This is a genomic window from Pseudomonas sp. LBUM1663 (genome assembly GCF_059695905.1).
In genome coordinates, this window is the sequence record NZ_CP166792.1 from 801,467 (window position 1) to 859,137 (window position 57,671).

The following is a 57,671-nucleotide window of genomic DNA, read 5'->3' on the forward strand; positions in this document are numbered from 1 at the left end:
AAAATGCCATGAGCCAGACCATTCTGATTACCGGTGCCGCCAAGGGCATCGGCCGGGCGGTCGCGGAGAATTTTGCCGCCGACGCCAGTCACCGCTTGATCCTGCTGGACCTGGATTTGCCGGAACTGCAACGCTGGGTCGACGAGCAACACGGGCAGATCAAGGCCCGGGTCGAAACCCACGCGGCCAACATTGCCGACCTGCCGGGCATGGAAGCGTTCTTCAAAATGCTCGCCAAGCACGTGGATTACGTTGACGTGCTGGTCAACAGCGCCGGCATCTGCAACGAGAATGAACCGGAAGATTTGCACAACTGGCACAAGGTGATTTCGGTCAACCTCAACGGTACGTTCTACGTCACTTCGTTGTGCCTGCCGTTGATGCCGGATCGCGGGAGGATCATCAACATGTCGTCGATCCTCGGCCGCGCCGGCAAGGTCCGCAACACCGCGTACTGCGCTTCCAAGCACGGCATCGTTGGCATGACCAAAGCCCTGGCGATGGACTTGGCGCCACGGCTGATCACCGTCAACGCGATTCTCCCCGCATGGATCGATACGCCCATGCTTCAAGGTGAACTGGCGGCGCAAGCGGCGATTGCCGGGCTGACCCAGGAACAGATCCTGCGCAACGCCAAGAAGAAATTGCCGATGCGCCGCTTCATTCAAAGCGAAGAAGTCGCGGCGATGGTGCGTTACCTGGCCAGCCCCGAAGCGGGCGGGGTAACCGCCCAGAGTCTGGTGATCGACGGCGGTGTCGGGTTGGGAATGTAGCCATGCAGGGATTACACATCAGCCGCACTGCGTGGGCGGTTTTGGCGTGCATGGCCGCGCAACCGGCGTTGGCTGAATTGACGGTCGAGGACTTCAAGCCGGATTACGCCGACGCCGAAGTCGGCGTGGCCACCGCGTTGCGCTTGCACGGTGACGACCAGGTCACCCAGAAAGCCGTGTATTTCAAGGCCAACCTGGAAGACAACTGGGACGGTGGTTACTACAAGGCCAAGGGCCGGGTGCGTTACGACGCCCGCTACGACGGCAACAATCCGTACAGCGAACGGGCGCGGGACAAATACCGCTTCGACGCTGACTGGCGGCATCTGTACTGGGGCCAGTCGGTGGGCGACGGCGAGGTGACTGTCGGCTGGCAGCAAGTGGTCTGGGGCCGTGCCGATGAGTTGCGGGTGCTCGATCAGATCAACCCGGTGGACTATCGCGATGGCCTGACTCCGCTACTGGAAGACAGCCGGATCGCGGTGCCCATGGTGCGGTTTGCGCAACCGGTGGGCGAGTGGGAACTGGAGGCGCTGTGGATCACCGACTTTGTGAAAAACCAGCCGCCGGTGGCGGGCAGCGAGTTCGATGCGCCGCTGTTTGCCGTACCGGATCCGCAATACTTTCTGCTGGATTCCAAGCCCGGCTACGACGGTGACAAGGGCTTTTCGTATGGCTTGAGCGCCAACGGCCGGATCGGTTCGGTGGACACCAGTTTCGTCGCACTGAACGCCCGTCAACAGGACCCGGTGTACGCCGTCGAAGGCCTGGCCGATGACGGTCGCACTCGGCTGGAGCGCCAGTTCCCCCGTTACACCATGGGCGGCGCGGGGCTGGCGATCGACGCCGGTCACAGCATTGTGGTGCGCAGCGAAATTGCCTGGTTCGACAACTGGCGGGTGACCAATCCGACCCGTGCCTACGGCGCCGACAGTACGCCGATGGTCAAGTCGTTGCTGGGCGTCGATTACCTGCTGCGCGACTGGCTGATTTCCCTGCAATGGCAGCAACAGCAATTGCTCGACTGGCAGGACGGCATGCTGCAAGACAAGCGCGAGCACCTGTTCACCCTGTCGGCCGAAGGCACTCATTGGCAGGACCGCCTCAAGAGCCGGCTGGTGGTCGCCGCCTCGCCACCGTTCAAAGACGACGCACTGTTGCAAGGCATCTTCACTTACAAACCAGTGGACTGGATCAAGCTCGGGCTGGAAGTGGATGTGTTCTTCGGCAAACCCGACAAACCCTTCGGCGAGTACGACAACCGCGACCAAGTGCGGCTGTCCGCCGGTTACCTGTTTTAACCCCATGACGCCTGCGTGCCCCTGGCGCATGGGCTCGACCATATTCATCTGACGAAAAGGGAAGTTCCCATGTTGCCGCTATTCAAAAGTCTCACCGCTGCCGCACTGATCCTGAGCGGCGCTTGCGCCACCGCCGCCGACGGCCAGAATGCCGATGAAATCATCCGCCAGGTGCGGGATCGCAACGACGGCAAAAGCTTCATGTCCCAGGTGTCGCTGATCCTCCACGACAAGAAGGGCAATACCCGGGTTCGCGAGTTCACCTACTTGCAAAAGGATTACCCGGACAGCGACAAATTCAGCATGTATTTCTCCGCCCCCACCGACGTGCGCGACGTGGCCTTTCATATCGAAAACCCCCACGAAACCCTGGGCCAGGAAGACAGCCAGTGGATGTACTTGCCGGTCAGCCGCCAGACGCGGCGGATCTCCACCACCGACAAACGCGGCTCGTTCATGGGCAGCGAGTACTCCTACGCCGACCTCGACAAGATCCGGGTCAAGGATTACACCCAGACGCTGGTCGGCGAAGAGCAGGTCAAGGGCCGCGACTGCTACGTGATCGAGCGTGAGCCGGCGTCGCCCGAGGTGCTGGCCAAGACCGGCTACAACAAACTGAAAGTGTGGATCGACAAGCAGAATTTCCTGGTCATGCGTCAGGACTTCTTCGACGTCAAAGGCGTGCTGGTCAAGCAGATGCGCACGCAAAAGGTCGACACCATCGACGCGATCGACAGCATCGTGCTGAGCGAGACCGAACACTTCATCGACGGCACGCGTTCAGAGATGCGCTTCAACCACCTGCAATACAACGTGCAACTGGAAGACCGTTTGTTCACCCAGACCGCCATCAAGCGCGGGCTGAAAACCGGCGACGTGCCGGACTTTGCCGTGTCTGCCCGCTAAGCGCCGACCCCGACGACCCTGGAACGCATGCTCATGGAAAGATACCTGAACTTCGTCGAGCGCTATGCGCGGGCGATCGTTTTCCTGCTGGTGGTGGTCACGGCGTATTTCACCTATACGCTGGGCTCGCTGATCTCCGACACCAACCCTTATCTGCTCAAGGAAACCCATCCTGCGCGCAAGACCATCATCGACTTGCAAAGCGAGTTCACCGGTACGTTCGACTCGGTGATGGTGGCCATCAACAACCCGCAGTCGGTGTTCAACAAGCAGACCCTCAACGCACTGTTTTCGATGTCGCAATCGGTGCGCAAGATGATTCTGGCCAACGACGCCGACAAGGAACAGTTGACGCAAATCGTTGCGAAGCATCCAGACGACAGTCGTGCGCAACTGTTGACACGCGACATTCTGGAAAACGGTTTTTCCCAGAACGATTACGCCCAGGCCAAGGCTCTGCGTGATTACGCCCAGAGCCAGAACTGGGATGCCCATGATCAGCTCTTCCTGACTTTTCTCGCCGAGCGAATCAACCCGATCCGCGAAATGGCGTCCATGGGCGACCTGGAAAACATCGTACTGACCCACGATGGCGAGTTGCTGATCCACAAGACCCTCAACGCCTACGACATGGACCCGGCGCTCGTCGAGTCGCAGATCATGGGCAACGAGCTGATGGTCGACGGGGTGGTGTCCAAGGACAAGAAAGTCGCGATGCTGGTGGCCGAGCTGGGCACCAAGCAAGACGATGCCCAGGCGCAGTTGCGCGCCTACCAGATTGTTCGCGGCATCGTCGCGGACTATCAGGCGGCGCACCCCGGGTTCAAGGACGATATCTCCATTGCCGGTATGCCGATCTTTATCGCGGCCCAGCAGGAGATCATCGACCATGACCTGGCGGTGCTGTTTCCGATTGTCTTTTTGCTGATCACCCTGCTGTTGATTTTCTTCTTCCGCAAACCGCTGGGCGTGCTGTTGCCGCTGTTCAACATCCTGTTCTGCACCATCTGGACACTGGGCCTGATGGCCTTGTTGCGGGTGCCGTTCGACTTGCTGACCAGCGTCCTGCCGGTGTTTCTGTTCACCATTTGCTGCTCGGACGCGATCCATGTGATGGCCGAATATTACGAGCAGAAGAACGCCGGTAAAAGTAACCGCGAAGCCAATCGCGAGACGCAACGGCTGATGGTGGTGCCGGTGGTGTTGACGACGGTGACCACCATCGCCACCTTCATGATTTCCACCACCAACAACATTGTCAGCATCCGCAATTTCGGCGTGTTCATGTCCATCGGCCTGACGGCGGCGCTGATCATTTCGCTGTTGCTGATTCCAGCCTGGATCTCGATCTGGGGCAAGGATCAGACGCCGAAAACCCTTGCTGCCGTACACAAGGAGTCGATCATTTCGCGTTATCTGGTGGCGTTCTGCGCGCGGTTGATCCAGTGGCGCAAACCGATCTTGATCGTGACACTGCCGCTGCTGATCTTGATGACGGTGTTCACCTTTCGCGTCGATATCGAAGACTCGGGTATCGCCTACTTCAAGCCCGAGAGCCATATTCGCGTTTCGGACGAGTTCATCAACCAGGCCGGGGTCGCGGGCACCGCTCCGGGCTGGATCGCCATCGACAGCAAAGAACCGCGCGGCGTGCTGACCACGGAGGTGGTGCAGTTCATCGACAAGCTCGACCACTTCATCAAGCAGCAACCGCACGTCAGTTACGGCTATTCCCTGGCCACTTACGTCAAGCGCATGAACCTGGTGCTCAACGACATGAACCCCGACTACTTGCGCGTGCCCCTGGCGCTGGAGAAGGTGACGTCGGTCAATGACGAGGGACAGGTCGAGCGGTTCGAGGTGCCGGGTAACTCGCTGATCGAACAGCACGTGATGCTGTTCGAGAACGGCGGTGGCTCGGACCTCAACAACGTGCTCAATGCCGACTATTCCAAGGCGCTGACGCTGTACACCATGACCTCGTCAGTGGCCAGCGACTACCAGAGCATGCTGGATCGGCTCGATGCCTGGTTGCTGGTGAACAAACCGGCCAACCTCGAAGTGACGCACGCCGGCACGCCGCTGATCTGGACTGGCGTGCTACAGGAAATCACCCAGGGCCAGGTCCTGAGTTTTTCCCTGGCGTTGCTGGTGGTCACGCTGATGATGATGTATTGGCTCAAGTCGGTACGGTTGGGTGTTCTTGGCATGCTGACCCTGTTGACCACCTCGGTGACGGTCTATGGATTCATGTTCCTGTTCGGCATCGAACTGAACATCGGCACGACACTGGTGACGTTCCTGGTGGTGGGTGTGGTCGACTACGCGGTGCACCTGCTGTCACGGATCAAACTGTTGGTGCAGCAAGGTATTCATATCGATGCGGCCATTTTGCAGGCGATGCACAGCGTCGGCCGTTCGACCGTGGTCAACGTGGTGATTTTCTCCGTGGGATTCATGGCGCTGCTGTTTTCCGACTTCAAGCCGATTGTCGATCTGGGCGCACTGGTGGCGATGGCGCTGTTTTCCAGTGGTGTCATGACCATTCTGCTGGTGACGCTGGTGTCGCCGTGGTTCTTCGCGGCGATTGTTCCAGTGGCGCCGCTGCCGGAAAAAGATCGAGCCGTAGGGAAGCCCGTCTTGAGCTGACCTGACGACCCGCACTGCGGGCACCCAGGTGGCCTGCGAGCCGGGTCATCCAGCGCAACAGGGTCTTCAGTTCAGCGTATTGCCCGGGTTTTTTTCGCCGTAGCGGGCGATACGCTCGAACTGACATTCTTCTCGGGCATCGTTGAGGTTGTTTTCGAATTCTTCGAGGCCGTTGTGCAATTGCTGTAGAGCGCCGATCTGGGAGACCAGCTCGGCCTTTTTTTCGGAGATCGCTTTTTGCGCCATGTCCCACGGGAATTCGTCACCGTGGTAGTTGTTCAACATCACCTGCAGCTCTTTGAGCTTGAAACCCAGTTGCTGGGCGCACTTGATGAACGTCAACACCTCGACACTCTGCTGGCTGTAGATGCGGTATTTGCCTTCACGCTTGGGCTCGGGTAACAGGCCGATTTCTTCGTAATGGCGAATGCTTTTGACTGTGGTGCCCGACAGCTGGGCGGCTTTGCCGATATACATAAAGATCCGTCTCGATGATCAAACAGGGCGTAGCGCGACCAGGCCTCATGCCTGATCGGAGCGAATAATATAGTGAATAACATTCAAAGGTTGCAGCGGCGTGTAAATGACGCGCACAGCCGACGAACGACCGCTTGAGAGGGGGGCGTGGGGACGGGCTGACGGCGAGGGCGCGCCGTCAGCAAACAGCGAGGGGCGTGTCAGCTGCCGGCGGTGACCCGGGCCTGTTCCAGCCAGGCATCGCGCTGGCTCGACTTGGAGCCCAGGATCGGCCCGAAAGTCAGGGTCTTCAACGGCTTGATGCCGCAGAACTCAAGGGTCGTCTTGCGCATCTGGTGCAGGCCGGGCATGCGATAGACCCATTTGTAGTACCAGGGCGGCGTGTCCATGGTCACCAGCAGATGCGCGGTCCGGCCCTTGAGCAGTTTGTCGGGGAAGGCCTTGCCTTCACGGTATTTGAAGGCAAAGCCGGGCAGGAAAATGCGGTCGAGAAAGCCCTTCATTAGGGCCGGTATCCCACCCCACCAGATCGGATAAACGAACGTAAGGTGTTCGGCCCAGATGATATCGGCCTGGGCTTGCAGCAGGTCCGGCTCCAGCGGCTGGATCCTGTGATAGCCCTCGTGCAGGACCGGGTCGAAGTCCAACGCATCCAGACGCAGCAGGCGCACGTCATGACCGGCATCCTTGGCGGCCTGGACGTAAGTTTCGCTCAGCGCCCCGCAGAAACTGTCGGTGGAGGGGTGACCCAGAATCACGAGCATTCGTTTGCTCATCGCGTGTACTCCTGAAATGAAGCTCGCAGCATAGAGTCTGCCCCTAACGGTAGAGTCAAGGCGTTCCCGGCGTCAGTGCCTCGAGCAAGGCCCGGGCGTAACCGGGCAGGCTGTCGACGTCACGGGCACAGATTTTCAGGGTGCGGTTGGCCCATTCTTCGGGAAGAGAACGGGTTGTGACCGCATGACCCTGCGGCCAGCGCTCGATGGCCACCCGCGGTACGATGGCCAGCCCCGCACCGCGAGCGACCATGCGGATGACCCCGTCGAAGCCGTCGGCGCGAATGCGGATCGGCATGCGCTGGCCAATGTGCAGGGCTTGCTCTTCCAGGTGGATGGCCAAGGCACTGCTGGCGCCAAGGGCCACGTAGTCGTGGCTCAAGGTGTCGGCGAAGGTCAATGACGGGTGATCGGCCAGGGGATGTTCCGGGGGCAGGATCAACACCAGCGGATCATCGCGAAACGGCCGGGTGTGCAGGTCATCGGTATCCACTGCGTCGGACACGATGCCGAGGTCCGCGGCCCCTTGGCGCAACGCATGGGTGATCCGGGCGCTGGGCAATTCTTGAAGATCGATATCGAGATTCGGATGCTCGCGCAGAAAGTCGGCGAGCAACTCGGGCAGGTATTCGGTGATCGCGGTGGTGTTGCACAGCAATCGCACCTGACCTTTGACGCCGTTGGCGTATTCGGCCAGGTCCTGTTGCAGGCGTTCGGCCTGTTGCAGCAGGGCCCGGGCGTGTTTCGCCAAGGATTTGCCCGCCGGGGTCGGAGTGACACCGCGACGACCACGGGCCAGGAAGTCGATGCCGATTGACGATTCCATCGAACGGATACGCGCGCTCGCTGCGGCCAGGGATAAATGACTGCGGGCGGCCCCGGCGGTGATGTTGCCGGTGTCGAGGATGTTCAGGTAGAGGCGCAGGTCGGTCAGGTCGAAGTGCATCGGTGCAGCCTCGGGAGGTGTGTTGTCTGGACGGGCGCCTTCGCGGGCAAGCCCGCTCCCACAGGATTTTTGTCGTTCGCCGATTTATTGGCCGGCCCAATACCTGTGGGAGCGGGCTTGCCCGCGAAGGCGTCAGTTGCATCGTTAGATTCTTCAGCCTCTGCCAAAACAAGAGGCAACCTCAGTATATGGCAGATTTTCAATCGGCCAGTCCGGGCTCACCATTGCCCCATGAATACTCTCGCTGCGTTTTATCAAAACCTCGGCCTGACCCTTTCCCTGCTGGTGATCGCCACATTCCTGCTGGCCGGCATGATCAAAGGCGTGATCGGCCTCGGCTTGCCCACCATCGCCATGGGGCTGCTCGGTCTGGCTATGGCCCCATCACAGGCTGCCGCGCTGCTGATCATCCCGGCAACCCTCACCAACGTCTGGCAATTGGCATTCGGCGGGCATTTGCTCGGGCTGATCAAACGCTTGTGGCCGATGCTGCTGGCGATTTTCATCGGCTCCGGGGCGGGCACGGTGTGGATCGGTATGGCCGGTGGTCATTGGGTGGTGCGGGCGTTGGGCGGGGCGCTGATGCTCTACGCACTGAGCGGTCTATTCCTGCCAACCCTGCGCGTGGGTGGTCAGAGCGAACGCTGGCTTGGTCCGCTGTGCGGAGGGGTGACGGGCGTCATCACCTCGGCCACCGGCGTCTTCGTGATTCCGGCAGTGCCGTATCTGCAAGCACTGGGTTTGAGCAAGGATGAACTGGTGCAGGCCCTGGGCCTGTCGTTCACCGTCTCGACCCTCGCCCTGGCCGCCGGCCTGTTATGGCGCGGCGCCCTCGGCGGTGGCGAGTTGAGCGCGTCATTGCTGGCGCTGATCCCCGCTGTACTCGGCATGCTGCTGGGCCAATGGCTTCGTCAGCGGATCAGCGCCGTGCTGTTCAAGCGCGTGTTCTTCATCGGCCTCGGCCTGCTCGGCGGCCATTTGCTGATCAGCGGATAGCGGAAGACGGGCTGAGCATCTCGATGGCGCGGATATCAAAATCCCGTTCCAGGTATTCCATGCGCATGTCGCGGAACTGCCGCATGTGCGGCAGGTTCGAGTGCACGTCGAGGTGCGCCTGGGACTGCCAGATCTCGTAGAAGATGAACAGGGTCGGGTCCTGTTTGTCGCGCAGCATGTGGTACTCGATGCAGCCAGGCTCGGCGCGACTCGCTTGCACATGGCCGCTGAAAAACGCTTCGAAGGCGTCTGATTTTTCCGGGCGGGTCTTGGCGTGCAGGATGAAGCCTTGCATTTCACTCATCAGAAATCTCCTCAAGTTCAGAATCGGCGCAAGTTTATGGCAACAATCACCCGTCTATTCGTGCTTATTGGTCAAATGTATTTTGTGAATTCCGCGCTTATTCCGCGCGAGGCAGCTCGTTACTCTGCCGCCATCGAATTCCCAACCTTCCGAGATTTCTCATGAAAAAAGTCCTGTTGCTCAATGGCGGCAAAAAGTTCGCCCACTCCGATGGCCGCTACAACACCACCCTGCATGAAGCCGCGCTGAGCGTGCTGGATCGCGGCGGCGTCGATGTGAAAGCCACCTTCATCGACGAGGGTTACGACGTCGCTGAAGAAGTCGCCAAATTCCTCTGGGCCGACGTGATCATTTATCAAATGCCCGGCTGGTGGATGGGCGCGCCGTGGACCGTGAAGAAGTACATCGACGAAGTCTTCACCGAAGGCCACGGCAGCCTCTACGCCAGCGACGGCCGCACCCGTTCCGACGCCTCGCAAAAGTACGGCAGCGGTGGGTTGATACACGGCAAGCAATACATGTTGTCGCTGACCTGGAACGCACCGCAGCAAGCCTTTGACGACCCGACCGATTTCTTCGAAGGCAAGGGTGTGGACGCGGTGTACTTCCCGTTCCACAAGGCCAACGAATTCCTCGGCATGACCGGTTTGCCGACCTTCCTGGCGGTCGATGTGATGAAACGCCCGGATATCGAGGGCGATGTGGCGCGCTATGAACAGCATTTGACCGAGGTGTTTGGCCTCAAGGCTTGAGGCTCGGCTACTATCGATACCTGAAGCCAGAACCTGTAGGAGCCAGGCTTGCCGGCGAAGGCGTTTTAGCGGACGCCTTCGCCGGCAAGCCTGGCTACTACAGAGGCCGGCGCTGAATTGATCGATGAGGGGCATCCGTGAAAGCCAGATCCGATGAATTGCAGATATTCGTCTGCGTGATTGAATGCGGGTCGATTTCCGCTGCAGCTGAGCAAGTCGGGCAAACGCCGTCGGCGGTCAGTCGCACACTGTCGCGGTTGGAAGCCAAGCTCGATACCACGCTAATCAATCGCACCACCCGGCGCATGGACCTGACGGAAGAGGGCAAGTATTTCTTCGAGCATGCCAAGCTGATTCTCGATCAGATGGACGAACTCGAAGAGCGCCTGACCTCACGCCAACAAACCCCGTCCGGGCGTCTGCGGATCAACGCCGCCTCGCCGTTCATGCTGCACGCCATCGTGCCGTATATCGACGAGTTTCGCCGTCTCTACCCCGACATCCAGCTCGAACTCAACAGCAATGACCTGATCATCGACTTGCTGGAGCAAAGCACCGACATCGCCATCCGCATCGGCACACTGGCCGACTCGACGTTGCACGCCCGCTCGCTGGGTTGCAGCCCGCTGCACATCGTCGCCAGCCCGGCCTACCTTGAGCAACACGGCACGCCGACGGCGGTTGCCGACCTGACGGGGCACGCTTTGCTGGGCTTTACCCAGAACGAAGGCCTCAACCAGTGGCCGCTGCGCTACGTTCACGGCGATCGCTGGCCGATTCAGGCGTCGATCAGCGCCTCCAGCGGCGAGACGATCCGGCACCTGGCGCTGGAAGGCCAGGGCATTGCCTGTCTGTCGCACTTCATGACGATCGACGACATCCGGGCCGGGCGTTTGCAGGTGCTGCTGGCGGATTTCAACAGCGGCTATCGCCAGCCGATCAACGCGGTGTACTACCGCAACTCGCAACTGGCCCTGCGCATTCAATGCTTCCTGGACTTCATTCAGGGCAAGTTGGCGGCGTATGCGAATGCGGACTTCACCGGCTGATTCGTGACTCCTGCGCAAGAGTGATTTGGGTCAGCGGGTCTGTTTCACCACGGGACGGTCCTCGATACTCAACGCATCACTTATTCACGCAGGGAGTTTCTCCATGAACGTATTCATTACCGGCGCCGCTGGATTCATCGGCGGCTCCATCGCCACCGGCCTCGTCCGGGCTGGCCACCAGGTCACCGGCCTGGTTCGCAACGCCGAACAAGCCTCTGAACTGAGCGCACTGGGCATCACTCCGGTGGTCGGCACTCTTGACGACAGCGCACTACTGGCCGAACAGGCCCGTGCGGCCGATGCCGTGATCAACGCCGCCAGCAGCGACCATCGCGGCGCTGTGGAAGCCTTGCTCAATGCCTTGCGCGGCTCCCACAAAGTGTTCTTGCACACCAGCGGTTCGAGCATCGTCGGCGATGCGTCGGGCGGCAAATCCAGCGACGTCATCTACTTCGAAGACAACCTGCCGGAACCGACCGTCGACAAGGCTGCCCGCGTGGCCATCGACAACCTGATCCTCGCCGCGGCGAAAGACGGCGTGAACTCGGCCGTGATCTGCAACACCCTGATTTACGGCCACAGCCTGGGCGTCAATCGCGACAGCGTGCAGTTGCCGCGCTTGTTGAAACAGGCGCGTAAAAGCGGTGTGGTGCGCCATGTCGGCACGGGTCAGAACATCTGGTCCAACGTACACATCGAAGACGTGGTGTCCCTGTATCTGCTGGCATTGACCAAGAATGTACCGGGCACGTTCTACTTCGTCGAAAGCGGTGAGGCGTCGTTCATCGACATGACCACGGCCATGGCTGAGGCCTTGAAGCTGGGCAAGGCGCAAGACTGGCCGTTGAAAGACGCCGAAGCCGAGTGGGGTTATGAAATGGCCAACTATGGTTTGGGTTCCAACAGCCGGGTTCGCGGCAAGCATGCGCGTGAACTGCTGGGCTGGGTGCCGAAGCGGACGTCGGTGGTTGAATGGATTCGGGACGAGATGGTGTGAGTTCGCGTTAGACCGCGTCATCGTTCTTCGCGGGCAAGCCCGCTCCCACAGGTTTTTGTGTCGTTCTTGGAATTAGCGAGCGACACAAAACCTGTAGGAGCGAGGCTTGCCCGCGAATGCGTTTATGAAGTCCCTACAACTGGCTGGGCCGTGCTCAATTCCGTAACATCCGCTCCCTCTCTCCCTGTCGTGTTCGATCCTCCATGAAACCAAAACGTCTGCGCGCCGATGTCCTCGCCGGACTCACCACTTCTTTCGCCCTGCTCCCCGAATGCATAGCCTTCGCGCTGGTGGCCCACCTCAATCCGCTGATGGGGCTTTACGGCGCGTTCATCATTTGCACCCTGACCGCGCTCTTCGGCGGGCGGCCGGGGATGGTGTCCGGTGCGGCGGGTTCGATGGCGGTGGTGATCGTCGCGCTGGTGGTGCAACACGGCGTGCAGTATCTGCTGGCGACCGTGTTGCTCGGCGGCCTGATCATGCTGGCGTTCGGGCTGTTGAGGCTGGGCAAGCTGGTGCGGATGGTGCCGCACCCGGTGATGCTCGGCTTCGTCAACGGCCTGGCGATCATCATTGCGCTGGCGCAACTCGAACACTTCAAGGACGGCGAAACCTGGCTCAGCGGCATGCCGTTGTACCTGATGACCGGGTTGGTGGTGTTAACGATGGCGATCGTTTACCTGCTGCCGCGCCTGACGCGTGCGGTGCCGCCGGCGCTGGTGGCGATCCTGAGTGTCGGGTTGGCGGTGTATCTGCTCGGTCTGCCGACGCGCACCTTGGGCGACATGGCGCACATCGCCGGCGGCTTGCCGACGTTTGCGCTGCCAGACATTTCGTGGAGCCTGGACACCCTGCGCATCATCGCCCCCTATGCGATCTTGATGGCGTTGGTCGGTCTGCTGGAAACCCTGTTGACCCTGAACCTCACCGACGAGATCACCGAGAGCCGTGGCTTCCCTGATCGCGAGTGCGTGGCGTTGGGCGCGGCCAACATGGTCTCCGGCGTGTTTGGCGGCATGGGTGGTTGCGCGATGATCGGCCAGACCGTCATCAACCTCAGTTCCGGTGGCCGTGGCCGGTTGTCCGGGGTGGTGGCCGGGGTGCTGATCCTACTGTTCATTCTGTTTCTGTCGCCGCTGATCGAGCGCATCCCGTTGGCCGCGCTGGTCGGCGTGATGTTTGTGGTGTCGCAGCAGACGTTCGCCTGGGCCTCGTTGCGGGAGGTGAACAAAGTGCCGCTGAACGATGTATTGGTGATCGTCGCAGTCACGGTCATCACCGTGTTCACCGACCTGGCCACCGCCGTGCTGTGCGGGATCATCATCGCGGCGCTCAACTTCGCCTGGCAGCAGGCCCGCGAGCTGTATGCCGACGCTCATCTCGAAGCTGATGGCAGCAAGCTCTATCACCTGCATGGCACGCTGTTTTTTGCCTCGACCACACCTTTTCTCAATCAATTCGATCCCGCCAACGATCCGCCCGTCGTGACCATCGATTGCCGCCACCTGAGCTTTGTCGACTACTCGGCCATCGCCGCGCTGAAGACGTTGCGTGAGCGCTATGTCAAGGCCGGCAAGCATGTGCGCGTGCTGCATTTGTCCGAGCGCTGCAAGAAGTTGCTCAAACGCGCTCGCGTGCATCACGACTGAGGTCCTAACCCTGTGGGAGCGAGCCTGCTCGCGAAATGGGAGTGATGTGGCTGATACACCGCTATCGCGAGCAGGCTCGCTCCCACAGGGAAACGGATGTAAATCCGCCTGCCTGATTTTCATATCCACCGACCTTGCATACCTCTGTGCGACATCCCTTACCTCTGCACGAAAATAACTTTCACCTCGTTTGAATATCGCGTCTCGAAATGTTTTAAGAGTTTCACAAAACTTTCGACGTGACCCTTTCGAGGAGTACCGCATGACCCTGTCCTTCGGCTATTGGCTGCTGGTGTATGCCGCCATCGCCATCATTGCCCTGATCGTTCTGATCGCCCGTTACCGACTCAATCCGTTCATTGTGATCACCCTGGTGTCCATCGGCCTGGCGCTGTTGGCGGGCATGCCGCCGTCCGGCGTGGTCGGCGCTTACGAGGCCGGGGTTGGCAAAACCCTGGGGCACATTGCGCTGGTGGTGGCGCTGGGCACGATGCTCGGCAAGATGATGGCCGAGTCCGGCGGTGCCGAGCAGGTGGCGCGGACTTTGATCGACCGTTTCGGCGAGAAGAACGCGCACTGGGCGATGGTCTGCATCGCGTTTCTGGTCGGGCTGCCGCTGTTCTTCGAAGTCGGTTTTGTGTTGCTGGTACCGATCGCCTTTACCGTGGCGCGGCGGGTTGGCGTGTCGATCCTGATGGTCGGTTTGCCGATGGTCGCCGGGCTGTCGGTGGTGCATGCGCTGGTGCCGCCGCACCCGGCGGCGATGTTGGCGGTGCAGGTGTATGGGGCGTCGGTGGGGCAGACCTTGCTCTACGCGATCCTGATCGGCATTCCAACGGCGATCATCGCCGGTCCGCTGTACGCCAAATTCATCGTGCCGCGCATTCAACTGCCGGCGGAAAACCCGCTGGAACGCCAGTTCCTCGACCGCGAACCGCGCGACCGCCTGCCGGGGTTTGGCATCACCATGGCGACCATCCTGTTGCCGGTGGTGTTGATGCTGATCGGCGGCTGGGCCAACCTGATCTCCACGCCGGGCAGCGGTTTCAACCAGTTTCTGTTGTTCATCGGCAACTCGGTGATTGCGCTGCTGCTGGCGACGCTGCTGAGTTTCTGGACCCTCGGCATCGCCCAGGGCTTCAACCGTGAATCGATCCTCAAGTTCACCAACGAATGCCTGGCGCCGACTGCCAGCATCACCTTGCTGGTCGGCGCCGGTGGCGGCTTGAACCGGATCCTGGTGGACGCCGGCGTCACCGACCAGATCGTCAGCCTGGCCCACGAATTTCACCTGTCGCCGCTGATCATGGGTTGGCTGTTCGCGGCGCTGATGAGGATCGCCACTGGCTCCGCCACCGTGGCCATGACCACCGCTTCGGGCATCGTCGCGCCGGTGGCCATCGGTCTGGGTTATCCGCACCCGGAGTTGCTGGTGCTGGCGACGGGCGCCGGGTCGGTTATCTTTTCCCACGTCAACGACGGCGGCTTCTGGTTGATCAAGGAATACTTCAACATGACCGTTGCCCAGACCTTCAAGACCTGGACCGTGCTCGAGACCATTATTTCGGTGGTGGCTTTCGCGCTGACCGTGGGTCTTTCTTATCTGATTTAACCGGAGCCGCCTGCCATGGACATCCTCTACCAGATCCGCGCCCGCCAGGATTCCTTCAGTGCCGGTGAAGGACGCATCGCACGGTTGATGCTCGATGACGTCGGATTTGCCTCCGCCGCCAGTCTCGATGAACTGGCGCAGAGGGCGGAGGTCAGCACCGCCACGTTGTCGCGGTTTGCCCGCACGGTGGGCTGTCGTGACTTGCGCGATCTGCGCCTGCAACTCGCCCAGGCCAGCGGCGTCGGCAGCCGTTTCCTCGACCCGGCGGGCACGCCTGACCAATCGGCGTTCTACGGGCAGATCGTCGGCGACATCGAGTCGACCCTGCGTCAACATCTGTCGGCGTTCGACGAATCGCGGTTCGCCGATGCGGTGAAACTGCTGGGCAAGGCGCGGATGATTCATGCGTTCGGCATGGGCGGTTGCTCGACGTTGTGCAGCGATGAACTGCAGGTGCGGCTGGTGCGCTTCGGCTACCCGATTGCGGCGTGCCACGACCCGGTGATGATGCGCGTCACCGCCGCCAGCCTCGACGCCGAACGCGCGGTCATTGCCTGCTCGCTGACCGGCATCACCCCCGAACTCATCGAAGCCGTCGAACTGGCGCGCAACTACGGCGCACGGATTATCGCCATCACCCGCGCCGATTCGCCGCTGGCGCAATTGGCCGATGTGCTGCTGCCGCTGCAAGGCGTCGAGACCTCGTTCATCTACAAACCCACGGCGGCGCGCTACGGCATGCTGCTGGCCATCGACGTGCTTGCCACCGAGCTCGCGCTGGCCAATCCTGAAAACAATCAAGAACGTCTGCGGCGGATCAAACTCGCCCTCGACGATTACCGCGGCGGCGACGATCACTTGCCGCTGGGAGACTGACATGATGTACGACACGCTGATTCGTAACGCCCTGATCATCGACGGCAGCAACAGCCCCGGTTACCCCGCCGATGTGGCGATTCTGAACGGCCGCATCGCGCGCATCGGCGACTTGCACGAGGCCAGGGCCCGCGAAGAAATCGACGCCGCCGGCCGCGTGCTGGCGCCCGGTTTTATCGACGTGCACACCCACGACGACACGGTGGTGATCCGCCAACCGCAGATGTTGCCCAAGCTCAGCCAGGGCGTGACCACGGTGATTGTCGGCAACTGCGGGATCAGCGCGTCACCGGTGAGTCTGCGTGGCGATCCGCCCGATCCGATGAACCTGCTGGGCACCTCGGCAGCCTTTGTTTATCCGACGTTCAGCGATTACCGCGCAGCGGTCGAAGCCGCGAACACCACGCTGAACGTCGCCGCATTGGTGGGCCACACTGCGCTGCGCAGCAACCATCTCGACGACCTGTTTCGCACCGCCACGGCGGTTGAAATCAGCGCGATGCGCGAGCAGTTGCGTGAAAGTCTTGAGGCCGGCGCCTTGGGGTTATCCACTGGCCTGGCCTATGCCAGCGCGTTCTCGGCGTCCACCGACGAAGTGATGCAACTGACCGAAGAACTGACGGCGTTCGGCGCGGTGTACACCACCCATTTGCGCAGCGAATTCGAACCGGTGCTGGAGGCCATGGACGAGGCGTTCCAGATCGGCCGGCATGCGAAATCCCCGGTGATCATTTCCCATCTCAAGTGCGCGGGGGCCGGTAACTGGGGGCGTAGTCCGCAATTGCTGGCCTCGCTTGAGGAAGCGGCGAAAACTCATCCAGTGGGCTGCGATTGTTATCCCTACGCGGCGAGTTCTTCGACCCTGGACCTCAAGCAAGTCACCGACGCCCATCGCATCACCATCACCTGGTCCACGCCGCACCCGGAGCTGGGCGGTCGCGACCTAATGGACATCGCTGCCGAATGGAACGTGCCTTTGCTTGACGCTGCTCGCCGCCTGCAACCGGCCGGCGCGGTGTACTACGGCATGGACGAGGCCGATGTGCGAAGAATCCTCGCCCACCCCTTGTCGATGGTCGGGTCTGATGGATTGCCGGAAGACCCATTCCCGCATCCGCGCTTGTGGGGCGCTTTCCCACGGGTGCTCGGACATTTCAGTCGTGACGTCGGCCTGTTTCCGCTGCACACCGCCGTACACAAAATGACCGGGCTGTCGGCGGCGCGTTTTGGCTTGAAGGAAAGGGGGGAGATTCGTGAAGGCCATTGGGCGGACCTGGTGTTGTTCGATCCGCTGACCATTCGCGACGTGGCGGACTTCAGTGACCCGCAACGGGCGGCCGAGGGGATTGAGGGTGTATGGGTCAACGGCGTATTGAGTTACAGCGACGGCCAGGCGAACGGGAAACGGGAAGGGCGGTTTCTGGCGCGGGAAGGGAATTTGCGTGACGGGTTTGTGTAAAGATTCCGAGGAGTCCGTCACAGTGGTGGCACATTGCAATTAAAGAAAGCCATCGCCAAGCCGAAGCGCTGACATCCAGCCCAACTTCAATGGGTGTCTTTTCAGTCAGGGAGCAACCCAATGAGCTTCGGCAAAACCACCCCGATCCTGCGGATTTTCGACGAGAGCAAGGCATTGGAGTTCTATGTCGACTTCCTGGGGTTCACGGTCGACTGGCAGCATCGCTTTGAGCCGAATTTCCCGCTGTACCTGCAAGTCTCCCGTGGCGAATGCGTGCTGCACCTGTCCGAACACCATGGCGATAGCACGCCGGGCTCGGCCCTGCGGATCGAGACCGACGAACTCGAGGTGTTCCAGCAGCAACTGCTGGCCAAGCAGTACCCGTTTTCGCACCCACAGATCCAGGCCATGCCCTGGGGAAGCCAGGACATGACCATCAGTGATCCGTTCGGCAACCGGTTGGTGTTTACCAACGCGATCTGCCTGTAAAGCAGCACGTCTTACGGGTTGGCGGCGCGTTGGTAGTGGGTTCTGGATGACCGCATCGATTGCATGTGCGCGGCGTAGTCCATGGGCTCCAAACGGCCGGTGGGGATGTTGATGTCCCTTGGGATCAAGGCGTTGCAGTTCATGCAGGTGGGAAAGTCGGTGGCTCGCCTGGAATCGGCAGTGCCCTTGAGCCGTTGAGTCATCACGAATATGTTTTCAGGCGAGACACTTGCACTCAATGGGCTGTGGAGCAACGCGTTCCTGCTCCGCACTTCCGCATGACGCCCAGGGGTGCCGGACTGAATGGGGAATAAATGTCCGGAGTGACCTAAATGGTCGCGGATGTCCCTGGCCAGCGCCGGGTGGAGCGATACGTCATGGCTATTGGCGTAATCGCGTTCGACTTGAGCCATGTAGGCCTCTGGTTGGGTGATTTCAAAGATCCCCAAGTCCCCTGGTCCGTCTGATGAGGGAAAAGGATTTCGATGGATGACAACCCCGGGATAGGGCGTGCCCCCCAGATGTTCAGGGAAGTTGAAATGCTCCCAGGACGAAAAGCTAACTGTTGCTGTAGTGACCGCTGCATGTGCAGTGTATTCATTCAGTTTCTTTTTCGAATAGGCCTTGAACGTTGGATTGGCAGCTTCGATGCTGGCGATCTCTTTGTTGGACAGCGGATGCTTGCGATTGGGAAATTTAGCGTTCAGTTCTGCCAATGCCGTTGCTTTTGCCTCTGTGAACTGTCGCGAAGCGTCGGTCATCGAAACGGTTTTCGCTGAAAACCGATCGTAGTAGTCAAGCACTATGGGAACGTTTGCCAAGTCATCGCGCCCCAGCCCTTGATAATCGGCAAATCTCACAGGGTTGTTACCCACCATGCAATACAGATTCAACCCGTCAGCCGTACCCGCCGGGTCCGGGCTGATCCATCTTTGCAACCAGGGCGCGTAATACCGCTGGCCGTAGTAATACAGCCCGCTGGCGTCACGCTCCTTGCCCGAGTAGCGAAGGGTTCGGTAGTTCGCTTCCAGCACGTTACGCGCCGCTCTCCACGACGTGCCGCCAAAGGGGTAATAACCTTCCTCGCTGATCAGCTGGCCTTCGGCATCCAGCTCAATTGTGTTGGAGCCCAAGTGATCATCGAAACTGAAGCGCAATGCGTTGTTGCTGATGGCCGAAGGGGGGGCCACGCTCCAGTGCAGGCACCGAACGTTGCAGTGGCCCGCCTGAACCGTGATGACCTCGAGTGTTTCCGACGTACTTTCCCGGATCTCCAGGCCGGGCAAATACACGACGTCGCGGCAGCGGGTGAGTGCGTGGGCCTTTTGAGTTTGCCGTTTGCGCACGCGTTGGCCGCTGCTGTCGTAGAGGTAACTTTCCGTATCGGCCTCCTGCGCTGCGCGCTCGACCAGCGTCACGCTTTGCAATTGGTTGCGCGCGTTCCACAGCAACGGTTGCCCGCTTTGGAGGGCTTGCAGATTGCCGTTGGCATCGAAGCCGGTTGCAAAGTCGAGGGGGGGATCACCTGTTTTCCATGACAACCCACGATTGCTGTCGGGGGCGATGCGCAGCTCGCGGGTGTAGTTGTTGCCTTCGCGCTGATGCTGCAGGCGGGTCAGGTTGCCGAGTTCATCATAGGTGTAATGCTGAGTGAAATTGAGCCGCCGGCTGCGATCGACCGGGCTTGATAACCATTCGGGAAGCGCCGCGCGGATGCTTGCTGCCTGCTCTTCCCGGCCCGTCGCTTTGACCAGTTGATACAGGCTGTCGTAGGCATACGAGCTGCGCGGCCTGACGCGTTGATTGGCGCTGTGCTGCTCGGGTTTGCTGTGATCTTCGACACTCAACACATTGCCTACAGCGTCGTAGGCGTACTGCAGTTTCTGAAGAATATGAGTGTTTGCACGCGAAATGCTCCGCTGAATCATGCGGCCGTTTTCAGGCGCGTAAACCGCCGCGCTGGTGATCTTGCCTCCCAGCATCTGCGATTCGATCTGACCCTGGGCGTTGTAGCGGACTTGATCGAAAATCAGCCTCTGTTGCGTCGTGCCACTGAGTTGCAGGGTGACATTGTCCAGCTGACCCGCGATATCGAACCCGAAGCGTTGCGTATGCCCTCTGGCGTCCGTTTGTTCGAGGACTTCGCCGGTCGGCGCGTAGCGCCAAGTGGTGGTATGGCCGGTGCCGCTTTCGAGCAGACCTTTTCGGTCTTCGAGATCTTCCGGCCAGTGCGCGGCGTGCTGATCGTTCAATAGATGGCGCGTTTGGCCAAGCAGTCTTCCTGTCAGGTCATACCGGGAAAAAAGCACGCTGCCTGCCGGATCATCGCGGCGAATCAGCCGTCCACAACGGTTGGTTTTCGCATCGTCGGTTGAGCTGCCGGCATAGGTGAAACGCTCGATGACCTGACGGGATTGTCCGGCGGACTCTTCGTGGATCGCCTGTGGGCGGAGCTGGTTGTCATAGTCGGTTTGCCAATGGCTGCCGCGCGAGTCCCACGTGTCCAGCGCCTGGCCGGCCTCGCCCAAAAACGTCAGGCGCAGGCCAGCATCGAGGCTGTCGACCAGCAGCGTGGCCCCCGACAGGCTGCTGACTTGCCTTGAGTTTGCGGTGCTCAAGCCGACCGTCGCAGTGGACGAGTAGTGCTCAACGGTCTGTCCGCTGATGTCATGCCGGTAACGGGTGATACGGGCTTCTGGCGTGGTGAGCGATTCATTGCACAGATAGCGGACTTCGCGCAGCGCCAGTCCACGGCCGTCGACGACGTTCAGAGTCGGGGTGTTGCGATGAACATTGACGCTCATTGCGCACCTCCTTGAACCGGCAGCTCGGGCTGGGTGTCGTTTTCGTCTTCGGTGATGGAGTACCAGGGATGCCAGGTGTGACGGCGTTCGTCTCCCTTGGCATTGATGACGCGAATGAGTCGACCCAAGGGGTCATGGAAATACTGATCGCAGAGGCCTGATTTACGCAGGGATTCGTCATTGATGTAGCCGTGCCGGTCACTGAAGTAAGGCCGATAGGTTCGCGTCACCAAGCCCTTGTTGTCGTATTCGATGCGCTCGCTGACACGCCAGCGAAGGTTGACTTCGTGCTCCTGCGGTTTGTCGTCTGCCCACTTCAATGTGCCGTCTTCGTTGACCGCTAAAGCTGTTCCTTGCCCGGCTTTCTGTTTGCTTTGCAACGATCGGCCGAATCCATCCCAACTAGCGACAACGATGCGGATTTGCGTGTTTTCAGAATCGTCGGGGTATCGATCCGCCTGCAATGTGGCGCAGTGAAGCGGTTCGCGCTGCGCGCTGTCGATCTTCGTCTGGAGTGCTTGTTCATAAGGTGTTTTTTTGCTGCCGCGACGGGCCAGACGCGCACGGGTGCTGGCGCGGATTTGCCCACCGGGCAGCAGATCACCTTTGGCGACGGCGTCTTTGCAATCGTCCCGCTCCTGCTGGGTTGTGAGCGCAATCTGCCCCATCCAGCTGAACGCATCATAGAAATAAGTGCTGGCGACTTGCTGTAAGGCCTGCTCCGGGTTGTCGATAGCGAGGTCAGGCCGGCCTTGATAGCGACGGGTATAGCTTGAGAGTGGCGCGAACCCGATTTTTTCTTCAGCGCCGCTTTTGTAATGGCTGATGGCGTGAACCTGTCCGAACGCATCGAACGACGCTTCCTGAACAACGTTGTTTGAGTCGGTGATCCGGGTGGGCTGGAGTAGTCGGTAGTCAATAGTGGAGGCGGTGGTCGTGCAGTTGTCAGGCACTTTGAGGCCAGTGGTGAGGCAGAAATAAGGGTCATGGGTAAAGGTGGTTGGCCCCTGTTGCGAGCTCTGTTTAACGCTCAAGGGCTTGAAAAATCCCTCCAGCTTTTTATACGTCACGAAGTCGCGTCGTACCGACCAGAGTTTGTGCTGCTTGTCCCACTCTGCGTCGCCGGGTAAGGCGATAGGCATTTTTTTGTAGCCGGCGAGTTCCAGGCGTTGGGTCAGATCAAAGGACGCATCCTGCGATTTGAGTAAGCCGTAAACGTCCAGCGCCAACTCATTGAGTTCGGCTGTTTCCGTGTGATCGAGCAACGCTTCGATGCTGGCCTGCCCATCCGTAAAGGGACCACTGGCATCCGGTTTTCTATACCGTTGAAGAGACAGCCCGGTCATGACCTGTTGGGCTTTCCATGCCGCCGACGCGCTCAGTATCAGCAGCGCCTCATGGTTGATGGCCGCAGGCGCCAGGCCATCGGCAAGCGGTGCTTTCGGCAGCTTCAACGCATTGCTCCGTTGCAAGTAAGGCAGGCCAAGCCGCCTGTTCTGCGGGGTGTTGATGTGGATGAATTGGGCTTTATGTTCGGTCACGTAATAGAACTGCTGGGCCTCGTCATGGGCATCGCCCCAGCATTTTTTCTCCCAGGAATCGGTGAAGGGACAGGCATCGTCCGCTTTGGTGCGCCGGGCGTAGCTGATCTCCAGACGGTGAGTCAAGTAACCGTAAGCGTCCCAGTTCAGATTGACGGTGTGGGTGCAACGCGGATCTTGCGGGAAGCGCTCGTACTGATAGTGAATCCACTCCACCAACACCGGGTGCAGGATCGAATAAGGGCTGTGCCTACCCATGCCCATGAGTTCGTTGACCTTGTAGCGATGGTGTTGCACCGAATACGGAAACTTTGAAGGGGCGCCCTGATCCTGGCCGTAAACTTCCACCCGCAACACAAGTCCGTTCAGCGCCCGGGCGATTTCGCACCGTCGGGCGTTCTGGAGGGTTTCTTTGAGCTGCACCGCTTTTTCGTCGCTGAAATCTCGATCATGGATAACGGGATCAACGTCGTTGCCGACGTGGAACCAGGTTTTGGTCAGTGTCGGTGCGGTCTTCGGATTGCTCGCTTTATCACCACCCATGTCGGTTTGCACGATCAGGCCGAAACCCCGGAATTCGCGTTCGGTCCCATCGTAGAAACCGCGCCGGTATTTGAATTTTTGGATCAGGCGATTCCCGGTGATTTCGTCGAGTCGAGTCTGCTGTTTGACCAGAAACAACGGAAACGGCAAGCGTGAAACCGCCGGTTTTTTGTTTTTGCGTAGTTGCTTTTTTTCGTCCAGCCACTCTTGTGCCGAACTGCGGTATTTGAGGTTGCCGGCAACGCCCATGTTGTTGTTGGTCGATTGCAGCAAATAGGGTTTGGTGCTGACGAAATCGCATCGCCAATGCTGTGGCGTTGCCCCGGGTGCGCTGAAAACCAGGCTGGAACAACCGAGTCCTTGCAGGTCGGTGGCGCTGACCTGGCAGAAGCGGTCATAGCGCACCCCTGTGGGCCATGGCACGTCGAACGCCGGACTCAGACCATTGCCGCAAAGATTCATGAAAATGCGCGCGCAGTGGGGTTCCAGATAAATAAGGTCGGCGCTTCCCGAACCGTCCAGATCGGCCAGCAGAAGACGTGTTGCATCGAATGCTTCCAATGACAGTGCCGGCGTGGCGATCACCCGACCTTTGCCGAAGCGCCCGCGACCGAGGTTGGGCCAGCATTTCACTTCGGTACGGCGGATACGCACCAGCTGCTGTTGTCCGCTGCCCAGAAGGTCGCTGAAGGCCACCAGCTCACTGGATGAGTTGCCGGGCAGGGGCAGATCATCCTCTTCATCCGCGCGGTCGACTTCGGTTGCACCGGCGAAGCCCGCACCTTTGCGGTTGGCATACAGGCGAACACTGCGCGGGCCAAGCATCACCAGGTCGTTGAGCCCGGCGCCCATCAGATTGGCCAGTTGCCCTTGAGGATGAAAGAACTCTGTCGGAACGGCGTCAAGCGCGGTGAAGTTCGACCAGGTGCCGTTGGGTTTCAATGTGAAGAAACCACTGAGCCCCGGTTGTGCCAGGATCCAGTCCGGGCGACCGTCTGCATTGAGGTTGCCTAGGCACTGGCGGACGGGGCTGCGGCTGTCGGCTAACGGGATTTGCGGCAAATCGCTCAACGCCTTGTACGTGACACGATCTCCGCCGTTGTCATCGCGTATCGGCTGGCTATAGCGCCAGGTTTTGTCAGTACGGTGCAGCACACCGGGCAGTCCTTCCCCCAACAGGTCGACGAACTGAAAGCGCTGCTGGTGATTGAGCCCGGACAATGCCTCGAACGGTTTGAAGCGCTGAATGTCAGGTTCAAGCGAGAAGTCGGTGTAGGTGAATTCGAGGGGCGGATGAAGTTCATCGTTGCTTTCGCCGTAACCCTGGTTCAGCGCTGCGCTCAGGCAGCTATAGGGAGAGGGGCGGGTCTGATACTGGATTACGGTGCGGCGAACCAGCACCGGTTCGGACCCCATGGAGGGTTCGTCGGGGAAGTGATGAAACATCAGGATCTGTTGGCATAAACGTCGTGTGCTGAGTTCAAACCCATAGGAGAAATCCGAAAACGGATCGCTACGGACCGGCGATGTTTTTGTTGCCCGATACGCCGGTTTTTCATTCAGTGCGGTGCTGCGCTCGCCGTAGTCGAAAAGCAACTCGAAGTGCCAGCGTACCTCCTTGAGTCCGCCGACTTTGCATAGGTACAACTGAGCCTCGGCTTCAAAATTACCGTAGCTCACTCGCTCAAGGTAACGCTGGGCACGGCTATCAGCAGGGCCCGGCGTCGAGGCCGGGTCGGCGTTGTACTCATACACAATATGCTCGCCATGAGGGTTCACGCTCTCTTCAAGCAACCACTCGCCCACACGCGAGAGAGCATCGGGATCCGCGCGACGTGCCGATGGCGTTTTTCCGAGCAGATGTTGGCTGCCGTCGGCGTTATGGATCAGCCAGAAGCCCGGTTCGTCTTTTGCGCTGGACCAATGCTCGATCTGATTGAAAGCGGATTCAATGCGCGGGCGATAACGCACGACCGTGTGTTCCACCTGCTGTGTGCCGTCGCTGCACAGCGCTTGGCGGGACTCGATTGCGCCGGTTGTCCGGTTCCGTTCATGCATAAGTACCTCGCCGTCAGGGCCGAGGAATAAATCATCACGGGTATAAGCCGGAGCGCCCAGCTGAGTGCGTCGTGAAATGATCGGCAGTGTGAGTTTCCAACCCAGGCCGAAAACCCCGTTGCCTTGAGCGCTGCTGTAACGCAAGGCAAGGGCCGGGGCGTATCCGCGACCGGGTGAAACGGGTAAAGCAATCTCGCAGGAAGCAGTCCCGCTTGAGCCGATGGCACCCAGGCCGTTACCGATGCCTTGAATCGCCCCTCCACCCTTGGGCAAGGCCGGAGGGATGACAGGGAGGGCGGCGAGTTCGCTCATTGCGCACCTCCCTGTGCCCTGGCCGTGTACTGCACGTGCACGATGATATCGGTCAGGGATTCGAGCATGCTTTTCTGAGCAGCATGATTGGGGAATGACAACTGCCACTTGGATATCGCACCGGTGTATTCAAACGGCAGGTAGCGCTCGTCCTGGAAATTCAGGGTGAACAGACCGCTGTCGTCGATGCCCGTCGACAGGGCAATTTGCTGATTGACCCGCAGGCTTTTCATCGCCGTCTTGTCGGCACCGGGCATCACCACTTCGGTGTCGGTCTGGGTCAGCGTGGCACGGATATCGTCATAAGGGCCGAGGATGGCCGGCAGGGAAATGCTGATGCGCTTGATCCGGCGCAGGCAATGCCCCGGGTAATCGTTTTCAAACAGGCCCGTCGTCAATTCAAATTCGCATGAGCCCGTCCCCAGCAAGGTGGACTTCATTCCTTTGATGGTCGTGTTGTCGGCTGCGAGCGCATCGTCCCAGGGTTTGTTGATTGATTGCGTAGGTGGATCCGTGATGTTTTCCTTCCGGTGGAGCTGGCGTAATGACACGGTCTTGCGGATTTCAAGTTCACGCTCGTTACCCAGCAACCAGGCATTTTTCATCCTCATCAAGGCCAGCTTCATGCGCTCGCCAGGACCGAGCCCACGGTAGGTGCTGTTCCAGCTCTGGTTCTGGAAGAACGGTTGGGTGGTGACGTCGGCCGTCTCGTAGCGCCAGCTCCGTTCGGTGAACTGGCACAGGGAGAACGTCGAGTCATACACTTGGTAGTAGAAGCTGGAGAGTTGGTGGGTGAACCACTGGTACAGCTGTGAGTTGGTGAAGCGCTGGCTAAGGAAATCGTAGGAGGCCCGGGCTTGAGCCAGCGACGTCTGCGTCTGTTGCAGCAGCAGGCGTGAAGCCGTCTCTCGTTCAACTTCCACGGCCAACTGTGCATTAATCTGGGCGATTTCGAGTGTTGCCTGGTCGCGGGCGAGGGTCCAATCCTGATGGCGGCGGCGGTACTGTGCGGCACGCTCCAGGGCTTCGCCCGCGCCGTAGGCTGCGGTTGCAACCCCTTGTTGCATGGCCATCATCGCGAGCGCACCGCCCTCCAGACGAGACCCACCCGTTGCCAGGCCAAATATGTTGGGCACCACCTTCAAGCCCTGACCGCCGGCATGAGCTGCATGGGCGCCGGCTTCAGCAATACGCCCCTCCAGATGGAACGCGGCGGCCGTCACTTCTTCCAGATTGACCACCTCATTGACCCGCTGACTGTAGTAATCACGGCGGTTTTCGACGATGGCTTTACTGGCCAGTAACGCTTCGCGGGTTTTCAGATCGATCTTCAGCGCCTGAGTCTGCAGGTCGACCGCCACGGTGGCGATGTCCCAGAGGTGCTGTTGCTGAAGTTCCTGATAGCTGGCCTGCTCGCTGCGTTCGATGAACGACATCAGCGTTTCGCCGAACTGAATCACGGTGTCTACCGCGCTCATGGCATGGGCATGCAGGGCACTGAAACGGTAAGGCGGGATCTCCGTGCCCAGACGTTGGGCCAGGCCGGGCTCCGCAGCGCGAGAAGGATTGGCGCCGAGTTGTTTGTTTGCAACAGCGGGCGATGCGAAGAGCGCAAGCCTCAGGGGGCGCCCCACAATGTCGAGGTTATGCCGAAGGTTGTGCAGGCGGCTTTCGAGCTTTTCCCAGCGTGGGAGTAACACGGGGTTGAAGGGCAAGCGTGAATGCGCTGCGTCGATCGCGTGGGCAGAATGTGAGTGGACGTAAGGGCGAACACACACTTGAGGGGCCCGCTGCGGGTCTATCGGTACATGGTTGGCGTCTTCACCGAGTTTTTTCTCGAACGCACGCAGTTTTACATTGGGCTCCTCGCTGAATGCTTTCAACGTCACGGGGGCCCAAAGATCGGTTTGCCTGATATCCGGTCGCGGGCCCAACAGATCCTGGGCGCGCAGGTACCAGAGCTTCGCGTCGGTCAGGCTGTCGGGAGACAATTGGCGGTAAGCGGTGTCGCCGCGATTGAGCAAAATATCGAGGTAGAGCATGTACAGGGCTTTGCGAAAGTGCACGGGATGACTCAGGGCAATCTGGTGCGGATCCTGTGGCCCCTGGAGGGCGTAGCTGGGTTGGCCGGGCCTGGGAGTGCCGGTGATCAGGGGCACCGCGTTCCAGTAGTCAGGGTTGCCGCCACTGGCGGCTTTTCGGGCGGGATTGAACAGGTAATGTAACCAGCGTTCGGCTTCACCGTATTGGCGCTCCTGGTTAAAACGGTGTGCTACGAGCCAGGGCAGGTAGAGAAACAACTCGACGAAATAGCGGCCGTAGGCGCCGTAGAAGTCCAGTTGCTCAGGTGATTTGCCGCTCTCGATGGGTGGCTCTTGCAGGTGCTGGGAGGACCAGCTCAGCAAGGTGTTCATGCTGTCTTCTGCGCGCTCGATCAGGTGCCTGGCGAAGGTGATGTTCATTCGAATGGGGTGGCGCTTTTCGGACGCCGGAAATTCGATGAATTCGCTGGCACCTGATGTGTTGCCCTGGCCGGATGTAATGCTGGGTGCTGTCGGCGAGCCAGATGCGTACCTGAACTGCAGCATTTTTTCCTTGGAATAAGGCCAGCAGTTGAGGTGATTGATAAGGGTGCCGTCGTGATCGAGGTCCAATTTGCTACGTGGAATTACTTTTGACGTAATCAATGCATCTTTATCGATAGCGGCCCACAGGCAGAAATCGAAAAAGGGAAGACTCAGATCTTCACGCTCAAACTCGCCAAGGTGTAATGCAATGCAGAGCGAGGCCGACGATTGATCGCTGGTAGCAATGGTTCGTGTGTATGCCTTCAATTTCTGCAGGGGCATGCCTGCGGTTGTTTCGGTCGAACAGTAACCTTGCACACAGGTCTGCGGCGTACTCCAGCTCCCGTCATACTTTTTGAAACACAGGTTCAGACGAAACAAAGGAAAGGTTTTTTGCTGGTTGTCTTCGTTGCTCTCCTGATCCTGAAAGACGCATTCCGCCCAGATCACATACAAGCGATTGTTGAACATGACCGGGCGAATGGTGTGTTCAATGGCGCTGTCTGAAACCGGCAGATTGATGCGGTGCCAGTCGGACCACGCTTGCGGTTCCGGAGCATCGTATTTGGCCGTCCGGGAACCGGGCACGAAGGGGCGACAGGCCATGTCCAGCGAGCGCCAATACCACGTATTGGCTGCACGGGCCTTGGCAATGAAGTAATAAGTGCTGTTGGCGAAATCGTTGCCGTCGATGTAGCCGTTGACGATTTTCAGGTTGGCCACTTCCTCCAGTCTGTTCAGATAGGCCAGCACCGCCGTGTCCACGGACTCGGCAGTGAGCTGGTTGCGGTTGAGGTCGTTTTCCAGTTGCTCGAAGCTCTCGGTTCGGGTCTTGCGCAACGTTGGATCAAGGTAGGCTGCCGGGAAGTAATAAAGACGCTGATTGGCCGCCCACGCCTGGTAGTGATGCATGACGGTGCGCCAGGTGTCGACCTGGTCGGCTGGAATCTGCGCGGTGTGATAGCCCGGTTCCATGTTGGCCAGAATGCTGTTGATGTATTGCTGAAGGCTGGCAATGGCACAGGCCACCGGGCTGGTCGGCACGTCCTGGCTGACCAGTACATCGAGCAACCAATAGTGGTAAAGGTCATCGGCCGTCTTGAGGTGCTTTTCGATCTTCAAGGCTTTCAGCGTCTGGTCTTGCGGAGCAATCGCAGACAGATAAAGCCCCAGCTGCGCATCCCGCAGGCTTTCGTTAAGTTGTTTTTCAATTGCAACAGACATGTTCATTCCTTGAGCATGTATCGGGATTAGTGACTGGCCGCCATGATGGCTTCACCGACTGTCTTCCATTGAGCTGCCGAATTGTCGCTATCGAGAGTCGCAGCGCCAAGCAGCGCGGTCGTGCCAAGCCCGGTGGCTTTGCAGGCGCTGTGACAGCGCATGACCCAATCGATGTCCTTTATTGTCTGGGCCTTCTTGAACTGCAGTCGCGAGGTGAGCACCGTGACTTCAACCGTTGTCCAGTTCAGTAACTGGGCCAGGCGTTCGTTGACCACGTCTGCCTCGCGACCATAGAAATTGGCGAATTCGAGATAGCTCAACAGGTTTTCTTCCGGCTGCTGATACGTGCTCATGAAGTGGTTGAAGCGATCGAACAGGTACAAGGTTTTGAACGACAACCTGAGCTGACCATCCGGTGTGTCCAGCCAGCGGGCAGTGCTCAGCAGTGCGCGCAATGCCTTGTTGCTCAACTGCAACCGGACAGCCGCCTCGGTGTGGCGCAGAAGCGGATGCAATGTGCGTGCGAGCTGATGCGAATCTTTTGAGCCCAGGGTCTCGGTGAGAATCTGATGGACTGAGGTGTTCGCCCATATCACCACGTCTTTGGCGCAGTTCATGGGCAGGAGGAACGTTTCCTGCAGAAACGCTTCGATCAGATGCTGCTGTCGATCATGGGCCAGCAAGAGAAGCTTTTTGAGTTTCTGCTTGATCTCGTCTTTGAGCTTCCGATTTTTCTCGGGGGCGGCGTCCAGTTTGATGTGGGTGTCATCGACGACTTGGTTCAGTGCGGCGGTCAAGGTCTGCGGTACATCGTGTTTGATCGTAGGGGCGAAATCTTTTACCAGCCCGTTGTCATCAAGCAGCGTATTAACCAGCTTCGCTCGCCAATCAACTTTTTTCGGCAATGCCAGCGCCGCCCATTCTTGTGCAGTAACCACGCCCGCGCGCGTGTCGGCCCTGAGTTTGGTGAGGTACTGCTGCAAGTCCCCCAACGGATAATCGGTGCTCGACTGCAGTTCAAGAACACGTTGCAGCATGGGGATGTCGTAGGCGGACTCTTTGATCCAGCGAGTTATCCAGTCCAATTGCATCAGGACATCGAGGAGGTTTTCGCCGGTTGCCAGGCTCTTGAAATGGCCTTCCCCTCCCAGCAAATAGGCCAGCGTCGAACTTTCGCTGATCGATACGCCAAACAGTCGCGCGATGCGTGCCTGGCGATAAATGGATGACAGCGTGGGCAAATCACACTTGAGTGAGCCCAGGTGATTCTGCGTATTTTTGACGACCCGCAATAGCGAATCCTCTGTCAAAGGCAAGCCCAGGCTGATGCTCAGGTGTTGGAGAATGGTGCGAGAGACGGGGTCCGAATTATCCGCCCGAAACGCGCGACCATCGAGCATCAGCGGTGTGTCGAAGACCCGGGCCTGATTGAACACCTTGTCGAACAGGGTGATTTTATCGCCGGGCGCGCAGGGTGATACCTGGTGGAGCAGCGCGCTGAATTCTTCAGCCGTGATCGAGTACCTGCGATTCAGGTAACGATAAACACCGAGGGCCCGGAGGGCATCGTCGTCGAGTTGCATCAGGGCATTACATGGTCGTTTCGATTCAAATGCGCCGCATAGCAGGCTGTCCAGATCAGTGAAAGAAATGTTGAGCCACCGCTGGAGGCGAATCATTCGATGCAGGCGTTCGAGTTGGTTCTCGGTCACATTCGCGATGACCCCGGGGCTTTTTTCTGTGTCCAGCGACAGGCTTTTTTCAGTGACCGCGAGTGGACCATTTACGTAACGGGCACCGTAGGGCTGAGAGTAGGGCGCCGCCAATAAGTAATGCGCAGAAGTGTGTGGCGCGTATTTGCCTTGCGCCAGCAATGCCTCCAGTTGCTCGGCCTTAAGAGCGGATCGCTCAAGGAAGGGGTGTATTTTTTTCAGGTCGCAAACTGATGCCGTGCCGTAGATCTTTTTCCAGTAATTGTCTTTTTGTGTGCGCTGTTCTTCGAGGGGGAGTGTGGCGAGCGCCGCGTCTGGCACCAGCTTTTGGTCCCATGGCCGTTCTGTCAGCAGCGCTTGTTGTTTCGGGCTCAGGCCGGACATCAATCTCTGAGCCTGATCGGAGGAGGTGTTCTGCACCGTGCCAAACCGGGATCCGTAGTATTGCGTGACAGGCAGGTATTCGCTGACGAGGTAATTCAGCTCTCCGAGCATCGGTTTGTCCGCGCCCAGTCCCAGCACGCACTGATGATGGAAAAACTCGTAAGGAAGGGCAAAGGGGTAATACCGTTGCGCCAGAACGTCATAGGTCGATTTGCCTTTGTCATCGGTGGTTTTAAGTGCGTCCTGGATATTCTGGTCCAGGACCGCATTGACGATGCCGAGCATCGGTTGCGCGGTGAAGGTGCTTTGCTGATCAATCGACAGATCAGCGAGATCCGGCCGGCGTTTGCCCAGCGTGATCCGGTTGGCTTTTTCTTCCGCTGATGACGAGACACTGGATTCCAGCCGCAGGGCAAAACGGTACAGCGCTCTAAGGTAGGCGACCGGTGAATCGATGGCAGCGATCGAATCGTTCTTGCAAGCGTCGTCCCAGTTTTCTTTGAACAGATGGGTGTAGGTGGGGCCCTGTTTCTCGACGGCGCGAATGCCCAACGGATGCCACTGGTGCTGCGCTGTTCCGTCCGACGTCCGCTGCTCCCGGTAAAGGTGGCTGATCTGGGCGGCGTAACATCTGGCGTCGCTGTAGAGCGCTGCGGTGTTGATGGCCTCGTGCGTTTTGAGGCTCTCGTGATCGCTGATCGCGGTGTCCAGACGATCCTTGAACTCGGCTTCGGTCATCCCGGTGATGTCGAACACCGAGGTGATTGCCGGCGCTGCCTTGAATAGCTCCGCCAATTCTTTTGATTTGCCGTCCGGGGCGTAGGCTTCGATCAACGTATCGAGCAGGGAATGTTTTGTGTTATCGGCAGGTGTGTTGACGACGGAATTGTCGACCATGTCGATGGGCCTCCAATGAGTGGAGATGTCGACATTACGGTGTGACACGCGGGGGCGCTGTCAGCGCATTCATTCGGCGAGAACCGGAAGTTTCGCCACTTGGCAGGGGACTGCGGCGGCACGTATGTAGGACTACGCCGACGGGCGGCTAGCCTAGGACCTCGACCCGTTATTTCGAGAATTGTCGGGCGTATACCAAGGCGATGAATGAAGACCGTTTGGCATCTACATGACGTGAGTTGAATTGAGTGTGTTAGCCTCAATCAATGATTTCATTGATTGCAGGAGGCGACATGGCCAGCATTACGATTAGAAACCTGGACGATCAGATTAAGGAACAACTGCGGATCGCGGCAGCGCACAACGGGCACTCGATGGAGGAAGAGGCACGCCTGATTCTTGGTAGAGCCTTGGTTACGGTTAATCGCACTGGAGGACTTGGCAGCCGAATCCACAACAGATTCATCACCACCGGTGGGGTTGAACTCGATCTTCCTCCACGTCACGAGATAGCGACGGCGGTGGATTTCTCCGAATGATAGTGCTCGATACCAACGTTCTTTCGGAATTCATGCGTGTCGAGCCCGATTCACAGGTCCTGGCCTGGGTCGATGCGCAACCGGCAATGGACCTGGCGATCAGCGCTATTACCGTGGCAGAAATTCTCCATGGCATTGCCCGGCTTCCGTTTGGCAAACGTAAACAAAAACTTGAAGCACATGCGATGGCGATGTTTGAAGAGGACTTTGCCGGACGAATATTGCCTTTTGATGCCCATGCCGCCGTGGAATACGCGGCGCTGGTCGCTGGCGGTGAAGCAGAGGGTAGGACGGCGTCGATGGCCGATGCGCAAATTGCCGCCATCTGCCGAAGTCATGCCGCCCCGATTGCCACCCGCAATGTTCGAGACTTCGCATTTCCTGGCGTTGAGGTTATCAATCCTTGGGAGGCCTGATGCAGTCGGTGATTGCAAGCTGACCATTCCCACGCGCTAGCGTGCAATGATCAGGCGGATTTAAATCCGGAAGTCACTGGCGACGGATTCAGTGCTGTGGTCGTCAACCTCAAGGGTGCTGCTCTGGTAGTGCTCGGCATCGTCCAGCGCTTGTACCTCACGTGCGCTGGCCCGATCGATGATCTTGGCATCGGTCCGTGTCCATGCGACGTCGAAAATGACGATGCATTACGCTCATTTCAGTCCTTGGCACCTTGCCGAAGTCGTCAATCTGAACCCGATCGCTGAGAAGTGTGAACACTTTGTGGGCGTCACGGATGGAGAAACGCGGAAACTGGCTTCATAAAAATGACGAAGCCCTTTATTTAAAGGGCTTCTGAGGGGATGGATAGCTGCGGTGCTTTAGACCCTGAAATGACTCACCATCATCTGCAACTGATTCCCCAACCGCGCCAGTTCAACACTGGACGCCGCGGTTTCGTCGCTGGCGGCGGCGGTCTGTTCTGACACGTCGCGCACGTTGATGATGCTGCGGCTGATTTCTTCGGCCACGGCGCTTTGTTGCTCGGCAGCGGCAGCGATCTGCTGGTTCATCGACTGGATGTTGGACACGGTGCGGGTGATGTTTTCCAGCGACACGCCAGCCTTGCGGGTCAGGGCCACGCTGCTGTCGGTCAGGGCGCGGCTGTTGTTCATCACGTTCGACACTTGTTGAGTACCATTCTGCAGACCGGCCACCAGGCCTTCGATTTCTTCGGTGGATTTCTGTGTGCGCTGAGCCAGGCCACGGACTTCGTCGGCAACCACCGCAAAACCACGACCGGCTTCACCGGCACGCGCGGCTTCGATCGCGGCGTTGAGGGCCAGCAGGTTGGTCTGTTCGGCAACGGCCTTGATCACGTCCATGACGCTGCCGATCTTGTCGCTTTCCTGTTGCAGCACGCTCATGGCTTCGGTGGAGCGTGCCACTTCGCTGGCCAGACGCTCGATCTGGGCGATGGCTTCGTTGACCACTTTATCGCCTTCGCGAGCCTCGCCGTCAGCGGCGGCTGCGGCCTGGGAGGCTTCTTCGGCGTTGCGCGCGACTTCCTGCACGGTGGCGGTCATCTCGTGCATGGCGGTGGCCACCTGATCGGTCTCGATCTTCTGGCTGTTGACGCCGGCGCTGGTTTGCTCGGTGACGGCGGACAATTCTTCGGCGGCGCTGGCGATCTGGGTGACGCCGTCGCGGATGCCGCTGATCAGATCACGCAGGGTCACACCCATGCGCGCGATGCCTTGCTGCAACACGCCGAGTTCATCGCGGCGCGTCACTTTGACGTCCTGGGACAAGTCGCCGCTGGCGATGCGTTCGACCACGGCCAGGGTGTCGCGCAACGGGCCGGTGATCTGACGGGTGATGATGACGGCAGCAATGATGCCCACCAACAACGCCAGCAATGTACTGATCAGCTGCAATGTGCGCGCCTGGGCGCTTTCGGCGTCGCGACGATCGAGCTGGATCTGATACAGCTGATCGCTCAGGGTCACGATGGCGGCGCCCTGGTCAGTCATTTCCTTGCGCGCCTGCACGGCATCGGTGTTGGCGGCTTTATAGGCGATCAACGCGCTGCGGTAATTGCCAAGTGCGGTTTCGAGCTGGCGCAGGGCGTCTTGCTGGGTCTCGGCAAACTGCACGTTCAGCGGTTTCAGGCTGGCAATCGCTGAATCCAGTTGGACGACGGCTTTTTGCTCGGTCTCGGCATTGGTGGTGGCGGTATAGCCGCGCACTTCGTAGCGGGCCAGGATGAACGCTTCCTTGGCGGCGGTGACGGCCTGGAACTGTTCGAAACGTTGATCGCTCAAAGGCATTTGTTGCGCGCGGGTGCTGATGGCGTCGATCAGCGTGCTGGCTGTTTCAGCATTGGCGGCCATGGTGTCGCGGGCGCTGTTGCCGGTGCGGTAGGCGCTGCGCATTTTGTTCAGCGACGTCTTGTAGGCGTCGATGTAAGTGCCTTGCTCTTTGAGCAGCTTGAGGTTTTCCGGGCTCTTGAACTTCGACAGCAGCGATTGTTGCTGAGCGGAAAAGGCGTCAAGGGTGGTCTGTACGTTCTGAGCGGCGGTTTCATCGCCGTTGGTCAGCATGTATTGCAGGCGAACCACACGAAGCTTGGTCAAACCGGCGTTGAGCTGGGTGATGTCGCTCATCCAGTTGCTACGGTCAATCAACCCGCCCAGGCTCGTCCAGCCGGTCAGGGCCAGTACGCAGGTCAGTGCCAGGACCAGGCCGAACCCCAGGCCCAGTTTCATGTTCACGCTGATGTTGCCGAACCAGCTATTCATCAAATTCCTCCAGGAACGTTGCGCTTTCGATCGTCGGTTGGCTGGAAGATTGTTGTTTTTTTAGGTGCCAGCAAGGGTGTGTAGCAGGTCTGTATCGGCAGCAATCGCGAGAGCTGAAAGGATTCTGTCGGACAGATCTGTAACAAGATTTCTGGGGCGCCTTAAGCTTTTTTTCACATGGGTTTCACCCGCTGCTGACGCGCGCGACTCTACCCTCGCGTCACCTAATGACAGTGATGCATGCCGGCGAGGCGGCTTGATGTGGAATTGAGACTGAATCTGTTCGGGATAAAACGCTCAATTAAACTGGGCCGGTTGACCCGCTACCGAAACACGGCCGTGGTGCTGGCTTCGGCGCTACTGGTGATTCCATTGACAATCTGGCTGTTGCAGCCAGCCGCCATACCGGACCTGGCGCATGGCAACGCGTCGGGCGCACGAGCGTTGGCCGCCGACTGGGCCAAAGGCGATGTGATTGTGCTGGTACGCCATGTCGAGCGCTGTGATCACTCGAAAGCCGCGTGCCTGAGCGGCAACGATGGCATTACCGATCGTTCGCGTAGCGTCGCGGTGAGCGTCGGTGCACGGTTTGAACAGATGGGGCTGGACAAGGCCGATATTTACAACAGTCCGATGATTCGTACGTCGCAGACGGCCAGTTACATGTTCAACAAAGTCGCGCTTGGCGAGGATTGGTTGGTCAGTTGCAAAGGCACGATGCTGCGTGATGCCCTGGCGCATAAAGTGGCGGGTCGCAACCTGATCCTGGTAACCCACAGCGAATGCATGGCGCAACTCGAGAAGGATCTCAATTTGTCCACTTCTACACTCGGCTACGGCGCTTCTCTGTTCATCTCCACCCAAACACCTCAAGTACCGCGTATGCTCGGTTTCATTGAAGCTTCCGACTGGCGCTCGGTGACCACCGAATGAGTTTTCCCTCTGGATCAGGACACACGATGCTGACTTCTTCCCGCAACCGCTTTTACTGGGCGAACTTCGGTATCCCGTTGGCCTGCGCGGCCGTGGTTTTCCTGATGTTCGACATGACCCAGATCGACATCGCCTTCAGTAATCTTCTGTTTGATCCGGTCGCCCAGATCTTCCCGCTCGACAAGGTTCACTTCTTTGAAAAGCTCACCCACAAGTGGGCGCGCATCATTCCGAACTGGACCGCCGAGATTGCCCTGATCGGCGCGATGCTGTCGTTTGTCTGGCCGCTGATCAACATTTCAAAGCATCCGCGTCTCGGTGGATTTCTGGAGCGGAGCAAAGCGGCGCCGGTGCTGCGATTTGCCTACGGACATCGTCGGGATTTCCTGTTCGTCGTCTTCGCGTTTGCCATTTGCACCGGCGTGATCCATTTCCTCAAGTCGCACACCAGCGTGTACTGCCCGATTGAAACGACCCTCTACGGTGGGAAATTGCCTCACGTGGAGTGGTACAACAACTTCCAGTTGTTCAGGGAAGCCGGTGATGGCCGTTGCTGGCCGGGTGGCCATGCTTCCGGCGGTTTCACCATGCTCGCGCTGTACTTCGTGGCTCGCCGCTACCGCTGGCGCTACTCCAAAGCGCTGATGTACGGCGCGTTGCTGCTCGGTTTCGTCTATGGCACGACGCGGGTCCTGCAAGGCTGGCACTACATGTCCCACACCTTCTGGGCCGGGATCTTCGTGTGGCTGGCCTGTTTGCTGACAGCGTTGGCGTTTTACGGCCGAGCGCGACTGGAGATGCCGGTGCTGCAAAAGGCTGAAGCGCCAGCCGCTGAGCCGCTTACTGATTTACAAAGTAGTAAGCCTGACGCCCCACCTTCATGGTCTTGAGCACTTTCAATGGCGCGGCCGGTTCGGTTTCGCCGGACATGACCGCCACGTTGACGGGTGAGGCCGCCAGAAACTCATGCAGTTGCGCCTCGGTGTCCAGGCCCTTGAGCACTTGCCGGGTGTAGAACACGCTGGCACCGCCCACCCGTTCGTTAGCCTGGAACAGAGCGATGTGTTGCCCGTTGGCCTGCATCGTCTGGATCTGTGCGGTCAACGGCAGGAAGGACAGTTTGCGATCGGCATGGGGCAGCGCCCATTGAGCGGCGGCCAGGTAGCTGCCAATCACCAACGCGATCACGCCAATGACTGCGCCGCGTCGATGCCGTGCGATGTGCCCCAAAAGGTTCGAAGCACCTTCGCGCAGCTTCAGCCGCTCGAACAGAACGCCCGCATACTCCGCCGCAATCACCGCCGCCGCGGGCGTCATCGACATGAGATACACCGTGCGCTTGCTCGACGCCAACGTCAGCATCACAAACTGAGCCACGATCCACAGGGTGAAAAACAGCAAATAACGATTGGCCATCAGGCTTTTTCGAAAATGCCACAACCCCAGGTACACCAGAATATTCCACGGCAGAAACGCTTGGGGCAGCTTGGCCAGGTAGTAGTAGAACGGTTCGTAATGCCCGGCCTCGACGAAGGATCCACTGAAGCGTCCGACACTGTTGGTCAGCAGCACTTCCCCAACGGCCGGCGCCCCACCACGCTGATACAGCACAGCGAGCCAGATCGTCAGGGGGATCAATCCGACAAGCGTCAGTAAACCGGGGCGCAACCAGTCGGAGATTTTCAGGCGCCTGTCCATCAAGGTCTCGGCCAGCAGATAGGCGAAAATCACCACGCCCGGCATCGCCAGGCCCAGGACGCCTTTGCTCAATGTGGCGATAGCGATTCCCGAGGCGAACAGCAGCGCGTTGCCGGGCGTCGATTGTCGCTGCCCCTGAAAGAACGCCAGCAACGCCATGCTCACGCCGAGGGCGAGCAACGCGTCTTCACCGACGCCGCGCACGTTGCTCCAATAACTGGCCATGGTTGCCAGAAAGATCCCCGCCGTCCAGGCAAGCGACTTGGGCCGGCCGAACCGCCGCAGCATCGCGTACAACAGCATCACGCTGAACAACCCGGCGAACGCCGAGGCCAGTCGCACCGCCCACGGCGTGCCGCCAAATGCACGGATGGCGCCGGCATCGAGCCACAAGCTCAAAGGTGGTTTTTCCAGAAAAGGTTCGCCGAACAAACGGGGCGTCACCCAGTCGTTGTCGAGGTGCATCTGCATGGCGATCCCGGCCACACGGGCCTCGGTGGAGCCTTGCAGTTGATGATTGCCCAAGGCAAAGAAAAACAGCAGGGCAGCCAGTAGAAACAGTGAAGTGGCGGGACGCGACATAGGCTTCTGGCAACCGAGCAGGTGGACCGGGAAGCCCGAGCATACTGGGCGAATGCTTAATGAAGTGTGAACGGCCGCGAAGTATTACGAGAGGCGTCTGGACCAGCGCTGTTCCGGGGCTTCAAAGCGATCATTGATCAACGCGGTCAACACGTGATCCTGCCAACGCCCGGCGATACTCAGGTAGGCCTTGGCGTAGCCTTCACGTTCAAATCCCAGGCGCTCCAGCAGCCGCGCGCTGCGTTCATTACCGGGGATGTAATTGGCCATGATCCGGTGCAGTTTCTGCTCATCGAACATGTAGCCGATGCCTGCTTCCAGTGCTTCCTGCATCAAGCCCTGGCCCTGACGGGATTCGTCGATGTGGTAACCGAGATAACACGCCTGAAACGCTCCGCGAGTGATGCCGCTGAAATTGCAGGCGCCGATCATCTGGCCGTTGTCCGGGTCCAGCAGCGCGAAATGCACCGCCAGACCGGCCTCGAACGCACTGGCTTGCACCTCAAGGCGCGGACGAATGTTTTCAGGGCTGTGGTAATCGGAGGGACGAATCGGCGACCACCGGGCAAGATGCCTTTGGTTGCGTCGGTAGAAATCGCTTTCCAGTGCCGCCTGTTCAGGGGCGAGCACTGCCAGCGTCAAGCGTTTGCAGGGCAGGGACAACAACGGCATGGGGCGCTCCGGTTCGTGAGGGTCGTAGCGCAAGCATCATGGGGCCAGCGAAAAAACTCAAACCTCCAGCGGCAACGTCACGATGAAGGTACTGCCTTTGCCGTCGCCGTCGCTCATGCCGATCACCGTGCCACCATGGGCTTCGACCAGCTCGCGAACGACCGTCAGGCCAATGCCCAGACCTGCGCCGTTGAAACCGACGGCGTGAACGTCCTGCACAAAAGGCTCGAATATAAACGGCAGCGCCTTGGCGGAAATACCGATGCCGGTATCGCAAATGCTCATCTCCAGCAGTTCGTCTTCGGAGGTGACCGAAAGCGTGACCGTGCCGCCCGCCGGCGTGTACTTGGCCGCATTGCCCAGCAGGTTGCCGAGAATCTGCGTGAGTCTTACCGGATCGCCATTCACCGCCAATGCACCTTTGGGCAACTCAGCCGTGAAATGCAAGTGCTGAGCGATCATCACTGGGCTGCACACGGCGATGGCGTCCTGAATGATCTGCACCATGTCGACGATGCGGCAATCGAGGCGCAACTTGCCGGTGCTGGCGCGGGATACATCAAGCAAATCTTCCACCAGTCGCGACATGTGCTGCACTTGGCCTTCGATCAGCGCCTGCATGCGTGGCAGCTCTTCACTTGGCACTCGCACCAGTCGGCCCGCGATCATGCTGATGGGCGTCAGCGGGTTGCGCAGTTCGTGGGCCACCAGGGTGAGAGTGTTGCGTTGCTGCGCCAGCGCATGTTCTGCCGAGGCTTGCAGGTCTTGTGCGCTGAGGGCCGCGATGACCAATTGCGCGTTGGCCTCGCGCATCTCCAGGAACAGCCGTTGCTCTTCTGGTGAGCGATGGGGTTTTTCCGCATCCGATTGCGCCAGGAGAATGGCTAGTACCAATTGCTGATTGGCTTCGACCAATTGTTCGATTTGCTGGGCATCCACCAGCCGGTTGTTGGTATCGCTCAATTCTTTCTTCAGCGCCGCCAGCACCGCGCGGGCTTCGACGGTTTTTTGACCGAGCAGGAACAACTCACGAGCGGCGGTGGCCATCGTCTGCGCGTTCGTACCTTTAGCCTCCGTCATGGTCCTGGTTTACACCTCATCTTTGCTGAGTTGCCGGGTGGGACGGCCTCCGAGTAAGCCTTCCTGATCCGGCAACATTTCACCGATTTGCAGGCCTTTATCGCCGATGCTGTAAAGCCTCAACTCATCGGAGTGGGTGCTGGCCCGCACCTTGACCACGGCCATGATGCGCAACAAGCGGCTCTGCACTTCAATGTAGCGCTGAACGATGATCGCGTCGGTAAGAAAAGCAGTTCCGTAAGGGCTGAAACGCAAATCGGTGTAGCGGTCTTCCAGCTCCGAGGTCATCAATACACTGACACCAGCACTGGTCAGAGCGGTGACCATGCGCGACAGCGACTCACGAAAGTCTTCGCGGAAGGTCGGCGCCAGCGCCAGTTCGAACCCGGACAGCGAATCAATGACCACTCGGGTGGCTTTCAATCGGGCGATCTCGCTCAACAGCAACTGCACGATTTCGTCGATGGACAGGTCTGGTGCACGGCTGTCCACCAGACCGACCTGTCCGCTCTGAATCAATCCCGCCAGGGTTGAGTTCTGGGAGTGATTCGGCCGTTGTTCAAACACCGCGATCACGCCGGTTTCGCCATTGCGCGCGCCCTCGGCCAGGAATGTCGCCGCCAGAATGCTTTTTCCCGAACCTGACGGTCCGGCCACCAGCAAGGAGTAGCCACGAGGCAGGCCGCCGCCGAGCATCTCATCGAGTTGCGGCACGCCCATTTTCAGGCGCTTGATCGGGAAATCCCGTGGCGCTTCAACCGCGTCGAACGTCGCTGGCGCAAACACCTTGATCCCCGACGTAGCAATACGGAAGGTATGCAGCCCCGGCAACGTTGGCTGACCGCGCATCTTCATGATTTCCATCTTGCGCACCATGGAATTGCGCTGAACGCTCTGGCGCAACCAGATCAGGCCATCGGCCACGGTGAAAATCGGGTTGGTGTCGGTTTCGGTGAAGTACTCGCCAATCAGGAAGGTCGTGGCCTGCCAGGTGGTCATCAACATGCCCAGTTGCTGAACGAACTGCGGCAGGTTGTTGTTGGGGTTGTCCTGGGTCTGGCTGGCCAGCACCACGGAGCGGAACGAATCGACGAACACCAGCGCCGGTGAGTGAGCCTCTACCTCGCTGACAATGCGCCGCAGCACCTCGTCCAAGTTCCCCGCCAACGTGTCGGAGGCCAGGTTGATATAGCGAATCGAATGGTTGATCGCTTCGCTGTCGAAAAAATCGAATTGCTGCTGATAGCGCAGCATCTTCAGGGGTGGCTCTCCCAGCACGGTAAAGAACAGCGCTGGGCGTTCAGGCGTCGCCAAGGCGAACATCATTTGATGCGCGAGGGTGGTTTTGCCGCAGCCGGGAGGGCCTGCGATCAGGTTGAACGAAAACTCCGGCAAACCTCCGCCCAGCACCTCGTCCAGTCCTGGCACACCGGTGGCCAGACGGTTGATAGTCACTTTGGTGCTCATGGCGAATTTTCCTGCGAATGGGTGTCGCTCAAAGAAGGTTCCCACATGCCACGAAGCAAACGTGCGGTGAGCGAGGGCCCGATAAGCGTGGACAGCAGATCGTAAAAGGTGGTCAGCAACACTTCACCGAAAAACAGCGCTTCGGCGTCGCTTTGCTCAACAATTACGGACTTGAGGGCTGTCAGGTCCATGCCGGCCGGCACTTTGTCGCGGGTGCTGGCTAAACGCGGATGAGTAGAGGCGCACAGGTGGAGGCTGCGGCGATAAAGCGCGGCAACCCCTTGCTGGCCGATGATGGGCGTGAGGGCTACTTCCATATCCCGCAAGGTTGAAATGATCGCTTGGGCGATCCTTGCGATGTCAGCGTCGGGGCCAACACGGTGCGCCAGAGAAGCAACGATCTGACGGCTCTCTTCGCTTTGCGTGGACATGGCTAACTGATATCTGATGGACAGACATCGATGGTACACCCAATAAGGTGACTGGACCTGATTTGCGACAGTTCCGGGGAAAGTATTGGGTTAGGGGCGTCACTCATCAGTCAAAAGGCAAAAAAAAGCCCGCGGGAAGGCGGGCAAACCGTAGTTTCTTGAATGAGCGAGGGCAATGTACCGGTTGGAGAGGGCGGGAGGGGTGAAGAAAAATTCATGTGGATGGACCGCGTTACCCGCTCAGGGCAAATGATCTGCCGCAAAGTCCGCCTCGGAGCGAGCTCGTAACCGACCCTTGCGGCAGGCCTGCTGGAATCGCTCAAAGTCTTGCTCATTGTGCGTTGCATAACTTTTCGCATACTTGAACAGCGCGTCGGCCAGCGCATCGCTCTTGCCGATGTAGCCGCTGATCTGCGCGGCCTGCCCGGACGATTTGGCATGTGCACGGGCGAGCGCGCGACCACACACGCGACCATACGCGGCGAAGGTGTCCGCATCGAACGTCTCAAGCTCGGCCGAGATTTTCATGTCGCGCAACTGCCGCACGTAGAAGTGTCGACCGCCGGGGCCGGTGGCCCAGCCGAGGAACAAGTCACTGGCCGACTGCATCAGCCGTTGACCCTCGACCACCCGCTGACCGTTATGCCGCACTGTCGATTTTGTCTTTACGTAATCGGCCAGCACCGAGCGCCGTGCTTCCTTGAATTGCAGGAACAGAGGGAATTCCTGATCGTCAGTCAGCAAGGCCACCAGACAGCGGGTGCCAACACTGCCGACGCCCACCACTTTGAACGCCATGTCCTGGACGTGAAAACGTGAAAACAACGTTCGTCGGTCAGCCTGCAGCGTGCCTGGATACTCGCGCATGAAGGCGTCGTAGAGCGGCCGCCAATCCGAGAGGCGCAGCCAGTCATCGTCGGCATCCAGCAATGTGGTTTTTTTATGCAGGTGGAAAATTTCCGGCAGGTCATCGCGAATGATCAGTCGACCGTGTATGTCACGCTCGCTGATTTTCGGTAGCAGCTCGGCGTGCGAACGACCCTCGGCCTTTTCGATGGCACGTTCGATATGCTCGAGCGTTTTTTTGTTCGCCTGCTTGCGCAGGTCGTCGTAACGGATGGACTCGTACCAGGTTTCCAGCGAGCTTTGTTCGGCGCACTCGAGCATGGTTACCTGATAAGCGCTGACCACTTCGCGGCAAACTGTTTCTTCGACCGTTTCCCCATGGCGCAGATCGCGGGCCGCCACCACGATACTCGCCACCAGCCGTTTAACGTCCCACTCCCAAGGGCCGGGATGGACCTCGTCGAAGTCGTGGACGCCGAACAATAAATTACGTTCGGGCGTGGCGAACCCGCCGAAATTCATCAGGTGGCAATCGCCGCAGATGGGCGAGGTCAGGCCCATGTTTGGCGTGGAGGCCAGATCGTGGGCCTGCAAAAGCGCGGTGCCGCGATAGAAGGTGAAAGGGGAGACGAGCATTCGGCCGTAGCGGAGTTCGACCAGGGATTTGATTCGGCCTTCGCTGGAGGCTTTGATCAGTGGGAGCGGGTCGCGTGTTGTTTTTCCCGTAGACGCCTGGGAATTGCGGGGGCAATTCTTGCGAGCGTCCTTGCCTTGCTTCAAGCGGTCTTTTAGGGCGGTCATGGGGGCTCTCGCTGTAGGCTTTGTGCGGATTGAGTGTAGAAGGCCATACAGGGAGCGAAATATTCGATGAAATAAAAAGCCCGATTATTATTCGGGCTCTAAATTTTGATCTGATCAAATTTTCCGTGTGAAGGATATTTCCACGGCACGCGGAATGCTGCGCCGCCTCTGATCAAGTTTGCTTGGGTTGTGATGGCGGGCCACCAACGCACCAAATTATGGGCCTTGTTCCAATAGGATTCGTTTCCCCAGTGTTTAGCCAAGCAAAACACGGGTAGGCCACATTCGCGAAACGCTCGTTTTTCAATATCGCCTTTTGTAAATTTATCTTGTGAGATAACGGCCCAGCCACCTTCGTCGCTCAGTACTGAAATCCAATCAACGTCCGTGGTGTTCTGCGGAAATTTATCCTTCAGTGGCAATACCGAATGCCCGTCTACTTTGGTCAGCTCATTTAATGCGCGGGCAAGGGCGGGGGGAAGATTGTTGTCCAGTAAAAAATTCAAGCGGCATTCCTTTGCTCAAAATTGACCGCCGCTTCAACTGCTGCGGGAGGAATCTCGTAGAGAAGTGCCACACGTTTGGTGTTTTCCCCTTCTGTCTTATAGGCGCTAAAAATTGCCGCCGTATCGATTCCCGTGATCGAAAGAATGGGTTTGCCGAAGTTTCGGGAGGGATCCAGAACGATCGCTTTGCTGCGTTTTACCGGATACCAGCGCTGAGCGGCATCTGATCCCGTGTAGTCAATGCCTTCATACAACGAAGGTTTGATGACCTGCTCGAACGCGTACTGTTGCTTGATCAAGTCGAGAAGGGATTCATCCCCTGTTTCGCTCATGACCGTGGCGAAAATACGCCGACCATCGGTTTGAAAACGTTTGCAGGTAAATGGATAGGCTTGATTGAAAATCTCTTTTGCTTGCTGCGAGGCATTGCGGATGGCTTGCAGGCTAACGCCGTGCTGGCGGAAGGCATGGACGAAACGAATTTCCAGGAGGTCATGAAAGCCTAGTACGCACTCATCCAGGTCGGCCAGTTCCGAGCTCCAAAGCCCCGAGTGCTGAACACCGTGCATGGTATATCCGAAAAGCCAACGGCGGATATCGGCAGCTGGAATCCCCGTGTAAAGGGAAGCTTCAGCCGGTGTGTATAAGCCAATACCGACAAGGCGGCTAGGCAGTTTAACGTTTTGCATGTTGGCCTCCTTGTCATCAGGTGATTCGGCGAGGGGATTCTGGTCGTAAGTATGGACTCAGGCAACCAATCGGGGACGAACAGCGGTTTTGTTTGTTCAGCCTAGATTTAAAGCGTGATCATCACAATCAGCTCAGAGTCGATACGGCTTGCAGGAAATTTCCGAAGAACCTGTCCTGTAATTCGCTCTTGCGACGGATCGAGGGGAAGGGAGTCAATTGAGTCCACAGAAAGTTACAGTTTATGAAACCTTCTGTTGAGCCAAAGCCCAAAAAGGCACCTGCGATGTTGTCGTCAGGTGCCTTTTTTGTTGTAAGCAGATTCGAGGGTTAATTCGTTACATCGACGACACCTGCGCCTGCAATCGCCGGCCAACGACATCCATCAAATCGCAGCCATCGCGCAGCGAAGTCACCAACACCCGCGCCAATTCACTGTGAACACCTTCGTTCACAGCAAAGCTCTCCAGCAATTGAGTCGCCGTGCGGATGCGGTAAGCCGCAGTTTCGTGCAATACGTCCAGCGGTGCTTCAGTGTCGATCAGCAACGACGCGATGGTGCAGTCGATGCCGGTGACAGGCATGTATCGATCCATGACAAAACCTCCATTCGGTAAAAGAGCGCGACCACTCAGTGGTGGCTGGCGGACGGAACTTCGGACACGCCATCGGGCGGATCGAGGTTGTCCAGCGCTCGGTTTACCAACAGTTCGCCCAGCACCGCCAGTTGCTGAATCGCCAGTGCCACGTTGCGCCGCGAGCCTTCGAGTTCGCAGGCCAGTTCGGTGGTCATGACATTGAGCGAGGCAAGGGTTTCGCAGGCATGAGCGAGCAGGGTTGGCGTGTCGACGTCGGGGAGGATAGTGAAGATGTGGCTGATGGGATCGGGGTGGTTTGGGTTGCGGAGGCGGGCGCTGATGATGCGTTCGGTGGTTTCGGAGAGTTGGCTTAAGTCGGGTGCGTCTACATCTGAATGGGGCGCAGATTCGGGCGGATTTGGGGTGATCTTTTTCATGATGGAACTCCTTGCGTTGGTGGAGGCTGCCAGTCCCCTGCTGTCAAACAGGATTGGGTGGCGGCTGTACGCGGGTTGACAGACCGGAAACGCAAGCATCCAGTGCATCCGAAGATGCCCCACGCACAGCCACCAGAACGAAACTGCACATGTGAAAGGATGCCGTTTTATCCGGAGGAGTGAAAGCTTGCGGTTCTTCAGCCTGTCAAAGCCGATCGCTGATTTGCAGCGATACCCGAAGGCTATCGATGCAGAACCGATTCCGCCAGTTCATGAAAGCCGACACGATTTGCGGGAAGTTTCCTAGGATGAGGACTACGTTCTTACAAAATAAGTAACTGTTCAGGGCTGTAACGATTTTGGTGTTATGCCTGAGCTGGTTTCCTCAATACTCCATAACCTCACCCCTCCGCAAAACCCACCCAGCCTCCCCAGCCATCAACCGATACCGAACCTCCCGCATCTTCCCCGTCCTTCCGGCCCCGGCGTCCGCACTCTCATAAACCGGAAACCGCCGCACCAACACATTTTCCACCACTGCAAACTCATCCTCACCCTGATAGCCCTCGGCTGCTTTCGCGTCCTCACTCACCGGCGGAAGATAAATCTCGCTGAGCGATTTTTTGCGATTCGCTGAATACGCCACGAGCTCACCTGGCAATCCGCGTCCCGGTGATCGGGCAAAGACGTAAAGCTCTGGCGAACCATCCCGATCAAGGTCCGCAACCTCGGCCCGCACGATGTTTCCCGTCAATGGTCGGGTGATGTCTGAATTATCGGTTTCCAGCCCTTGAGGCGAAATGCGTAGCACGCGGTGGTCATCGATCCCCTCCGTTGTCACATGAAACCGAATGCCCTGCAATTCCAGGGTTTGGTCAAACGGCCGAGTGCTGTCCGAGGCATCAGCGGGGCTGAGGTTCAATGAAAGGTTGTAGTTCGCCACTTCATTGCGCCGGGCGGCGTTGCGCATGAGGTACACCTGAACCGTGTATTCGCCGTCGGTGGGTAACGGCCCGATGAAATGGTTGCCCATGATCGAGCCGTTGAACAGCGCGTAGTCTGCGCCTTTGGCGGTGATGTTGAAGTAAGCCGATGCATTGGAGGGCTTGAGGTCGACTGTCAGTATTTGACCTGCCTTCGCACTCACACGGTACTGCGCGGTGAGCGGGCCCTGGATGGACTGTTTGATCTCGACGGCATTGGTGCCCTTGTCGAAAGGGACTTGCTCGACACGGGGCGCGACTTCGGTGGCGGCCTGTACAGATATAAAAAACATGGCCGCCAAGATGGCTACGATCCTGACGTTCATTTCATCCTCCCGAAAGATAGGAGCGAATTACTTTGGCGTGATATTGACCCAATGAGACGCCAATCAGCCGTGATCGTATAGCGTAAATGCCCGATCTACCCAAAGGACATGGAAGATTCGACCGAATCGAAACCCCACCATCGGCGCCAGTCCAATTGCCCGAAAGGCAATGAGATGCACATCCTCTGTTACGACCAGCGGAATTGCAGATTTGAGGGCGGATCGATCGATTATTTCGTAGCCCAGGCCATGCCTTGGCGCTTGTCTGAGCTGCTGCCAAGTGAGCTGGCTCAGAACGCGAATTTTGCCAAGCACGCCACCGCGCTCTTCGGTTGAGCAGTCGCTGACGCAATAGCCTTGTTGCAAATATTCAAACGAGAAAACAGGAGGCTTCAAGTCCGGATTGTCGGCAGGCTCGGAGCGTCCCTTCAACACCTGACTTTGTTTTACTGCTCTATCCTTGAGATGCCCCATCAGCCCACTTCCTTATTTGACCAATCCCTTGAAGAACATGCGCATCTCTTCCACTGGAATCTCAAGGCTCACAGCACCAGGCTTGAAATTGTTCTTCCATGGCGACTCTTCATGGGTCAGCTCTCGCAGACGCCACGCAGAGTACTGACCATAAATCTGCTGAACTTCGTTTAGCAGATCCATTTGTTCCGCAGAAAATACGTTTGCATCGAAGTCGGCAGGATAGGGAATGCTGCCACTGCCATGCTGCTTATAGTGATGATAGACAGAGGGCACTACCGGGCCATGAGTCCATGCCTCGATTTGATCGTCAAAAAGAGGTCTGTCGAAGACTGCGAGATGAAACCCTTGTGCGTAATACACAAGTTTTTGAAGCTTCAGGTTCGACACAAGATCGCCTGCATCTTCATTCGCTTGGGCGAGGAAAAATTTCGCTGCGTCGATAGAGCTGGCCATATGACCTCCTGGTCAAAGTCCGTGAATGTGCGTGTATAGCATAGCGATTGCTCAGCGGTCGCTGATTATCCGCTCGACTTGAGTGATGTCAATCGAGTGGTCACCTGAGTCACCTTAGCTTCCGATATGCTGTATGTAAATACAGTATTTTGTTTCTGTTCGGGGAGAATCGGGGCCACAAAATCTAGAATCGAGACATCTCACTCAACCTCACCGTGTGCTTGAAATGATGCTCCCAAAACCTCACCCCAACGCCCCGGTCCGATCCAGCGACGTCGCCACGGTCAAATCGGTAATCGACGTCGGCTGCAATTCCGCATCAAACAGCGCAAACCCAGCCGCCAGCAAGCATGTCTCGGCGCTGGGTCGATGCTGGGCTGGGCATCGATGATGAGAATGGCTTGAAGCATGGCCGTGAGTTCCGGTCTAGACGTAGTTTGACGGCCTGCAGTGGCAATTGTATGACAGCTTGTAGCTAATAAATGTCGCCAAATAAATGACGTTTTTAGTGGTAAAACACCGCTCAGCGATAAGTCAGACAAAGTATTGACAGTGCCAATCCGATCTCCCATTATCAGCCGCGTTTTGATGGCCTTGAGCCATAGAACCGGCGGACTTTAACCACTCGTATCCGCTCTAATGTTCAGGGAGAGATTTCATGTTTGTTGAGCGAATACTGGTGACTGGCGGTGCAGGGTTTATCGGCTCGCACCTCGTAGAAGCGTTGCTTGGCAAAGGCTACAAGGTTCGCGTGCTGGATAATTTGTCGACCGGCAAGGTCAGCAATCTGCCGATGGACAATGCGAATCTGAACCTCGTCATCGGTGATGTCGCGGACGGCGCCGTAGTGGCACAAGCCATGCGCGATTGCGGTGCTGTCGTTCACCTGGCCGCGGTGGCCTCGGTGCAAGCGTCGGTGGATGATCCGGTCAGCACTCATCAAAGCAACTTCGTCGGCACCCTCAATGTGTGCGAAAGCATGGTGAAGGCCGGGATCAAGCGCGTGGTATTCGCTTCCAGCGCGGCCATCTACGGCAACAACGGCGAAGGCACGGCGATTCACGAAGACACGCCAAAATCCCCGCTCACGCCGTACGCCAGCGACAAACTGGCCAGCGAGCAATACCTCGATTTCTATCGCCGCGAACATGGCCTGGAACCGATGATCTTTCGGTTCTTCAACATCTTCGGCCCGCGTCAGGATCCGTCATCGCCGTACTCCGGCGTGATCAGCATCTTTACCAAGCTGGCCTTGGCCGAGCAGTCGGTGGCGATTTTCGGTGACGGTTCGCAGACCCGCGACTTCGTCTATGTCCAGGACCTGGTGAGCATTCTCGTGCAGTCCCTGGAAGTCAGTGACCCGAGCCCCGGCGCGGTGAACGTTGGCTTGAGTCGGTCCACCAGCCTCAACGATCTGATCGCCGAATTGGGCACCGTCACCGGCAGCCCGTTGAAGGTGATTCATCACGCGCCACGTCAAGGCGACATTCGCCATTCGCGCGCCAACAACAGTCGCCTGCTGGAGCGTTTCAAGCTCCCGGAACCGACCGCCATCGGCAAGGGGCTGTCGCAGCTTATTCGCAGCCTGTAACCCGGCCGGTTCTACTGTCCGACATCCAAGCAGTATCGGTTCAGTCCATTCAAGAGTGAGTTATGGAAATCGTTTTTCGCAGGACGCGTGTCCGCGCGGCCGCTAATCGGCTGCTCGCCGCTTTAGCGTTGTTCGTGAGCGGGCCCACCGTCCAGGCCGCAGCATTACCGCAACCCGCCAGCGTGGTTTTCTGGTATGCCGATCAACCGCCCATTTCCGAGTTGGCTCAGTTCGACTGGTCGGTGGTCGAGCCAGGGCATATGACCGCAGGCGACGTCAAAACCCTACGCAAATTGGGCAGCCAGCCGTTCGCCTACCTGTCGGTGGGCGAGTTCAATGGCGGCAAGGCGGAGCTCGACAAAGCCTCCCTCACCGGGGCGGTAAGCCCGGTGCGTAATGGCGCTTGGGACAGCCAGGTCATGGATCTCGCGGCGCCCGCCTGGCGTGAACATTTGTTCGGCCGAGCCAAGGCATTGCAGGCCGAAGGCTACGCCGGGTTGTTCCTCGATACCCTCGATAGCTTCCAGTTGCTGCCGGAGTCGGCACGAGAAAAACAGCGTCTGGCCCTCGCCGGTTTCCTGCGGGAATTGCATCAACGTCAGCCGAACCTGAAGCTGTTTTTCAACCGTGGCTTCGAAGTGTTGCCCGACCTCGATGGCGTGGCCGCCGCGGTGGCGATCGAATCGATTCACGCCGGTTGGGACGCTTCCGCCAAGCGTTATCGCCCGGTACCGGAAGCCGACCGCGAGTGGCTGGAAACCCAGATCCAGCCGTTGCGCGCCAAAGGTATCCCGCTGGTAGCGATTGACTATCTGCCGCCGGAACGCCGCGATGAAGCGCGCAAACTGGCCAAGCGTCTGCGCGAAGAGGGCTTCATTCCCTACATCGGCACGCCTGAGCTGGATTCGATGGGCATCAGCAGCATCGAAATCCAGCCGCGCCGAATCGCGCTGCTTTACGACCCGCGCGAAGGCGATCTGGTGCGCAACGCCGGGCACACCTTGCTCGGCGGTTTGCTCGAATACCTCGGTTACAGGGTGGATTATCTGCCGGTCGACGGTTCTCTGCCGGAGCACCGTTTCAGCGGTTTGTACGCCGGGATCGTTACCTGGATGACCAGCGGTCCGCCGCAGGACGCCCCGGCCTTCAATAGCTGGATCGGCAAACGTCTGGATGAACAAGTCCCGGTGGTGTTCTTTTCCGGCCTGCCGATTCAAGACCCGCTGCTGCTCAAGCGCCTGGGCCTGAACCGCTCGGCGCCGATCGGTACTCAAGCGTTGAGCATTACTTATCAGGATAAGGCGCTGATCGGCGCATTCGAAGCCCCGGTGCAGCCCCGATCCCGTGACCTGACCGCGATCTCCCTGCTGCCCAAAGGCCCGAAAGCCGCGTTACTGCTGACCGCTGCCGACGGCCAGACATTCGCTCCGGTGGCGACGGCCGAGTGGGGCGGCGTCGCCCTTGCGCCCTACATTCTCGAAACGAACAACGAGCGCAGCCGCTGGATTCTCGATCCGTTCGCTTTCCTCCAGGCCAGTTTGCGCCTGCCAGTTCAGCCACGCCCCGACACCACCACCGAAAACGGCCGTCGCATCGCCACCGTGCACATCGACGGCGATGGTTTCCCGTCGCGCGCCGAAGTGCGCGGCACGCCGTATGCCGGCAAGCAGGTGCTCGACGATTTCATTCGGCCCAACCCGTTCCTGACCTCGGTGTCGATTGTCGAAGGCGAGATTTCACCGCGCGGCATGTTCCCGTTCCTGGCTCGCGAACTGGAGCCCATTGCCCGTGAGTTGTTTGCCAACCCGAAAGTCGAAGTCGCCACCCATACCTTCAGCCATCCGTTTTTCATGCAGCCGGAACTGGCGCAGAAACGTGAGAATTTCAACCCGGAATACGGCTTGAAAATGGCCATCCCGGGCTACGACAAAATAGATTTCCGTCGCGAGATTTTTGGCTCGCGCGATTACATCAACCAGCAGCTCACCACCCCGGAAAAACCGGTGAAGCTGATCTTCTGGCCAGGCGATGCCTTGCCCTCGGCAGAGACCCTGAAGCTGGCCTACGACGCGGGTCTGAAAAACGTCAACGGCGCCGAGACCATGCTGACCAAGGCCAATCCGTCGCTGACCGGCCTCAATCCATTACTGCGCCCCACCGAAGGCGGCTTGCAGTACTACGCGCCGATCATCAACGAGAACCTCTACACCAACCTGTGGAAGGGGCCGTATTACGGCTTCCGCGACGTGATCGACACCTTCGAACTCACCGACAGCCCACGGCGTTTGCGCGGTCTGCACCTGTATTACCACTTCTATTCGAGCACCAAGCAGGCCTCGATCAAGGCGATGAACGAGATCTACGGCTACATGAAGGACCAGCAGCCGATGTCGCTGTGGATGAGCGACTACCTCGATCGTGTGCACGGTTTGTATCAGGCCAGCCTGGCGCGCACCGCCGAGGGCGACTGGCAGGTTCGCGGCATGGACGCGTTGCGCACCCTTCGACTCGACCCGCAAATGGGCTGGCCGGATCTGCTGCGCTCGCAAGGCGTTGCCGGCGTTCGCGACTTGCCGCAAGGCCGGTATGTGGCGCTGAGCAGCGACCAGGCGTTGCTGGTGTTGCGTCCCGACCGGGATGAGCGGCCGGCGCTGGAGGAGGCCAACCTGCCGTTGCTGGGCTGGAAATATGTGGATGAAAAGCACGTGAGCTTTTCGTTTGCCGGGCAGGTCGACCTGAGCTTCTCCGTGCGCTCGGCGAGCAGTTGTCGGGTGGAAGTGGATGGGCAAACTTTTGCAGGCAAGGCATCCGCCGGCCTGTGGACTTTTCAATTACCAATGAAGCAGGTGAGTCATGGTCAACTCTACTGCATCTAACTCCTCGGCAACTAAAAGCAGCCGCCTGCTCAATCCCTGGGCATTGGCGGTGGTGGCGGTGGCCGTGGGCGGCCTGTTGTGGCTGACGTTCCAGCGCGAAGAAGTGTTCCAGCCGGACGGCCGTGAGCCGGATGCGGTCTCGGCCAATTACGCCGAATTGCTGCTGGCCGCGCACCCGGATGACGATCACCTGCGCTTGCAACTGGTCGATCTGTTGATTCGTCTCGGCGACTACCCGAAGGCGCGTCAGCATCTTGAGAACTGGCCGAAACCGGTCGTCGAGTTGCAGGCCTATTACCGGCTGGAACTCGACGCATTGGAGGCGGCGAAAGCCGATGATCCGATCGCGCAGAAAGCCTTGATCGAACGCCTGCAAAGCTTCGACCACCGCTTGTTGCCGCTGCCGCAATTGCACAATCTGGCCAAGCTGGCGCTGACGCTACAGGCGCCGGCGTTTGCTGCCAGCGTCTACGAAGAAATCGCCGATCGCGACCCGGCACAGCGCATCGCTTCGCTCAAGTCCGCCGCGCAGTGGTACCTGGCCGGCGAGCAACCTGGCCGCGCCGCCGACATTTATCTGCTGCTCAAACAAGACAGCCAACAAGCGTCCGAGCGTCGCGAATACGCGCAACTGGCGTTCAACAGTCTGTTGGCCGCCGGTCGCGGTGAACAGGCTGCGCGCGTACTGGCCGATGAACTGGATTTGCTCAAGGATCCGCAAACCGATTCGGCGTGGCTGGAGCAGGGCGTTGACGTTGCCGTTGGCAGCAAGCGCTTTGATCTGGCCCAGCGTTTTCTGGATCAGTGGCGCGTGTTGCAGCCGGATAACCCACAAATCCTGCGCAAGGAATTCAGTATGCGTCTGGCCCTCGGTGACCTGGCCGGTGCGTGGGACAGTGGCGAGCAGCTTGTAGCTGAGCACCCGGATGACTTGGCGTTGCTCGAACAAATGGGGCATCTGGGCGAATGGCGTGGCGACAGTCAGGCCGCCCTGGGCTACTGGATTCGCCTGCTGAAACTGCGCGAAGACCCGCAAACCCGTGAACACGCCTGGCGTCTGGCGAGCCAGCAGTACGACTTTGACCATGCGATTCCCTTGCTCGCCGAGATCATGGAACAGCGTGCGCTGACCGACGTTGAACTCGATGCGTTGATCTACGCTCACGAATCACGCGGCACTCCGACCCAGGCCGAAGCCTGGTTGCACGCCTACTTGCGCAAGTATCCGGCACATCGCCTGGCCTGGACGCGCCTGGTGCAAAACCTCGAAAACACCGGTCAATTTGCGCAGAAAACCGAGATCTACCAGCGTTACTCGAAACGCTTTGCGCTGACCACGACCGAGCGCATCGACTGGGCTAACACCGACCTGAAGCTGTTTGATAATCAGGCGGCGTGGGACGTATTGCAGGTTGATAACCGCAAGATCACCGATGCGGGGTACTGGCGCTTGCGCGCGGCACTGGCTTGGGATCTGGAACTCGACGACGAGTTGCAGGTTTCCCTGGAACGACTCCTCGCGCTCAAGGGTTCGCTCAACAGCGGTGACGAGAGTCAGCTGATCACGATGTACCGCACCAGCGATCCGAAGCGCGCCCTGACCATGATGATCGGCAGCTGGAAGCGCACCCGGGATCCGCAGCGTCTGGTTGAATCGTTGCAGCAAGCCCAGGAATTGCAGGACTGGCCGCAAGTGGTCGCGCTGCTCAAAGACGCCGAGCAATACCCGGACGCCAATGAGCAAGCACAAGTGCTGGCGATTCGCGGTGCCTTGGCGGTGCAGCAGGGCAATATCGACGAGGCGCAGCGTTTGTACCTGTTGGGCCTGTCGCGTTTCCCGGACGACAACCTGTTCCGCGAGCGCCTGATGTGGCTGTACGTCGATCAAGGCAACACCGCCGCGCTCAAGCCCTTGCTGACCGAATGGAAACCCCAGGCGCGTCAGGACCGAATCCTCTGGCTGCCGTTCGCCAGTGCCAGCCAAATGCTCGGGCGTGATGCCGAAGCATTGGCCTGGTATCGGATGTACCTGAAGACCAGTCCGCAGGATTGGCTGGTGCGCGCAGCCTACGCCGATGCCCTCGAAAGCGCCGGTTATCAGGACGCGGCCCAACGGTTGCGCCTGAAGCTGCTGCGCAGTCCCGAAGGCGAAAACATTCAGCCGTCGTCTCAGCGTTACGCGATCTGGTTGCGTTTGATGGCCAGCAGTTATTCGCCGGCCAGGGCACAGCAGGAAGTGGCGAAGTGGAAAGACGGCTCGCCGGCGATGCTGCAATTGTGGTTCGAGCGGTTGCTGGCGCGTCTCGACGCGACGAATCAGGAATCGCAGAAAGACCAGTGGCTTGATTGGGCGCGCAGCCAGGGTTTGAAGGTCCAGCGTTACGAAGAAATTCAGCAAGCCTTGCGCAGCCGTAACAAGGCGCAAGTCGAAACGCTGTTGGCCAGTAGCGACCTCAACCCGGCGCAACGCGCCCAGGCCTTGGGTCGTCTCGGCCGCTTCGACGAAGCCCTCGATCTCAGCCAGTCCGCACTGGGTGACGATCAACCGGCCGCCGTGCGCGAGCAGTTGCGCCGTCAGGCTGTCGAGTTGCAGGAATTGACGCCGCAGGGCGCGCAGCTCTCCTGGCATCAACAGGATTTCGGTGGCCTGGAATTCAACGCTCCGCGCCTGCAAATCGCGCACAACCTTGGCGCTCAGTGGTACGCCAATCTTGAGCTGGAGAACGGCACTTACAACAGCAATCAACTGATCGAATCGCGCATGGGCGATGAGCGTAACGCCGCACTGACCCTGCAACGTTCGGTAGAGGACGGCGGCTACAAACTGTTCGCCGACACCAGCCAGCGCAAGGACGACGACCGAAATGGCCTGGGCCTGTCCCGGACTTGGCAGTTGAGCGCCAGTGACCAGATCGAGACCGGTCTGGACTGGCATCGCAAAAGCGAAGACAGCGGCCTGATGCGCGCTTTCGGCCAGCACGACAGTGTGTGGGCCGGCGGTCGTCACGGGCTCTCGGCGCGGGATCAGATCAGCTGGGAAGTGGCGCAGAAATCGTTCTCGACGCGTGCGGGCGATTCCCTGGGCAACGGCCAGGCGCTGAAGATGGAATACAACCACACGCTGGAATTCGCCGGACCTAACTGGACCGTGCGCAGCGGTGTCGATTATCAGCACAACAACGTCAAGGACCGCACGCTAGATTACCTTTCCAGCGCCGACGACGGTCCGGTGAAACGCGTTGATGACTCGGACGACCCTGCGGTCGTGACGGCCAACGATCTGCTGCAAAGCCGTTACGGCCAACTGTATGTCGGCAGCTCATGGCGTCGCGGTGTGCCGGGCGCCCTGGTGCGCACTCGCCCGCAATACACCTGGCTGGTGGACGTGACGGCGGGCTGGCAATGGCTGGATCAAACCTTCAACTACGGCATCAACACCGGGATCGGCGTCGAAGTGCTGGGCGGTGACGAATTGGCCCTCACCGTCGGCTACCAATCCGCGCCACAAGGCGGGGACGGTCAGGCGGGCGGAACACTGGGTGTGAGCTACGGCGTGCGATTCGGACGCTGATCATGAAATGTTTACGGGAGAAAAACTGATGCAAGCAATTCGTAATCTGAGCCTGGCTCTGGCAGTCCTGTTCGTCGCCGGTTGCGCCAGCTTCACCGGCGATACCAGCCCTAATTTTTCGCGTACTGCGAAGTGGGGCACCGTGCCGATGATCAACTACTCGCAAACCCCGCAAGCCGGCGAACGCGCCGAGCAGATCCTGCTCAGCGTGCTCAGCAGCCACGGTCTGCAACCACGGGTTTACCCGGTCAGTACTCAGGGCGAACAAGCGCTGATGGACGACAACGAACGCCTGGCCGGCGCCCTCGATTGGGCGCGGGATCAGAAGCTCGATTACGTGGTCGCCGGCAGCGTCGAAGAGTGGCAGTACAAGAACGGTCTGGACGGCGAGCCGGCGGTAGGCATCAGCCTGCGCGTGCTCGAAGCCAGCAGCGGTCGTGTGCTCTGGAGCAAGAGCGGCGCGCGTGCGGGCTGGTCCCGTGAAAGCCTCGCCGGCACCGCGCAAACGGTGCTCGACACACTTGTTGGCGCCCTTCGGTTCGAGTGAATGCAATGAATTCTCCTCACATGGATTACACCCTCGCGCCGCGTGCCAGCGGCCCGGTGTCTTGGCTGGAAACGCTGTTGGTCACCGGTGCGGCGATTGGCCTGGGCTTGTGGCTGACCCCGCAAGACCCGTTGCAAATGCACGCCGGTTTTCCCTGGCCGGTGCTGGCGCCACTGCTGTTGGGCGTGCGCTACGGTTTCGTGCGCGGCTTGCTCAGCGCCAGCCTGTTGGTGGCGGCACTGTTTGCGCTTCGTTATATCGGGCATGAAGCCTACGCGCAGCTTGATCCGTCATTCATTGTCGGCGTGCTGGTCAGCGGCATGCTGGTGGGTGAGGTTCGCGATCTGTGGGAACGGCGCTTGCAGCGTCTGCAGATGGCCAACGATTACCGCCAGTATCGACTCGACGAATTCACCCGCGCGCACCAGATTCTGCGGGTCTCCCACGACCTGCTGGAGCAGCGCGTGGCGGGCAGCGATCAAAGTTTGCGCAGCTCCTTGCTGGGCTTGCGCGACAAATTGCGGGTGATGCCGGACGAAGGCGATGCATTGGCCGCGTTGGCCGACCCGATCGTGGCCATGCTCGGTCAGTACGGTGCGCTGCGCGTGGCCGGGCTGTATCGCGTCGATGAGCGCGAAGAGAACGTGTTGCCCGAAGCGTTGGCGACGATTGGCGTCATGGGGCCTTTGGGCACCGAAGACGGACTGGTCAAGCTGTGCCTGGAACGTGGTGAACTGGTCAGCGTGCGTCAGGAACTGATCGATGCAGGCAGCTCGGCGCAGTTCTCGTCGTTGCAGGC

45 protein-coding genes and 2 pseudogenes (2 of these 47 running past the window's edge) are annotated in these 57,671 nt (G+C 59.0%); 23 read left to right on the forward strand and 24 right to left on the reverse strand.

What is annotated here, in order from left to right; all coding sequences use genetic code 11:
* The 5 genes from ACA075_RS03475 to ACA075_RS03495 form a co-directional block, all read left to right on the forward strand.
* On the forward strand, nt 1-12 hold the 3' end of the coding sequence (locus ACA075_RS03475; RefSeq protein ID WP_497297295.1) for a 3-oxoacyl-ACP reductase family protein. 726 nt of this gene lie to the left of the window's left edge; only the last 12 of its 738 coding nucleotides appear in the window; the start codon falls outside the window, past its left edge; it ends in the stop codon at nt 10-12.
* Nucleotides 9-773, forward strand: a complete 765-nt coding sequence (locus ACA075_RS03480) for an SDR family NAD(P)-dependent oxidoreductase (protein WP_497297297.1) — start codon at nt 9-11, stop codon at nt 771-773. Before ACA075_RS03475 ends, ACA075_RS03480 begins: the two co-directional genes overlap by 4 nt.
* Nucleotides 774-775: 2 nt before the next feature.
* On the forward strand, nt 776-2,074 hold the full coding sequence (locus tag ACA075_RS03485) for a DUF1302 domain-containing protein (protein WP_497297299.1): 1,299 nt from the start codon (nt 776-778) through the stop codon (nt 2,072-2,074).
* 69 nt (nt 2,075-2,143) lie between these two features.
* Nucleotides 2,144-2,980, forward strand: a complete 837-nt coding sequence (locus tag ACA075_RS03490; RefSeq protein WP_497297301.1) for an outer membrane lipoprotein-sorting protein — start codon at nt 2,144-2,146, stop codon at nt 2,978-2,980.
* Nucleotides 2,981-3,013: 33 nt separating this feature from the next.
* Nucleotides 3,014-5,629 carry an efflux RND transporter permease subunit gene (locus ACA075_RS03495; protein WP_497297302.1) on the forward strand — a complete coding sequence of 872 codons (2,616 nt, stop codon included), beginning with the start codon at nt 3,014-3,016 and terminating at the stop codon, nt 5,627-5,629.
* A 66-nt stretch (nt 5,630-5,695) separates the two neighbouring features.
* Here ACA075_RS03495 and ACA075_RS03500 read toward each other — a convergent pair whose 3' ends face one another.
* The 3 genes from ACA075_RS03500 to ACA075_RS03510 form a co-directional block, all read right to left on the reverse strand.
* Nucleotides 5,696-6,106, reverse strand: a complete 411-nt coding sequence (locus ACA075_RS03500; protein ID WP_497297303.1) for a MerR family transcriptional regulator — start codon at nt 6,104-6,106, stop codon at nt 5,696-5,698.
* Nucleotides 6,107-6,306: 200 nt separating this feature from the next.
* Entirely contained in the window at nt 6,307-6,882 is a 576-nt protein-coding gene (locus ACA075_RS03505) for an NAD(P)H-dependent oxidoreductase (protein WP_497297304.1), read from the reverse strand.
* Nucleotides 6,883-6,937: 55 nt separating this feature from the next.
* Nucleotides 6,938-7,828: a LysR substrate-binding domain-containing protein gene (locus ACA075_RS03510; protein ID WP_497297305.1), complete on the reverse strand. Its 891-nt coding sequence runs from the start codon at nt 7,826-7,828 to the stop codon at nt 6,938-6,940.
* A gap of 231 nt (nt 7,829-8,059) precedes the next feature.
* Between ACA075_RS03510 and ACA075_RS03515 the strand changes: the two genes are divergently transcribed.
* Nucleotides 8,060-8,824 (forward strand): sulfite exporter TauE/SafE family protein, encoded by a 765-nt coding sequence (locus ACA075_RS03515; RefSeq protein WP_497297306.1) that lies wholly within the window; start codon nt 8,060-8,062, stop codon nt 8,822-8,824.
* Here the strand turns inward: ACA075_RS03515 and ACA075_RS03520 are convergent.
* The gene (locus tag ACA075_RS03520; RefSeq protein ID WP_497297307.1) at nt 8,814-9,128 is read right to left on the reverse strand and encodes a putative quinol monooxygenase; all 315 of its coding nucleotides are present in this window, start codon (nt 9,126-9,128) and stop codon (nt 8,814-8,816) included. The two genes, ACA075_RS03515 and ACA075_RS03520, sit on opposite strands and share 11 nt — an antisense overlap.
* A gap of 161 nt (nt 9,129-9,289) precedes the next feature.
* Between ACA075_RS03520 and mdaB the strand changes: the two genes are divergently transcribed.
* The 8 genes from mdaB to ACA075_RS03560 all read left to right on the forward strand — a co-directional run bounded on the left by mdaB (nt 9,290) and on the right by ACA075_RS03560 (nt 18,011).
* Entirely contained in the window at nt 9,290-9,880 is a 591-nt protein-coding gene (mdaB, locus tag ACA075_RS03525; protein WP_497297308.1) for an NADPH:quinone oxidoreductase MdaB, read from the forward strand.
* Nucleotides 9,881-10,017: 137 nt separating this feature from the next.
* Nucleotides 10,018-10,929 carry a LysR substrate-binding domain-containing protein gene (locus ACA075_RS03530; RefSeq protein WP_497297309.1) on the forward strand — a complete coding sequence of 304 codons (912 nt, stop codon included), beginning with the start codon at nt 10,018-10,020 and terminating at the stop codon, nt 10,927-10,929.
* Between the two features lie 103 nt (nt 10,930-11,032).
* Nucleotides 11,033-11,926 (forward strand): NAD-dependent epimerase/dehydratase family protein, encoded by an 894-nt coding sequence (locus tag ACA075_RS03535; protein WP_497297311.1) that lies wholly within the window; start codon nt 11,033-11,035, stop codon nt 11,924-11,926.
* A 203-nt stretch (nt 11,927-12,129) separates the two neighbouring features.
* Complete coding sequence (locus ACA075_RS03540) at nt 12,130-13,575, forward strand: SulP family inorganic anion transporter (RefSeq protein ID WP_497297312.1); 1,446 nt, start codon at nt 12,130-12,132, stop codon at nt 13,573-13,575.
* Between the two features lie 262 nt (nt 13,576-13,837).
* Nucleotides 13,838-15,187: a GntP family permease gene (locus ACA075_RS03545; protein WP_497297313.1), complete on the forward strand. Its 1,350-nt coding sequence runs from the start codon at nt 13,838-13,840 to the stop codon at nt 15,185-15,187.
* A 15-nt stretch (nt 15,188-15,202) separates the two neighbouring features.
* Nucleotides 15,203-16,063 (forward strand): MurR/RpiR family transcriptional regulator, encoded by an 861-nt coding sequence (locus ACA075_RS03550; protein ID WP_219096629.1) that lies wholly within the window; start codon nt 15,203-15,205, stop codon nt 16,061-16,063.
* Nucleotide 16,064: 1 nt separating this feature from the next.
* Nucleotides 16,065-17,522 (forward strand): N-acyl-D-amino-acid deacylase family protein, encoded by a 1,458-nt coding sequence (locus ACA075_RS03555; protein WP_497297314.1) that lies wholly within the window; start codon nt 16,065-16,067, stop codon nt 17,520-17,522.
* A 120-nt stretch (nt 17,523-17,642) separates the two neighbouring features.
* Nucleotides 17,643-18,011 carry a glyoxalase superfamily protein gene (locus ACA075_RS03560; protein WP_497297315.1) on the forward strand — a complete coding sequence of 123 codons (369 nt, stop codon included), beginning with the start codon at nt 17,643-17,645 and terminating at the stop codon, nt 18,009-18,011.
* 11 nt (nt 18,012-18,022) lie between these two features.
* Here ACA075_RS03560 and ACA075_RS03565 read toward each other — a convergent pair whose 3' ends face one another.
* From ACA075_RS03565 to ACA075_RS03580, 4 genes are read right to left on the reverse strand one after another with little or no spacing between them, the layout of a single operon-like run.
* Entirely contained in the window at nt 18,023-20,815 is a 2,793-nt protein-coding gene (locus ACA075_RS03565) for an RHS repeat-associated core domain-containing protein (protein ID WP_497297316.1), read from the reverse strand.
* Nucleotides 20,812-25,269: a SpvB/TcaC N-terminal domain-containing protein gene (locus ACA075_RS03570; RefSeq protein WP_497297317.1), complete on the reverse strand. Its 4,458-nt coding sequence runs from the start codon at nt 25,267-25,269 to the stop codon at nt 20,812-20,814. The genes ACA075_RS03565 and ACA075_RS03570 overlap by 4 nt, the downstream gene beginning before the upstream one ends.
* The gene (locus ACA075_RS03575; RefSeq protein ID WP_497297318.1) at nt 25,266-29,060 is read right to left on the reverse strand and encodes a Tc toxin subunit A-related protein; all 3,795 of its coding nucleotides are present in this window, start codon (nt 29,058-29,060) and stop codon (nt 25,266-25,268) included. The genes ACA075_RS03570 and ACA075_RS03575 overlap by 4 nt, the downstream gene beginning before the upstream one ends.
* Before the next feature lie 26 nt (nt 29,061-29,086).
* Nucleotides 29,087-32,053: a Tc toxin subunit A gene (locus ACA075_RS03580; RefSeq protein ID WP_497297319.1), complete on the reverse strand. Its 2,967-nt coding sequence runs from the start codon at nt 32,051-32,053 to the stop codon at nt 29,087-29,089.
* Nucleotides 32,054-32,346: 293 nt separating this feature from the next.
* On the opposite strand from ACA075_RS03580, the gene ACA075_RS03585 reads away from it, so the two are divergent.
* A complete protein-coding gene (locus ACA075_RS03585) occupies nt 32,347-32,592 on the forward strand; it encodes a FitA-like ribbon-helix-helix domain-containing protein (RefSeq protein WP_497297321.1) in 246 nt (81 codons plus the stop codon).
* Nucleotides 32,589-33,008 carry a type II toxin-antitoxin system VapC family toxin gene (locus ACA075_RS03590; protein ID WP_497297322.1) on the forward strand — a complete coding sequence of 140 codons (420 nt, stop codon included), beginning with the start codon at nt 32,589-32,591 and terminating at the stop codon, nt 33,006-33,008. The genes ACA075_RS03585 and ACA075_RS03590 overlap by 4 nt, the downstream gene beginning before the upstream one ends.
* Nucleotides 33,009-33,410: 402 nt before the next feature.
* Here ACA075_RS03590 and ACA075_RS03595 read toward each other — a convergent pair whose 3' ends face one another.
* Both ACA075_RS03595 and ACA075_RS03600 read right to left on the reverse strand, forming a co-directional pair.
* On the reverse strand, nt 33,411-34,274 hold the full coding sequence (locus tag ACA075_RS03595; protein ID WP_497299197.1) for a methyl-accepting chemotaxis protein: 864 nt from the start codon (nt 34,272-34,274) through the stop codon (nt 33,411-33,413).
* A gap of 42 nt (nt 34,275-34,316) precedes the next feature.
* Nucleotides 34,317-35,330, reverse strand: a pseudogene (locus ACA075_RS03600) (methyl-accepting chemotaxis protein); the annotation flags it as partial.
* A gap of 261 nt (nt 35,331-35,591) precedes the next feature.
* Between ACA075_RS03600 and pmrG the strand changes: the two are divergent.
* Together pmrG and ACA075_RS03610 are read left to right on the forward strand one after the other, a co-directional pair.
* Nucleotides 35,592-36,263, forward strand: a complete 672-nt coding sequence (gene pmrG / locus ACA075_RS03605; protein WP_497297323.1) for a lipopolysaccharide core heptose(II)-phosphate phosphatase PmrG — start codon at nt 35,592-35,594, stop codon at nt 36,261-36,263.
* A gap of 26 nt (nt 36,264-36,289) precedes the next feature.
* Nucleotides 36,290-37,153 carry a phosphatase PAP2 family protein gene (locus tag ACA075_RS03610; protein WP_497297325.1) on the forward strand — a complete coding sequence of 288 codons (864 nt, stop codon included), beginning with the start codon at nt 36,290-36,292 and terminating at the stop codon, nt 37,151-37,153.
* Here the strand turns inward: ACA075_RS03610 and ACA075_RS03615 are convergent.
* The 14 genes and pseudogenes from ACA075_RS03615 to ACA075_RS03680 all read right to left on the reverse strand — a co-directional run.
* Complete coding sequence (locus ACA075_RS03615) at nt 37,104-38,543, reverse strand: ArnT family glycosyltransferase (protein WP_497297326.1); 1,440 nt, start codon at nt 38,541-38,543, stop codon at nt 37,104-37,106. The two genes, ACA075_RS03610 and ACA075_RS03615, sit on opposite strands and share 50 nt — an antisense overlap.
* Nucleotides 38,544-38,627: 84 nt before the next feature.
* Entirely contained in the window at nt 38,628-39,215 is a 588-nt protein-coding gene (gene rimJ, locus ACA075_RS03620) for a ribosomal protein S5-alanine N-acetyltransferase (RefSeq protein WP_497297327.1), read from the reverse strand.
* A 57-nt stretch (nt 39,216-39,272) separates the two neighbouring features.
* A complete protein-coding gene (locus ACA075_RS03625; RefSeq protein WP_497297328.1) occupies nt 39,273-40,295 on the reverse strand; it encodes a sensor histidine kinase in 1,023 nt (340 codons plus the stop codon).
* Between the two features lie 9 nt (nt 40,296-40,304).
* Nucleotides 40,305-41,762, reverse strand: a complete 1,458-nt coding sequence (locus ACA075_RS03630; protein WP_497297330.1) for an ATPase domain-containing protein — start codon at nt 41,760-41,762, stop codon at nt 40,305-40,307.
* Complete coding sequence (locus ACA075_RS03635; RefSeq protein WP_497297331.1) at nt 41,759-42,193, reverse strand: hypothetical protein; 435 nt, start codon at nt 42,191-42,193, stop codon at nt 41,759-41,761. Before ACA075_RS03635 ends, ACA075_RS03630 begins: the two co-directional genes overlap by 4 nt.
* Nucleotides 42,194-42,433: 240 nt before the next feature.
* A complete protein-coding gene (locus tag ACA075_RS03640; RefSeq protein ID WP_497297332.1) occupies nt 42,434-43,840 on the reverse strand; it encodes a DUF2252 domain-containing protein in 1,407 nt (468 codons plus the stop codon).
* Nucleotides 43,841-43,938: 98 nt separating this feature from the next.
* Nucleotides 43,939-44,346: a PIN-like domain-containing protein gene (locus tag ACA075_RS03645; protein WP_497297334.1), complete on the reverse strand. Its 408-nt coding sequence runs from the start codon at nt 44,344-44,346 to the stop codon at nt 43,939-43,941.
* Nucleotides 44,343-45,035, reverse strand: coding sequence for a DUF433 domain-containing protein (locus tag ACA075_RS03650; protein WP_497297335.1), 693 nt, complete (start codon nt 45,033-45,035; stop codon nt 44,343-44,345). Before ACA075_RS03650 ends, ACA075_RS03645 begins: the two co-directional genes overlap by 4 nt.
* A 336-nt stretch (nt 45,036-45,371) precedes the next feature.
* Nucleotides 45,372-45,629 (reverse strand): hypothetical protein, encoded by a 258-nt coding sequence (locus ACA075_RS03655; RefSeq protein WP_077747354.1) that lies wholly within the window; start codon nt 45,627-45,629, stop codon nt 45,372-45,374.
* A gap of 35 nt (nt 45,630-45,664) precedes the next feature.
* Entirely contained in the window at nt 45,665-46,048 is a 384-nt protein-coding gene (locus ACA075_RS03660) for a DUF6124 family protein (protein WP_497297336.1), read from the reverse strand.
* A gap of 385 nt (nt 46,049-46,433) precedes the next feature.
* Nucleotides 46,434-47,357 (reverse strand): hypothetical protein, encoded by a 924-nt coding sequence (locus tag ACA075_RS03665; RefSeq protein ID WP_497297337.1) that lies wholly within the window; start codon nt 47,355-47,357, stop codon nt 46,434-46,436.
* A 63-nt stretch (nt 47,358-47,420) separates the two neighbouring features.
* Entirely contained in the window at nt 47,421-47,831 is a 411-nt protein-coding gene (locus tag ACA075_RS03670) for a hypothetical protein (RefSeq protein WP_497297338.1), read from the reverse strand.
* 12 nt (nt 47,832-47,843) lie between these two features.
* Nucleotides 47,844-48,287 carry a Panacea domain-containing protein gene (locus tag ACA075_RS03675; RefSeq protein WP_219096617.1) on the reverse strand — a complete coding sequence of 148 codons (444 nt, stop codon included), beginning with the start codon at nt 48,285-48,287 and terminating at the stop codon, nt 47,844-47,846.
* Nucleotides 48,288-48,471: 184 nt separating this feature from the next.
* Nucleotides 48,472-48,644, reverse strand: a pseudogene (locus ACA075_RS03680) (hydrolase); the annotation flags it as partial.
* Nucleotides 48,645-48,945: 301 nt separating this feature from the next.
* Here ACA075_RS03680 and ACA075_RS03685 point away from each other — a divergent pair.
* From ACA075_RS03685 to ACA075_RS03705, 5 genes are all read left to right on the forward strand, one after another.
* Complete coding sequence (locus tag ACA075_RS03685) at nt 48,946-49,878, forward strand: NAD-dependent epimerase/dehydratase family protein (protein ID WP_497297339.1); 933 nt, start codon at nt 48,946-48,948, stop codon at nt 49,876-49,878.
* Between the two features lie 62 nt (nt 49,879-49,940).
* Nucleotides 49,941-52,754 (forward strand): bifunctional glycoside hydrolase/polysaccharide deacetylase family protein, encoded by a 2,814-nt coding sequence (locus ACA075_RS03690; RefSeq protein ID WP_497297340.1) that lies wholly within the window; start codon nt 49,941-49,943, stop codon nt 52,752-52,754.
* Nucleotides 52,732-56,325 carry a tetratricopeptide repeat protein gene (locus ACA075_RS03695; RefSeq protein ID WP_497297341.1) on the forward strand — a complete coding sequence of 1,198 codons (3,594 nt, stop codon included), beginning with the start codon at nt 52,732-52,734 and terminating at the stop codon, nt 56,323-56,325. The genes ACA075_RS03690 and ACA075_RS03695 overlap by 23 nt, the downstream gene beginning before the upstream one ends.
* Nucleotides 56,326-56,353: 28 nt before the next feature.
* On the forward strand, nt 56,354-56,872 hold the full coding sequence (locus ACA075_RS03700; protein ID WP_094469213.1) for a penicillin-binding protein activator LpoB: 519 nt from the start codon (nt 56,354-56,356) through the stop codon (nt 56,870-56,872).
* A gap of 5 nt (nt 56,873-56,877) precedes the next feature.
* A protein-coding gene (locus ACA075_RS03705) for a PelD GGDEF domain-containing protein (protein WP_094469212.1) crosses the window boundary here: on the forward strand, nt 56,878-57,671 show its 5' portion. Its footprint extends 574 nt past the window's final position; only the first 794 of its 1,368 coding nucleotides appear in the window; it begins with the start codon at nt 56,878-56,880; its stop codon lies beyond the right edge, outside the window.

What these genes read in the sequence shown, in the direction of transcription:
- ACA075_RS03635 (WP_497297331.1), bottom strand. Translation starts at nt 42,193, where the DNA reads ATGTCCACGCAAAGCGAAGAGAGCCGTCAGATCGTTGCTTCTCTGGCG.
- ACA075_RS03560 (WP_497297315.1), top strand. Translation starts at nt 17,643, where the DNA reads ATGAGCTTCGGCAAAACCACCCCGATCCTGCGGATTTTCGACGAGAGC.
- ACA075_RS03690 (WP_497297340.1), top strand. Translation starts at nt 49,941, where the DNA reads ATGGAAATCGTTTTTCGCAGGACGCGTGTCCGCGCGGCCGCTAATCGG.
- ACA075_RS03610 (WP_497297325.1), top strand. Translation starts at nt 36,290, where the DNA reads ATGCTGACTTCTTCCCGCAACCGCTTTTACTGGGCGAACTTCGGTATC.
- ACA075_RS03630 (WP_497297330.1), bottom strand. Translation starts at nt 41,762, where the DNA reads ATGAGCACCAAAGTGACTATCAACCGTCTGGCCACCGGTGTGCCAGGA.
- ACA075_RS03655 (WP_077747354.1), bottom strand. Translation starts at nt 45,629, where the DNA reads ATGGATCGATACATGCCTGTCACCGGCATCGACTGCACCATCGCGTCG.
- ACA075_RS03535 (WP_497297311.1), top strand. Translation starts at nt 11,033, where the DNA reads ATGAACGTATTCATTACCGGCGCCGCTGGATTCATCGGCGGCTCCATC.
- ACA075_RS03665 (WP_497297337.1), bottom strand. Translation starts at nt 47,357, where the DNA reads ATGAACGTCAGGATCGTAGCCATCTTGGCGGCCATGTTTTTTATATCT.
- ACA075_RS03650 (WP_497297335.1), bottom strand. Translation starts at nt 45,035, where the DNA reads ATGCAAAACGTTAAACTGCCTAGCCGCCTTGTCGGTATTGGCTTATAC.
- ACA075_RS03490 (WP_497297301.1), top strand. Translation starts at nt 2,144, where the DNA reads ATGTTGCCGCTATTCAAAAGTCTCACCGCTGCCGCACTGATCCTGAGC.
- ACA075_RS03700 (WP_094469213.1), top strand. Translation starts at nt 56,354, where the DNA reads ATGCAAGCAATTCGTAATCTGAGCCTGGCTCTGGCAGTCCTGTTCGTC.
- ACA075_RS03555 (WP_497297314.1), top strand. Translation starts at nt 16,065, where the DNA reads ATGATGTACGACACGCTGATTCGTAACGCCCTGATCATCGACGGCAGC.
- ACA075_RS03685 (WP_497297339.1), top strand. Translation starts at nt 48,946, where the DNA reads ATGTTTGTTGAGCGAATACTGGTGACTGGCGGTGCAGGGTTTATCGGC.
- ACA075_RS03515 (WP_497297306.1), top strand. Translation starts at nt 8,060, where the DNA reads ATGAATACTCTCGCTGCGTTTTATCAAAACCTCGGCCTGACCCTTTCC.
- ACA075_RS03615 (WP_497297326.1), bottom strand. Translation starts at nt 38,543, where the DNA reads ATGTCGCGTCCCGCCACTTCACTGTTTCTACTGGCTGCCCTGCTGTTT.
- ACA075_RS03505 (WP_497297304.1), bottom strand. Translation starts at nt 6,882, where the DNA reads ATGAGCAAACGAATGCTCGTGATTCTGGGTCACCCCTCCACCGACAGT.
- ACA075_RS03510 (WP_497297305.1), bottom strand. Translation starts at nt 7,828, where the DNA reads ATGCACTTCGACCTGACCGACCTGCGCCTCTACCTGAACATCCTCGAC.
- ACA075_RS03660 (WP_497297336.1), bottom strand. Translation starts at nt 46,048, where the DNA reads ATGAAAAAGATCACCCCAAATCCGCCCGAATCTGCGCCCCATTCAGAT.
- ACA075_RS03540 (WP_497297312.1), top strand. Translation starts at nt 12,130, where the DNA reads ATGAAACCAAAACGTCTGCGCGCCGATGTCCTCGCCGGACTCACCACT.
- ACA075_RS03565 (WP_497297316.1), bottom strand. Translation starts at nt 20,815, where the DNA reads ATGAGCGTCAATGTTCATCGCAACACCCCGACTCTGAACGTCGTCGAC.
- ACA075_RS03580 (WP_497297319.1), bottom strand. Translation starts at nt 32,053, where the DNA reads ATGGTCGACAATTCCGTCGTCAACACACCTGCCGATAACACAAAACAT.
- ACA075_RS03520 (WP_497297307.1), bottom strand. Translation starts at nt 9,128, where the DNA reads ATGAGTGAAATGCAAGGCTTCATCCTGCACGCCAAGACCCGCCCGGAA.
- ACA075_RS03640 (WP_497297332.1), bottom strand. Translation starts at nt 43,840, where the DNA reads ATGACCGCCCTAAAAGACCGCTTGAAGCAAGGCAAGGACGCTCGCAAG.
- ACA075_RS03625 (WP_497297328.1), bottom strand. Translation starts at nt 40,295, where the DNA reads ATGACGGAGGCTAAAGGTACGAACGCGCAGACGATGGCCACCGCCGCT.
- ACA075_RS03485 (WP_497297299.1), top strand. Translation starts at nt 776, where the DNA reads ATGCAGGGATTACACATCAGCCGCACTGCGTGGGCGGTTTTGGCGTGC.
- ACA075_RS03670 (WP_497297338.1), bottom strand. Translation starts at nt 47,831, where the DNA reads ATGGGGCATCTCAAGGATAGAGCAGTAAAACAAAGTCAGGTGTTGAAG.
- ACA075_RS03545 (WP_497297313.1), top strand. Translation starts at nt 13,838, where the DNA reads ATGACCCTGTCCTTCGGCTATTGGCTGCTGGTGTATGCCGCCATCGCC.
- ACA075_RS03695 (WP_497297341.1), top strand. Translation starts at nt 52,732, where the DNA reads ATGGTCAACTCTACTGCATCTAACTCCTCGGCAACTAAAAGCAGCCGC.
- ACA075_RS03590 (WP_497297322.1), top strand. Translation starts at nt 32,589, where the DNA reads ATGATAGTGCTCGATACCAACGTTCTTTCGGAATTCATGCGTGTCGAG.
- ACA075_RS03480 (WP_497297297.1), top strand. Translation starts at nt 9, where the DNA reads ATGAGCCAGACCATTCTGATTACCGGTGCCGCCAAGGGCATCGGCCGG.
- ACA075_RS03495 (WP_497297302.1), top strand. Translation starts at nt 3,014, where the DNA reads ATGGAAAGATACCTGAACTTCGTCGAGCGCTATGCGCGGGCGATCGTT.
- ACA075_RS03500 (WP_497297303.1), bottom strand. Translation starts at nt 6,106, where the DNA reads ATGTATATCGGCAAAGCCGCCCAGCTGTCGGGCACCACAGTCAAAAGC.
- rimJ (WP_497297327.1), bottom strand. Translation starts at nt 39,215, where the DNA reads ATGCCGTTGTTGTCCCTGCCCTGCAAACGCTTGACGCTGGCAGTGCTC.
- ACA075_RS03575 (WP_497297318.1), bottom strand. Translation starts at nt 29,060, where the DNA reads ATGTCTGTTGCAATTGAAAAACAACTTAACGAAAGCCTGCGGGATGCG.
- mdaB (WP_497297308.1), top strand. Translation starts at nt 9,290, where the DNA reads ATGAAAAAAGTCCTGTTGCTCAATGGCGGCAAAAAGTTCGCCCACTCC.
- ACA075_RS03550 (WP_219096629.1), top strand. Translation starts at nt 15,203, where the DNA reads ATGGACATCCTCTACCAGATCCGCGCCCGCCAGGATTCCTTCAGTGCC.
- ACA075_RS03595 (WP_497299197.1), bottom strand. Translation starts at nt 34,274, where the DNA reads ATGGGTGTGACCCTGCGTGATCTGATCAGCGGCATCCGCGACGGCGTC.
- ACA075_RS03675 (WP_219096617.1), bottom strand. Translation starts at nt 48,287, where the DNA reads ATGGCCAGCTCTATCGACGCAGCGAAATTTTTCCTCGCCCAAGCGAAT.
- ACA075_RS03570 (WP_497297317.1), bottom strand. Translation starts at nt 25,269, where the DNA reads ATGAGCGAACTCGCCGCCCTCCCTGTCATCCCTCCGGCCTTGCCCAAG.
- ACA075_RS03585 (WP_497297321.1), top strand. Translation starts at nt 32,347, where the DNA reads ATGGCCAGCATTACGATTAGAAACCTGGACGATCAGATTAAGGAACAA.